The following is a 56,160-nucleotide window of genomic DNA, read 5'->3' on the forward strand; positions in this document are numbered from 1 at the left end:
TGGAATCCGCTTTCACCGGACGCTGAGCACCGGACCGGCTTGCAAGCCGTCTGCGGACGGCTAAAGTCGCGCCTGGATTTTCATGCGAGCCCGGCTGCAAGCGGGCTTCTCATCCTGGAGCGTGTCATGACCAAATCGAAGCTGCTGCTGGCCGCCCTCGCGGCCTGTTTCCTCGCGCCCGTCGCTGCATGGGCGGCCGATGCGCTGCCCGATCTCGGCGGCAAGAAGGTCGTGGTGGTGACGGAAAACGCCTATCCGCCGCTGCAGTTCATCGACGCCAAGACCGGCAAGCAGATCGGCTGGGAGTATGACGCGATGGACGAAATCGCCAAGCGGCTGAACTTCAAGGTGGAGTACCAGAACACCTCCTGGGACGCGATGATCCAGGCGGTTTCCGACAACCAGTACAACATTGGCATGACCGGCATCACCATCAAGGACGACCGAAAGGAGAAGGTCGATTTCTCCGACCCCTATATGCGTTCGGAGCAGTTCATGCTGGTGCGCGCCGATGAAAGCCGCTTCACCGACGCCAAGACCTTCGCCGCCTTCAAGGACGGGTTGATCGGCGCGCAGGCCGGAACGACGCCGTTCTACACCGCCGTCTACAGCGTGCTCGACGGCAATGAGCAGAACCCGCGCATCAAGCAGTTCGAGACCTTCGGCGCTTCGGTGCAGGCACTGAAATCCGGCGACGTCGATGTCGTCCTGACCGACGGCACCGCCGGCAAAGGCTATGTCGATGCCTCCGGCGGCAAGCTCAAGCTGATCGGCGGCCCGCTCGGCACCGAGGATTTTGGCTTCATCTTCCCGAAGGGCTCGGACCTGGTGAAGCCGGTCAACGCGGCGATCGCGGCGCTGAAGGCCGACGGCACGATCGAGGCGCTCAACAAGAAGTGGTTTCTCGACTACAAGATGGGGCAGTGATGTCCGACTCCTTACCCTCCCCCTTGTGGGGAGGGTCGATCCGCGAAGCGGAGCGGGGTGGGGGTGCCAGCGCCGGCGCTTTGTCACCACCCCCACCCCGGCTCACCAGCTTTGCGATGCAAAGCTTGTTCGCCGACCCTCCCCACAAGGGGGAGGGTGAAGCGCCCTGATGGCCACGCCCCACGCCTCAACCCCAAAATCCGATTTCCCCTGGTGGCTTGCCGCCGCGATCGCGCTCGCCGTCGTCGCTGCGCTCTCCATTGCCGCCAGCGATCTCTACGCCCAGGTTTTTGCCACCGTCGCCAAAGGCATCGGCATCACCATTCTTGTCACCGTGGTCGCCTTCGCGCTGGCTTCCGCCGTCGGGCTCGGCATTGCGCTGATGGGGTTGTCGGGGTCGCGTTGGCTCAAGCAGATCGCTCGTTTCTATGTCGAGATCATCCGCGGCGTGCCGATCCTGGTGCTGTTGTTCTGGATCGCCTTCGCCGGCGCGCCGGCCTTCGTGGCTGCGTGGAATGCGCTGACCGCGCCGCTGCAAAACGCCGGCTATCTCGGCGAGCTTTTGGTGCGCGACGTGTCGCTGTTGTGGCGTGCGATCATGGCGCTGACCATCGGTTATTCCGCCTTCATCTCCGAGGTCTTCCGCGCCGGCATCCAGTCGGTCGAGAAAGGCCAGATCGAGGCTGCCAAGGCGCTCGGGCTGACGCGCACGCAGCGCTTCCGGCTGATCGTGTTCCCACAGGCGATCCGCACCATCCTGCCGCCGCTCGGCAATGACTTCGTTGCCATGGTCAAGGATTCCTCGCTGGTCTCGGTGCTCGGCGTCGCCGACATCACGCAGATGGGCAAGATCTACGCCGCCGGCTCGTTCCGCTTCTTCGAGACCTATTCGATCGTCGCCTATATCTATCTCATCCTCACCGTCAGCCTGTCGCTGGCGCTGCGGGGGCTGGAGCAACGACTGCGGCGGGCGCAGCAGGAATAGAAGTGCGACGCGGGCACGGCTACGATCGCGGAGGACAGGATTCCGGAGGATGCAGGCGATGACGATCGACAAGGCCAATGCGGCGCTGGGTACCGTCTATTCGGCCGATACGCCGGAAGGGCTGGCCAAGGCCTATGCAGACTGGGCCGCGACCTATGACGGCGAGACCGCTTCGCTCGGCTATCTGCTGCCGTTCCTGATCACCGCCTGGGTGGCGCGCCATGTGAAGGTGGGTGAAGGCCCGCTGCTCGACGCCGGCTGCGGCACCGGCCTGTCAGGCCCGTCATTGAAGGCGCTGGGTTATCACGACATTGCCGGGCTCGACCTCTCCGACGACATGCTGAAGATCGCCGGCAGCCGCAATGCCTATGGCGATCTGAAGCAGGCCATGCTCGGCGGGCCGCTACCCTGGCCGGACGGGCATTTCCGCGCCTTCTTCTCGACTGGCGTGTTCACCATCGGCCATGCGCCGGCGTCCGGCCTGCACGAGCTTGTCCGCATCACCAGGAAAGGCGGCCACGCCATCTTCACCGTGCGCGACCAGGTTTTCGAAAGCGGCGGCTTCCAGGACGTGTTCGACGGGCTGGAACGGGCCGGGAAATGGCAGCCGGTCGAGCAAAGCCCATGGTTCCGCTGCTATGCGATCGCCGAGCCGGATGCGCTGGTAAAGACTTTTGTGTTCGAGGTGCTTTGAGCGCCGCCCTCTTCGCCTTCTCTCACAAGGGGAGAAGCGAAAACACGCCGCAATTGCCGAAAACCGAAAACATTGGTATGAGCCACGCCATGGAAGAGCTTTTTGGCGATCCGGCCTATAAGGGTTTCGTGCTGCAGGACCGAAAACGCCTGCCGTCGCGTTTCTCTTCGCGCATTTCCGGCGCGCTCACCAGCCGACTTAGCTAAGCCGCTTTCGCCGGGCCGAAGGCTTCGGCGCGTCTGCCCTTCCCCTTTTTGCAAATCGACGGATTTACGCACATGAGCGCACCGCGCACCCTCTACGACAAGATTTTCGACGACCATGTCGTCGATCGCCAGGATGATGGCACCTGTCTGCTCTACATCGACCGCCATCTCGTCCATGAAGTGACCAGCCCGCAGGCCTTCGAAGGTCTGCGCATGACCGGCAGAAAAGTCCGGCATCCGGAAAAGACGCTGGCCGTGGTCGATCACAATGTCTCGACCTCGCCCGAGCGCAAATTCGGCATCAAGAACGAGGAAAGCCGCATCCAGGTCGAGGCCTTGGCCAAGAACGCTAGGGATTTCGGCGTCGAATATTACTCCGAAAACGATATCCGCCAAGGCATCGTCCACATCATCGGGCCGGAGCAGGGCTTCACGCTGCCTGGCATGACGATCGTCTGCGGCGACAGCCACACCTCGACGCATGGCGCCTTCGGCGCACTGGCGCATGGCATCGGCACCTCCGAGGTCGAGCATGTGCTGGCGACGCAGACGCTGATCCAGCGCAAGGCCAAGAACATGCTGGTGCGTGTCGATGGCCAGTTGCCGGAAGGCGTCACCGCCAAGGACATTATCCTCGCCATCATCGGCGAGATCGGCACCGCCGGCGGCACCGGCTATGTCATCGAATATGCCGGTGAGGCGATCCGCGCGCTGTCGATGGAAGGCCGCATGACGATCTGCAACATGTCGATCGAGGGCGGCGCGCGCGCCGGCCTGATCGCGGCCGACGAAACCACCTTCGCCTATGTCAAGGGCAAGCCGCGCGCGCCGAAGGGCGCGTCGTGGGACGCCGCGCTCGAATACTGGAAGACGCTGCAGTCCGACGAGGGCGCGCATTTCGACAAGGTGATCGTGCTCGACGCGGCCAAGCTGCCGCCGATCGTCTCCTGGGGTTCCTCGCCCGAGGACGTCGTTTCGGTGCAGGGCGTCGTTCCCAATCCGGAAGAGATCACGGACGAGAACAAGCGGACGTCAAAGATCCGCGCGCTCGACTATATGGGGCTGACGCCGGGCACGAAGATCACCGACATCACGCTCGACCGCGTCTTCATCGGCTCCTGCACCAATGGCCGCATCGAGGATCTGCGTGCGGTGGCCAAGGTGGTCGAAGGCAAGACGGTGAGTGCGCATGTCGATGCGATGATCGTGCCGGGCTCCGGTCTGGTCAAGGAACAGGCGGAGGCCGAGGGTCTCGACAAGATCTTCATTGCCGCCGGTTTCGACTGGCGCGAGCCGGGCTGCTCGATGTGCCTGGCCATGAACGACGACCGGCTGAAGCCGCATGAGCGCTGCGCCTCGACCTCGAACCGCAATTTCGAGGGCCGGCAAGGCTTCAAGGGCCGCACCCATCTGGTATCGCCGGCAATGGCGGCGGCGGCGGCGATCGCCGGCCATTTCGTCGACATCCGCGACTGGAAATAGCGCAGACTGGTTCAAGCCTGATCTGAGCGTATGCAAAACCCCGAACGGCAAAACCGTTCGGGGTTTTGTTTAAAGCGCGCCGCTCTAAGACCCTTGGGGTATTATGCCCTAGCCGGCACGCCGGATGATTTCATGAAATTCCTCCCGGCTGCCGGGTTCGTCGGTCGCGACCACCAGCGCCAGTTCGCGCTCGTCGAAGATCTTGAACCACTCGTCCCATTCGACCAGCTCGTAGCCGCCTGCGTTGACCGGGCGTTCAGGCTGATCCTGGTCCTGATAGGCGTGCTGGCCGAAGACGAGCCTCAGCAACGGCTGCGTTCCGGTTTCGGGCGATACATCGACGATCGCCGGAAATCCGGCGCGCCCTGCGGCCCATGAGCGAATTGCTTCGTGATCGGTCAGCGTGATCGTGTCGGCCATGAACAACTTCTCCTTGATTGCTGTCAGGAAACGCCGGCCTCAGGTCCCGGTTCCGTGCACCAGCTTCATGAGTGGCGACTTGCATATTCGTCCCGGCTTAACCGCTTGTTGGGGCTTGCGCTCTAAGGTCTTCCCTGACGTCAAGCGGGGAAGTCACCGTCCTTTGGACACCGGCCTGTTCATAGCGCTGCTCAATCCGACGATCGCGCTGGCGCTCGGCGCGGCGTTCCTCGTGCTGTGGTTCTATCAGCGCCACCGGCCCTATCTGGCTGTGCTCGGCACGAGCTATTGCGTGTCCGCGCCCGGCTTCCTGCTGCAGTATTTCACGCTGCCCGGCGGCATGGTGCTGACCAAGCTGGTCTCCAACCTCTGCTTCACGCTCGCCGCCTGCTGCCTCGTCGGTGCGATCATCTCGCGCTACGGCAGGCGCGTGCCCTATATCGCGATCGGCATTCTGGCGGGTGGCGGGATGGTCGCATTCTGCTGGTTCCTGTTCGTCCAGCCGGACTTGACTTGGCGCATCCTGTCGATCAATTTCGGCTTTGGCGGCCTCAGCCTGCTGGTCGCCGCCGAGCTGCGCGCCGTGCGCAAGAACGGCCCGACGGAAAAAATCCTGTTCGTATTGTCGCTGCTGTCCGGGCTGAACTTCATCGGCCGCACGCTGCTCGTCGTCATCTCGCACGGGCCGTTCACCAGCTATGACGGGTTTTATGGCTCGTCCTACTGGACGACGGCGCTTTTGACGCACGCGCTGCTGTCGTTGGTGATCGCGCTCTGCCTGTTCTCGGCAGCTGCGCTCGACGTGATGAAGGCGCTGAAGACCGAGACGCACACCGATCCGCTGTCTGGCCTGCTCAACCGCAGGGGTTTCGAGGAGCGCGCCTTGCTGGTGCTGCAGCATTGCGCTGTTACCAAGGTGCCGGTCGCGCTGGTGCTGGCCGATCTCGATCACTTCAAGGCGCTCAACGACAAATACGGACATGCCGCGGGCGACCAGGTGATCGCCGACTTCGCCGCCAAGCTTCGCGCGGCCGCCGGCACGCGTGCGGTTGCCGGCCGCATCGGCGGCGAGGAGTTCGCTGTGCTTCTGTCGCTGAGCGATCTTGCCACGGCGCGGCTGTTTGCCGAAGCCGTGCGCACGCACTATTCGGCCGGCAGTGTCGACGGGTTGCCGCCGGGCACCAGGGTGACCGCGAGCTTCGGCGTCGCGGCGCGCACCGGCGACGAAGGGCTGGAGCCGCTGATGCGGCGCGCCGACGAAGCGCTCTACAAGGCCAAGAAGAACGGCCGCGACAGTGTGCGATTGTCCTATGAGCGGGCGGAAACGGTGTTCATCCCGGATACAGGCAGCGTCGGTTAGCGTCTCGCTTAAACGGCCTCTCGGCCGTGCCGGATCATCAGCGGCAAGGGCTGAGGTTGGGCATTTCGCCATCGGAGAGGCCGTACATATAGGAGCGGCCCTTCACGAACACCGGCGGCTGGTAGCAGCCACGCCTGGAGATGTGATCCGCCTCGTCTTCATAAAGGACTTCCGGTTCCGCTTCCGGCTGCCCGGCGCTGGTGTAGTCGGACAATTTCTTGGCCAGCCTGCCTTGGCCGACAATGATGCGCTTGTAGCCGGCGGCGCTGTCGATGACGAGATTGCCTAGGGAATCGGCATAGACGCGGTCATGATGGCGCGACCAGGCCATTGCCGGGGCGGCGAAGCCGAGACTGGCTGTCGCCAGCACAAGCGCCGCAAGGCGCGCTCTTCCTGAATTCGAAAGCATGGTGTCCTCTCTGCTGTGGACCCGATCGAATCGGAAATTAACCTTTTCTTAACCTTTGTTAAGAGGGCAGGCGCATCCGGCGGCGATCTCTCGCCAAACATGGTTAATATCCGACGGGATGGAAACCCGGGCGTCATCATTCGGCCATGCTTGCCCGCACCATCGGCCGCGACGCACACAACTACGCTGACGTCGGGTGAGCTTGATCTTGGTGGAACATCGCGGCTAGTTAGCCGCGCAGGAGGACAGCATATGGCGTTACGCCGGACGTTTCGGGTGACGCTGTTGTCGATCCCCTTGCTGACTGCCGCAGCCTGCGTGCCGCAGAACGGCGCGCCGACGGCGGTGAATACCGTACCACCCGCTGTCGCGCCCGCGCCGGCTCAGCAGTCCGCCCCACCTGTGGCGCCCCCGGCTTCCGCAACGGCTCCTGCAGCACCTGCCGCACCGCCAGCCAAGATCGTCACCGACCTTACGGCCCCGCGGTCTGCTGTCGGCACGGCGACTTACAGATGCGGCAATGGCGGTGTGATCACCATCCAGAACCTCGGCACGGCGCTGCGCGTTGTCAGGCCAGACGGCACGACCGAGGAGTTTGCCGCATCACCCGCCAACCAGTCCAGCCGCTACCAGGAAGCGGCGTCGCATGACGCAATCGTGATCGACGCGCGCGAGGCGCTGGTGATGAAGAGGGGCTCGACACCACAGACCTGCAAACGATAGCCTGGCGTCGATTGCAAAGGAAATGCCGCACTGCAGCGAACGGTGCGCCGGCTTTCGACGGTGGCCAAATCGATTGAAGCGAAACAGCAGCCTTTTGTCAGACTAAATGACGTTTTCAAAACGATTTTCCGGCTTTGACGCGGTGCAAAAAGAGCATTAGAAACCGGCTGTCTGAAGTCATATATCGAGGCGGTAAGTGCCGCTTTCCACCGCGGCTCCGGACATCGAACTGGGGCAGCCATGAGCAAATCACCAGCCACCCGAACCGCCAGACGTGAACGGCCGCTCTCGCCGCACCTGACGATTTACCGCCCACCGATCACCATGACGATGTCAATCATTCATCGCATCACTGGCGGGGCGCTGTATTTCGGCACGCTGCTGGTCGCCGCGTGGCTGATGGCGGCGGCGAGTTCGCAAGGCGCTTTCGATTGGATCAACTGGGCCTTCGGCACCTGGCTCGGCCGGCTCATCCTGTTCGGCTACACCTGGGCGCTGATGCACCACATGCTGGGCGGCGTGCGCCATCTCGTCTGGGACACCGGCGCCGGGCTGGAGAAACACACGGCATCGAAGATCGCCTGGGCGACGCTCGCCGGTTCCATCCTGCTCACGCTGCTGATCTGGGTCGCCGGCTACATGGCGCGGGGAACCTTGTGATGAGCGGCACGAACAACAACGATATGCGCACGCCGCTGGCCAAGGTCCGCGGTCTGGGCTCGGCCCGCGAAGGCACCGGGCATTTCTGGCGACAGCGGCTGACGGCCATTGCCAACATCCCGCTGATACTGTTCTTCGTCGGGTTCCTGATCGCGCTCAATGGCGCCGGCTTCGCCGAGGTGCGGGCGGCGCTCGCCAGTCCGTTCGTGGCGCTGGTGTTGGCGCTGGTGCTCGTTTCCGGTCTCACCCATATGCGTGTCGGCATGCAGGTCATTATCGAGGATTACGTGCATGCCGAAGGCATGAAGCTGGCGCTGATCGCACTCAGCACGTTTTTCACCATAGCGGTCGGCGTCGCCTCGATCTTCGCCCTGCTCAAACTGGCATTCGGAGGCTGATTTGGCCAAGGACGCGAAATCGGCCACCGGCTATACCTTTGTCGACCACAAGTTCGACGTGGTGGTCGTCGGCGCCGGCGGCGCCGGCCTGCGCGCCACGCTCGGCATGGCCGAGCAGGGCCTGCGCACGGCCTGCATCACCAAAGTGTTCCCGACCCGCTCGCACACGGTGGCGGCACAAGGCGGCATTGCCGCGTCGCTGTCCAACATGGGTCCGGACTCCTGGCAGTGGCACATGTACGACACCGTCAAGGGTTCGGACTGGCTGGGCGACGTCGACGCCATGGAATATCTGGTGCGCGAGGCACCGGCGGCGGTCTACGAGCTCGAGCATTACGGCGTGCCGTTCTCGCGCACCGAAGAGGGCAAGATCTACCAGCGGCCGTTCGGCGGACACATGATGAATTATGGCGACGGCCCGCCGGTGCAGCGCACCTGTGCTGCCGCCGACCGCACCGGTCACGCCATCCTGCACACGCTCTACGGCCAGTCGCTGAAGAACAATGCACAGTTCTTCATCGAGTATTTTGCGCTCGACCTGATCATGGAACCGGACGGCACCTGCACCGGCGTCGTCGCCTGGAACCTCGACGACGGCACCATCCATCGCTTCTCCGCCAAGATGGTGGTGCTGGCGACCGGCGGATATGGCCGCGCCTATTTCTCGGCGACGTCGGCGCACACCTGTACAGGCGACGGCGGCGGCATGGCGGCACGGGCCGGCTTCCCGTTGCAGGATATGGAGTTCGTGCAGTTTCATCCGACCGGCATCTACGGCGCCGGCTGCCTGATCACCGAAGGCGCGCGCGGCGAGGGCGGCTATCTCGTCAATTCCGAGGGCGAGCGCTTCATGGAGCGCTACGCGCCGTCGGCCAAGGACCTGGCCTCGCGCGACGTCGTCTCGCGTTGCATGACGCTGGAGATCCGCGAAGGCCGCGGGGTCGGCAAGAACAAGGACCATATCTTCCTGCATCTCGACCATCTCGATCCGGCCGTGCTGCATGAGCGGCTGCCGGGCATTTCGGAATCGGCCAGGATTTTCGCCGGCGTCGACCTGACCAAGGAGCCGATCCCCGTGCTGCCGACGGTGCACTACAATATGGGCGGCGTGCCGACCAATTACTGGGGCGAGGTGCTGAACCCGACTGTCGAGAATCCTGACCGGGTGTCACCCGGGCTGATGGCGGTCGGCGAGGCCGGCTGTGCCTCCGTGCACGGCGCCAACCGGCTGGGCTCGAACTCGCTGATCGATCTGGTGGTGTTCGGCCGCGCCGCCGCAATCCGCGCCGGCCAGGTCATCGACCGCAATTCGGCGATCCCTTCGCCCAACGAAGCCTCGGTCGAAAACATCATGGACCGCTTCGACCGGCTGCGCCACGCCAATGGCTCGACGCCAACCGCCGTTCTGCGTGAGAAAATGCAGAAGGCGATGCAGGAAGACGCCGCCGTGTTCCGCACACAGGAGTCGCTCGAAAACGGCTGCAAGCGCATTTCGCAGATATGGACCGAGCTCAAGGACCTGAAAGTCTCCGACCGCTCGACGATCTGGAATTCCGACCTGGTCGAGACGCTGGAGCTGGAAAATCTGATGGCCAACGCCATCACCACGGTCTACGGCGCCGAGGCGCGCAAGGAGAGCCGCGGCGCGCATGCGCGCGAAGATTTTTCGGCCCGAGACGACATTATCTGGCGCAAGCATACGCTGGCCCGGCTAAGCGAGGACGGCCAGGTGAGCCTCAGCTATCGTCCCGTGCACACCGAGCCGCTGGTGGCGGAAAAGGACGGCGGCATCAGTCTTGCCAAGATCGCGCCGAAGGCCAGGGTATACTGACCATGGTGCCGAAGCCCGTCATCCGAAAGGATCTGAGGTAATGGTCGAACTCACGCTTCCCAAGAACTCCAAGGTGCAGCCGGGCAAGACCTGGCCGAAGCCGGAGGGCGCCACCAACCTGCGGGAATACCGCATCTACCGCTGGTCGCCCGACGATGACGAGAACCCGCGCATCGACACCTATTTCGTCGACATGGACGATTGCGGGCCGATGGTGCTCGACGCGCTGCTCTGGATCAAGAACAAGATCGACCCGACGCTGGCGTTGCGCCGCTCCTGCCGCGAAGGCATTTGCGGCTCCTGCGCCATGAACATCGATGGCTCCAACACGCTGGCCTGCACCAAGGGCTGCGACGATATTTCCGGCGCAGTCAAAGTTTACCCGCTGCCGCATATGCAGGTGGTCAAGGACCTGGTGCCCGACCTCACCAATTTCTACGCCCAGCACGCCTCGATCCAGCCCTGGCTGAAGACAGTGTCGCCGGAGCCGGCCAAGGAGTGGCTGCAGAGCCACGAGGACCGCGAGAAGCTCGACGGGCTCTACGAGTGCATCCTATGCGCCTGCTGCTCGACCTCGTGCCCGAGCTATTGGTGGAACGGCGACCGCTATCTCGGCCCGGCGACGCTGCTGCAGGCCTATCGCTGGCTGATCGACAGCCGCGACGAAGCCACGGGCGAACGGCTCGACGATCTCGAAGACCCGTTTCGGCTCTACCGCTGCCACACCATCATGAACTGCGCCCAGACCTGCCCGAAGGGGCTCAACCCGGCCAAGGCGATTGCCGAGATCAAGAAGATGATGGTGGAGCGGCGGGTTTAGTTGAGGCGAGTTCGCTCGCGGCAATCTCGAACGCGGCGATCCTTCGCGCGCCCCTCTGTCCTGCCGGACATCTCCCCCACGGGTGGGGAGATTGGCCGTCATCGCGGCTTTCGCCAATCTCCAAGGTTGAAGGATGGCGCGCTGTCGGCGAAGCTGCCGATCTCCCCCCGCGTGGGGAGATATTCGGTAGACAGAGAGGTGGGCGCTGTCTCGCCGGCGCTAGAAAGGATACTCAACCCAATGAGCGAAGAGCTTCCAATCCTTAATCCGGTCGAAGTCCGTGTGCTCGGCTGCCTGATCGAGAAGAAGGAGCTGACGCCGGATGTCTATCCGCTGACGCTGAATGCAGCACTTGCAGCCGCCAACCAGAAGACGGCGCGCGAGCCTGTGATGGCGCTCGAGCCGACAGAGGTGCATCGGACGCTGAAGCTGCTCGAGCAGAAGGGGCTGGTGCGTCAGATGTTCGGCTCGCGCGTCGAGCGCTATGGGCATCAGATGGCGCAGCGCTTCTCGCTGACGACGCCGCAGACTGCGGTGATCGGCCTGCTTTTGCTGCGCGGGCCGCAGACGGCGCATGAGTTGCTGGCGCGAGCTGAGCGCATGGCGCGGTTCTCGTCGATCGAAGACCTGCGCGCTGAACTCGACATGCTGATCGGCCGCCGACCGCCGCTCGTCCAGGAAATACCGCGCGGGCCGGGGCAGCGCGAGGACCGTTTTGTGCATCTGCTCGCAGGACCGGTGGACGTCGCGGCGTTATCGATGCAGCGGAGTGCGCCGGCCTTGCCTGCTTCCGACCTGGAAGCAAGATTGGAGGCTCTGGAGCAGGAAGTCGCAGCCCTTCGCGCCCGGCTTGATGCGCTGGGCGCCTAATAGTATCCGAGACGTCGGCGGGACAGCACCCCCCTCTGGCCTGCCGGCCATCTCCCCCTCAAGTGGGGAGATCAGATGTCACGCCGGCCTTCGCCAATCACGAACGTCGAAAGAAGAGTGCCAGCTACCGAGCTTCCAATCTCCCCGGGAGATGCCCGGCAGGGCAGAGGGGGGCGCGAAGAATCGCTACCCCGGGCAAAATCGGCGGATCACCCCAGCTTCGCGTCGAGCGACACTGCGATGGCCCCCAGCGCCTTCGAAACCGGGCACTCCGCCTTGGCCTTCTCGGCCAGTTCCTTGAACTTCGCCGCATCAATGCCCGGTACCTTGCCGATCAGGGTGATGGCGCTGCCGGTGATGCCGGTGCCGGGCACCAGCGTCACCACCGTCTTGGCGTCGAGCTCGGTGGCGGGCGTGCCGTTCTCGGCCAGGAAATGCGACAGCTGCATGGCGTAGCAGCCGGCGTGTGCCGCCGCGATCAACTCTTCGGGATTGGTGCCGGATTTGCCGCTCTCGTCCTCGAAGCGAGCCTTGAACGAATAGGGCGTGCCCTTCAAGGTGCCGCTCTGGCTGTCGAGCGTGCCCGTGCCCTCCTTCAGATTGCCTTTCCAGACGGCGTTTGCGGTGCGGTCCATAAGATTCTCCTTGATTACAGCGACAGCGCCGGCCACGCGGCGTTCCCTCCAACTATAGCGCGGCGGCAGGGGAAGACCACCGCGCTGTTTCGGCCGGATGCGACGCCGGCGAGCCCTGCAAATCTTTTCTGAAAAATGTGCGTGCAAAAATGTCGACTTGCATCGGCGCCGGCCGTCCTGCGAGCGTCCACGGATTCTCGTGGCGGATGGAGATCCAAGATGAACAATCTGTTTTCTGCCCATTGGAACGACGCCGACAAAAGCGCGCGTCTACGCGAGATCGAGTGCTCGCGATCTTCCGGCTTCGGCCGGCTGCTTGCTGCGGTCGCCGTGATCGGCATTGCGGTCTGCGTGCTCGACCACGCTGCTGCCGGCAAGGATGCCGCCGGCACCGTGATCGCCTATGGGTCGTCACAGCAAGGGAGCTGGAAATGAAATATGTCTGTCTGGTCTACGGCGAGGAAAAGGACCTCCATGCCATGACGCCGGAGCGTCTGGCCAAGCTCGACGCCGATTCGATGGCCTATGACCGGTCATTGGACCAGCAAGGCAAGCTGATCATCGCGCAGGCGCTGCAATCGGTGAAGACGTCGAAGACGGTGCGGCGGCGCCAAGGCAAGCGGCTGATCACTGACGGTCCGTTTGCCGAAACCAAGGAGCAGTTGCTTGGTTTCGTCATGATCGAAGCCGACACTCTCGAACAGGCGCTCGAGATCGCCGGCAAAATTCCGCTGGCCGAAATCGGCACGATCGAGGTCAGGGCGATCTACGACGTGCCGGGGTCGTAGGCGGCAGCGGCGAGGTCATGCAGGCCGGCGGATCATATCCGCCGCCTTCTCGGCGATCATCACCACTGGCGAGGCGGTGTTGCCGGAGACGATGCGCGGCATGATCGAGGCGTCGATGATCCGCAGCCCCTCGATACCGGTCACGCGCAGGTCCGGGCTGACGACGGCGCGGTCATCGATGCCCATCCTACAGGTGCCGACTGGGTGGAAGATGGTCGTGGCGATCGAGCCGATCTGGTGCAGCAGGTCATCATCGGACTGGTGGGTGGGGCCTGGCAGGATTTCCTCCGGATGGAAGCCGGCAAGCGCCTTGGCGGTCATGATGCTGCGCGCCTGGCGCACCGAGCGCAGCGCGATCTCGCGGTCGCGCACCGTCGAGAGGTAGTTCAGCCGGATCTCGGGCTGCACGGCCAGGTCGCGCGTCGTGGTATGCACGGAGCCGAGGCTGTCGGGGCGCAGATTGCAGACCGACATGGTGATTGCCGGGAACGGGTGCAGCGGGTCGCCCAGCCGGTCGGTAGACAAGGGCTGGACGTGGTACTCCAGGTCCGGCGTCGCCATCGACGGATCGGATTTCGAGAACATGCCGAACTGGCTCGGCGCCATCGACATCGGTCCCGAGCGGCCAAAGGCATATTGCAGCGCGATCTTCGCCTTGCCGCTCAGGCTGTTGGCAAGCGTGTTGAGTGTCAGCGCCGCCGACACTTTATAGACGGTACGGATCTGCAGATGGTCCTGAAGGTTCTCGCCGACATTGGGGCTGGCGTGAACCACATCGATGCCGAGCGCGGCGAGGCGATCCGGCTCGCCGACCCCGGAAAGCTCCAGCAGTTTCGGCGTGTTGATCGAGCCGGCGGTCAGCAGCACCTCGCTCCTGGCCTTTGCCTCGATGGTTTGGCCGCCGACGCGATAACAAACGCCGATAGCACGCTTGCCCTCGAACAACACCGTCTCGACATGCGCGTTGACGACCAGCCTGAGGTTCGGCCGTCGCAGCGCCGGGCGCAAGAATGCCTTGGCTGTGTTCCAGCGCACGCCCTTGCTCTGGTTGACTTCGAAGAAGCCGGACCCCTCATTGTCGCCGTCGTTAAAATCCTCGCGCGGCATGATGCCGAATTCCTTGGCCGCCTCCTGCACGGTGTTCAGGATCGGCCACGACAGGCGTTGCCGCGCCACTTTCCATTCGCCGCGGGAGCCATGCAGCTCGGTCTTGCCGCCATGATGGTCCTCGGATTTGAGGAAGTAGGGCAGCACATCGTCCCAGCCCCAGCCGACATTGCCCATCTGCCGCCAGCCATCGTAGTCCGCCGCCTGGCCGCGCATGTAGATCATGCCGTTGACCGAGGTGCAGCCGCCCAGCACCTTGCCGCGGGGATAGACCAGCGAGCGGCCGTTCAGGCCGGCTTCGGGGGCAGTCTTCATCATCCAGTCGGTGCGCGGATTGCCGATGCAATAGAGATAGCCGACCGGGATATGCACCCAGTGATAATTGTCGCTGCCGCCGGCCTCGAGCAGCAGCACGCGCGTCGCCGGGTTTTCGCTCAGGCGATTGGCCAGCACGCAGCCGGCGGTGCCTGCGCCGACAATGATGTAGTCGTAGTCGCCATCGAGCCGTTGGGTCATTGCGGTGGTTTACTCGGCGGTGTTCTACTCGGTTCTGCGGCGTGTTCGGCCCAGAACGATCGCAGCGTATCGGCAAGGCCGCAATAGGCGCGATAACGCCTGTTGTAATGGTCCTGCATGGCCGGGTTCGGACGGTAGGCGGCGCTTGACCGGGTCATGGCGTCGACGCCGGCCTCATAGTCGGCGAACAGGCCGGCCGCGACCCCGGCGCCGATCGCCGCACCAAGTGCGCCGGTCTCGCGTGCTTCAGGGACGGTGATCGGCACGCCAAGCCCGTCGGCGAAGATCTGCGGCCAGTGCTCGCTGCGCGAACCGCCGCCGGACAGGACCGCTTTGTCGAAGCTGACACCGGCGTCCTTCAGAACATCGATGTGGCGCCGGTGCTCGAACATCACGCCCTCGAACAATGCGCGCAACAAATGGCCTTCCCCGTGCCAGCCGGCGAGGCCGTAGAAGCCGGCGCGGAACTCCGCCCCTTGTCCCGACCCGTAGAGAAACGGGTGGAACATCGGATCGTCCCAGGTTGGCGTCACCGCGCCGACAGCCGCGTTGCAGTGGCCGAACGGATCGTCATAATGGGCACCGCGCTCGATGCGAAGTCAGCGTTATCGCTAAGCGGTTGCATCATTAGTGCCCGTGACGAGCGACCTGAACCCAGGACGCCCGATCTCGGCGTCTGGATGATTAGGGGGCCAGCTCTGTTTTCTCATCAGATACAATTCTTGCGTGTTGAAGCAACGCCGGAGTTCTCCTATCGTCGCCGCAATTTTCGGGGGAATTCGACATGCCTTTCCTGATTGCTATTCTCGGCGTGCTGGGAGCCGGGGCGTTCTGGTGGTATCGCATGAAGGCTATGAACGAAGCCGCGCGCGAGGTCGCCGACGTCGTCGGCCGCGTCCAGGGCAACATAAGGCGCAAGAAGCTGCGCAAGCAGGCGGCGCTGTCGCCGCTGACGGCGATCGACGATCCGGTGGTGGCGGCAGCAACGCTGATCATGGCAATCGCGGCGGAGCATGGTCCCATCCTGCCGAAGCGCGAAACGGTTATCCGCGAGGTGATCTCGCAGATTGCGGACAACCAGAAGAAGACCGATGAAGCCGTCGTCTACGCCAAATGGGCCGCGGCGCAGATCGACGACACGACGATCGTCATCGACAAGCTGGCGCCCTTCCTGCGCGAGCGCCTCGATCCGCATGAGCGCGAAGACCTGCTGCAGATGCTGGATCGTGTTGCCAAGAGCGGCGAGCAGAGTTTCAAGGTCGCCGACCAACGCATGCTGCGACTGCGGCAGAAGCTGGGGTTTGAGGTCAACTGAGAAACAGCCCGGGCGCATGTCATTCTGGATAGCGAGCGTGGTAGGATCGGCTGCCGCTTACCTTATCGGCTCTACGCCTGCCGGCTATCTGGCGGGGAAACTGCTTAAGGGCATCGATATCCGGGAGCACGGCTCCAAGTCCACCGGTGCGACAAATGTATTGCGCACACTCGGGAAATGGCCAGCATTGGTGGTGCTTCTGGTGGACGTGCTGAAAGGGGCGGCAGCGGTCATCTTTGCCCGTTGGTTTTGTTTCTGGTCTTCCGCAACGCCGCCGTCGGCAATATCTGATATGCCCGTTTGGGCTCCTTGGGTTGTATGCTTGGCCGGACTCGCTGTTTTGCTTGGGCATAGCCGTTCGATCTGGCTGAATTTCACCGGCGGCAAATCGGCTGCGACGGGGTTGGGTGTTTTGTTGGCGATGTCCTGGCCTGTGGGTCTAGGCGCGGCGACGGCATTTGCCGTGGTGTTGGCAGTTTCCCGAATTGTGTCCCTGAGTTCGATGCTGGCGGCGCTCACCGCGATCGCCCTCGTCGGCGGCATGGAACAACCATTGCCCTACCGGTTGCTGGTCATCGCCGGCGGCATCTACGTGATCGTGCGCCACCGCGCCAACATTGCGCGGCTGATGTCAGGAGCCGAGCCGCGTCTATGACAAAGCGGCACTCATTCCCGGCCTAAATCGCCTCACCCTTGAGCAGCCGTGGTGTGCCGTTGGACAACCCCGACGCCTGGCGGATGAAGAACTCCTTCAGCCTGGGCATCCGTTCGACAAGGCCGAGGCCTATGTCGCGGAGCTGGCGCAGCGGGCCGATGTCGTTGGAAAACAGCCGGTTCAGCACATCTGTGGTGACGCCCATCTGCACCGTGTCGAAGCGGCGCCATTGCTGGTAGCGCTCGAGCACGTCGAGCGCGCCGATATCCTGTCCCAAGCGATCGGCCTCGACCACCACTTCAGCAAGGGCCGCCACATCCTTGAAGCCGAGATTGAGGCCCTGGCCGGCGATCGGGTGGATGCCGTGCGCGGCGTCGCCGGCAAGTGCTACGCGCGGGGCGACAAAGGCGCGCGCGATGGTCAGGCCGAGCGGCCAGGCGCGCGGCTTGTCGGTGAGGCGGATTTCGCCGAGCTTCAGGCCGAAGCGCAATTCAAGCTCCTGCTCGAAGACGAGGTCGTCGCCCGAGACCAGCTTTTCGGCATCCTCGGAACGTTCGACCCAGACCAGCGACGAACGGTTGGTGCCGTCCTCGGTGGGCTTGAGCGGCAGCGTTGCAAACGGGCCGGCCGGCAGAAAATGCTCTTCGGCGCGGCCATTGTGCGGGCGCTCATGCGCCACCGTGCAGACGATGCCGGACTGGCCATATTCCCATTTCACCGTCTTGATGCCGGCCATGTCGCGCAATTTGGAATTGACGCCGTCGGCGGCGACCAGCAGCCGCGCCTCAATCGCCGCGCCGTCGGCCAGATGCACGGTGATGCCGGCGCCATTGCCGTCGAACGATGCGACCGCGACACCTTCGATGATGTCGATGCCGAGCTTTTGCGCGCGGCGGCGCAAGGCGCCGTTCAGGTCCTTGTTGGCGACCATGTGGGCGAACGGTTCGCCCGGCGCGACCTCGCCATCGAAGGTGAGAAACACCGGACGCACCGGATCGGCGGTGCGCGAATCGGTGACGATCATCTCGGTGATCGCCTGCGATTGCCCGACGATTTCCTGCCAGACGCCGAGCTGGTCGAGCATGCGGCAGGCGGCGGCGGCGATCGCCGAGGCGCGGCGGTCCTTCTGCCAGACGCCGGCGGGGGCAGCATCAACGACCGCCACGGCGAGGCCCGGCCGCGCCTGTTTCAGCGACACGGCGGCGGCGAGGCCGACATAGCCGGCGCCAGCGACCAGCACGTCGAGCGGGTTTTTTGCGTCCGTGTTGCGGTTCGCCATGTCAATTCCTTTCGAAGTCTCGACCATCCCCGCCCACTGGGGCATTCCGGCCTTGACTGCCCGCCATTCCTGTCGGAAACCGCCATAGCATCTTACGGCGAGGTCACGAAGCATGACGGCGGCCATGGACGAGCTTCTCAGCATTCTCGACCTCGAGCAGCTGGAACACAATCTGTACCGTGGTCGCAGCCCCAAGCTCGACTGGCAGCGCGTTTTCGGCGGCCAGACCATTGCCCAGGCGCTGGTCGCCGCGCAGCGCACCGTCGAGCCCGAGCGCCACGTGCATTCGCTGCACGGCTATTTCATGCGGCCCGGCGACACCAAGGTGCCGATCGTCTACGAGGTCGACCGCATCCGCGATGGCGGCTCCTTCACCACGCGGCGCGTGGTGGCGATCCAGCACGGCCAGGCGATCTTTTCGCTGGAAGCCTCGTTCCAGCAGGATGAGGTTGGCCTTGAGCATCAGCTGCCGATGCCGCGCGACGTGCCGCCGCCCGACAGCCTGTTGTCGCAGCGCGAATTGCTGGGCAAGTTCGGCGAGGCGGTGCCGGACGGCATCAAGCGCTATTGGGAGCGTGACCGGCCGATCGAGATGAAGCCGGTGATGCTGAAGCATTACACCAGCCGCGAAAAGCTGGAGCCGCAGCAGAACATCTGGATCCGCACCACCGGCCCGGTGCCGGCCGACCGCGGCATCCAGGCGGCGGTGCTTGCCTACCTCTCCGACATGACGCTGCTCGACACCTCGACCTTTGCGCACGGCCGCGCCATTTTCGACCGCGACATCCAGGCGGCGAGCCTCGACCATGCGATGTGGTTCCATCGCAGCCATCCGCTCGATGACTGGATCCTGTACACGCAGGACAGCCCCTCGACGCAGGGGTCGCGCGGCTTCACCCGCGGCTCGCTGTTTGCCCGCGACGGCACGCTGATCGCCTCGGTTGCCCAAGAAGGCCTGATCCGGCTGAAGCGGCCGCCTGCGGGATAGGCATTTTCGAAAAATTGCCTACTTTTTAATCAGTGACTGTCCGTTGACAGTGCGCACCGTGGCGCCGGGACTCGAGCGATCCGTTTGTTTACAATGAGTTAACACCCTGCTTCGGCAACTGGCACGGAGCTTGAATCCTGTTGGGCACTCTCCGGGCTTTTTGGGATCGGTGAAGGTGTGCAAACGCGGGGGACCGCAACAGCAAAGGGTGAAACCTTATGAAAATCGTGATGGCAATCATCAAGCCGTTCAAGCTCGACGAGGTGCGCGAAGCGCTCACCGCCGTCGGCATCCAGGGCCTGACCGTCACCGAAGTCAAAGGCTACGGGCGTCAGAAGGGACACACGGAAATCTATCGCGGGGCGGAATACGCGGTCAGTTTCCTGCCGAAAATCAAGATCGAAGTCGCGGTTAGCACAGACCTGGTCGACAAGGCCGTCGAAGCCATCACGGCGGCGGCCAAGACCGGCCAGATCGGCGACGGCAAGATCTTCGTCTTCGGCATCGATCAGGCGGTGCGCATCCGTACCGGCGAAACAGACACCGACGCACTTTGAGCGGCGAACACGTATTCCAATGGAGAGTTCAATGAATATACCTTCCACCTTGAAGTCAGTGGCGCGCTCCGCGCTGCTGGGCTCCTTAGCGCTCGGAGCATTGGGCACGGTTGCTGCCTTCGCGCAGGAGGCGGCTCCCGCCGTCGCGGCGGCAGCGCCAGCAGCGCCGGCTTTTACCGTCGACAAGGGCGACACCACGTGGATGATGATTTCCACCGTGCTGGTGCTGTTGATGACCATTCCCGGCCTTGCGCTTTTCTACGGCGGCCTGGTTCGTACCAAGAACATGCTGTCGGTGCTGATGCAGGTCTTCACCATCACCAGCGTGGTCATGATCATCTGGGTCTTCTACGGCTACAGCCTCGCCTTCACCCCGGGCAACGCCTTCGTCGGCGGCCTTTCGAAGATGTTTCTCTCCGGCGTCAACGTATCGACGCTTTCGGAAACCTTCAGCAAGGGCGTCGCCATTCCTGAACTGGTGTTCGTCGTCTTCCAGATGACCTTCGCCTGCATCACGCCCGCCCTGATCGTCGGCGCATTCGCCGAACGCGTCAAATTCTCCGCCTTGATCCTTTTCGTTATCCTATGGGTGACGTTAATCTACTTCCCGATCGCGCACATGGTCTGGTTCTGGGGCGGCCCGAGCGCCTATGCCGACCCGTCCGGCCTGATCTTCAGCTTCGGCGCCATCGACTTCGCCGGCGGCACGGTCGTTCACATCAATGCGGGCATTGCCGGTCTCGTCGGCGCGCTGATGATCGGCAAGCGCATCGGCTACAAGAAGGACATCATGGCGCCGCACTCGATGACGCTGACCATGGTCGGCGCTTCATTGCTGTGGGTCGGCTGGTTCGGCTTCAACGCCGGTTCGAACCTCGAAGCAAACGCCTATGCGGTGCTGGCGATGATCAACACCTTCGTCGCCACGGCGGCGGCGGCAGTGGCCTGGATCGTGCTTGAATCGCTGCTGCGCGGCAAAGCCTCCATGCTCGGCGCTGTTTCGGGCGCGGTCACCGGCCTCGTCGCGATTACGCCGGCTGCAGGTTTTGCCGGCCCGATGGGCGCTATCGTGCTTGGCATCGTCGCCACCTTCGTCTGCTACTTCTTCGTCTCGGTGGTGAAGAACACGTTCGACTATGATGACAGCCTCGATGTCTTCGGCGTCCACTGCGTCGGTGGCATCATCGGTGCGCTCGGCACTGGCATTCTGGTCAATCCCGCCCTCGGCGGCGCCGGCATCGTCGACTATTCGACGGCCGACTTCGCCGCCGGCTATGCCGGCACGGCCACGCAGCTCCTGGCACAGGGCAAAGGCGTCCTGGTAACCCTGCTGTGGTCGGGCATCGGCAGCGCAATCCTCTACAAGGTCGTCGACTTGATCATCGGTCTGCGTCCGACAGCCGACGCCGAGCGCGAAGGCCTCGACCTGACTTCGCATGGCGAAGCGGCCTACCACTCGTAAGCACCGCGGGGCGGCTTCGGCCGCCCCGCATTCTCCCATCCCGTCGTGACGCTCCCGAAAGGAGTTCACGCTTTGAGGCCCGGGTTATTCCGGGCCTCTCTTTTTTGGCAACCGTGCTGGCAGGCCTCGGTCCCCGCGCAATCACGTTCTATGATGGCCGCCGGCGGGGAGACGTCGACCGGATTGGTTCCGAACTGTTGAGACTGCCTACAGTGGAGTGAGCAAGATCGTGGCACCGGCTGCCGTATAGTTAATGCGGCCTTAACCTTCCCCCCGATAGTCTGACATCCGAATCTGCCGGAGTGCGTCATGCGCCCGGCCAGTCCATGACAGACGGGGAACGAAGCATGCGTTCAGGGGCTTCAGCACCGCTCGCGCTGACCGATACGGGGCACGGCATCCAGGCATTCGCGCGGCGCCAGGTCGGGCGGCTGGTCGGCGCCGGCCTGTTTGCGCTGGTCGCCTTTGGCGTCGCGGCGCTGGCGACCTGGAACGTCGCCGATCCCAGCTTCTCGCACGCCACCGACAACATCGTCACCAACGCCATGGGCTATGCGGGCGCGGTATTCTCCGACCTCGCCATGCAGTTCTTCGGCCTTGCCGCGGTCGCCGCCCTGGTGCCGGCGGTGATCTGGGGCTTTCTCCTGTTTTCGGCGCGCGGCGTCGACAGGCTGCCGAAGCGCGGCCTTGCCTGGTTCGGCTTCGCGCTGCTCGCGGCGGCGATGGCCGGCTGCGTGGTGCCGCCCAAGACGTGGCCGTTGCCGACCGGCCTCGGCGGCGTGTTCGGCGACATGGTGCTCAATATTCCGGGCCTGGTCATTGGCGGCTACCCGACCGGCATCGTTGCCAGCGTCATTGCCATGGTGCTCATTGCGCCGGCGCTGTGGCTGTTTGCCTATGGCTCGGCGCTGATTGCGCGCAAGAACGGCTTTGCCGTCATGGAGCGCACCGCGGAGCCCGATCCCCGAGAGGACGACCTGCTCTTCGACGAAGACGAGGACGAGGGCGACGAGGGGATACTGGCGCTCGGCGCCGTTACCCACTGGTGGCTGTCTTTCCGCGCCTGGATGCATCGCCGGGCTGTGCGCCGCCAGCAGGAGCGCGACGAGTTCAAGCCGGAGATGGAGCAGCGCTCCACCGCATGGCGCCGCGCCGCCGAACGGGTCGAATCGGCGGAATTCGCCGAAGCGCGGATGAGCCCGGATGGCCGCGCCCGCGTCGAGCCGGAATTCTTCGCCGCCATGGTCAATGACCGCAGCGTTTCCGTCGATCCGGACGATGACGACGTCCTCGATGCCGGTTTCGACAATGGCGACGAGGAGGTCGAACTCGACGACGAGCCGGTCCCGCGCCGTGCCGCGCCGAACGCCAAGGTGCAAAACTTCCGGTCAGATGCGGCGACCCGCGTCGCCGCACCTGCGCCGCGTCCCGCTCCCGGCGCGCGCGTCCAGCGCGAGGCGCAGACCTCGCTGATCGGCTCGGAAACATTCGAAATGCCGTCGCTGCATTTCCTGTCGGAGCCGAAGAACGTGGTGCGCGACGCCAGCCTGTCCAAGGACGCGCTGGAGCAGAATGCGCGCCTGCTCGAAGGCGTTCTGGAGGATTTCGGCGTCAAGGGCGAGATTATCGCGGTACGGCCCGGCCCGGTGGTCACGCTCTATGAGTTGGAGCCGGCGCCCGGCATCAAATCGTCGCGCGTCATCGGCCTGTCCGACGACATCGCCCGCTCGATGAGCGCCATTGCCTGCCGCGTCGCCGTGGTGCCCGGCCGCAACGCCATCGGCATCGAATTGCCGAATGCCAAGCGCGAGACCGTCTATCTCCGGGAGATCCTGGCCAGCCGCGATTTCGAGACGACCAAGTCCAAGCTGGCGCTGGCGCTGGGCAAGACCATCAATGGCGAGGCGGTGATCGTCGACATCGCCAAGATGCCGCATGTGCTGGTCGCCGGCACCACCGGCTCCGGCAAGTCCGTCGCCATCAACACCATGATCCTGTCGCTGCTCTACAAGCTGACGCCGCAGGACTGCCGGCTGATCATGATCGACCCGAAGATGCTGGAACTTTCGGTCTATGACGGCATCCCGCACCTTCTGACGCCGGTGGTCACCGACCCGAAGAAGGCGGTGGTGGCGTTGAAATGGACCGTGCGCGAGATGGAGGACCGCTACCGCAAGATGTCCAAGGTCGGCGTGCGCAACATCGACGGCTTCAACGCGCGCGTGCAGTTGGCTGAAAAGAAGGGCGAAAAAATCTCGCGCACCGTGCAGACCGGCTTCGACCGCCAGACCGGCGAGGCGATCTACGAGACCGAGAACCTCGATCTCGAGCCAATGCCCTACATAGTGGTCATCATCGACGAGATGGCCGATTTGATGATGGTCGCCGGCAAGGACATCGAAGGCGCGGTGCAGCGCCTGGCACAAATGGCGCGCGCGGCCGGCATCCATGTCATCATGGCGACGCAGCGTCCGTCGGTCGACGTCATCACCGGCACCATCAAGGCCAATTTCCCGACCCGTATCTCCTTCCAGGTGACGTCGAAGATCGACAGCCGCACCATTCTGGGCGAGCAGGGCGCCGAGCAGCTGCTCGGCATGGGCGACATGCTGTACATGGCCGGCGGCGGCCGCATCCAGCGCGTGCACGGCCCGTTCGTCGCCGACGACGAGGTCGAGAAGATCGTCGCCCATCTGAAGCTGCAGGGCGTGCCCGAATATCTCGACGCCATCACCGAGGATGACGGCGAGGACGATGACGAGCCGTCGGGCAAGGGCGGCGCTGGCGGTGGCGGCAACAGCAATTTCGAGGATTCCGACGATCCCTACGACCAGGCGGTCTCGGTCGTGCTGCGCGACGGCAAGGCGTCGACCAGCTATATCCAGCGCCGGCTCGGCATCGGCTACAACCGCGCCGCCTCGATCATCGAGAAGATGGAGAAGGAAGGCATTGTCGGCCCGGCCAACCATGCCGGCAAACGCGAAATCCTGGTGCCGACCGAGGACGACAAGTTCTGATCAGCCGATACGGCCCGGCGGCAACCTTGAACCTTTTGGCGCGTTACAGCGACTGAGCGCTGTCCGGTCCGCCAAACTTAAGTCTAACTGGGGGTCCACGGACTGCAACGAGACACACACCACACGAGAGTGACCGGCATGAAAAACGATCTTTCCGCGATCAGCGATTTCGCTCCAAACCGTCGCCAGTTGCTCGGCCTTGGCCTGATGCTTGCCGGCGCCGCGGCCATCAACGTCGTGCCGGGGTTCCAGCTCTTGGCCTCGGCGCAGGCGGCAGTGCCGCCGACGGCGCAAAAGATCGCCGACCATTTCTCCTCGGTCAAATCGATGAGCGGCGAGTTCGTCCAGTTCGGCCCCAACAACCAGCAGACCGGCGGCAAGTTCTTCCTTGAGCGGCCAGGCAAGATTCGCTTCAACTATGACGGCAAGTCGAATTTCCGGGTGATTTCCGACGGCAAGTCGGTGGTCATCCTCAACAAGCGGCTGAAAACGTCCGATCTCTATCCGTTGTCGAAGACGCCGCTGAAGCTGTTGCTCGACACCAAGATCGACCTCTCGGGCGGCCGCGTCAAATCGATCAAGGAAGAGAGCGACCTCACCACCATCCAGCTTGCCGACAAGTCGGTGTTCGGGAATTCGAAGATCACCATGATGTTCGATCCGAAATCCTATGATCTGCGCCAGTGGACCATCACCGACGCGCAGGGCAAGGACACCACGGTGATGATCTACAACACCAAGGAAGGCGTCAGCTTCCCTGCGGATACGTTCGCCATCGACTATACGGCGAACCGCGAGCTGAACACCAACCACCGCTAGATCCGGTCAGGCCGGCCTGCAAATGGCGATCTCCTGCGCTTCCGGCGCTCACGTGGTTTAAGTACGCTCCGCTCCGGTTCTCTGAGACCACCATTTTCGACTCGGCCTGACCTGAATCAGGGCCGCCGCCCGCAAAGGCTGGCTTGTGTTTGTAGCGCTCGGCTGGCAGTAGATCGGCGACCTTGTTCGGATCGCCGCATGCCCTTCTCCATCGCCACCTGGAACATCAATTCCGTGCGCCTGCGCATGCCGATCGTCGAGCGGCTGCTGACGGAGCAGGCGCCCGATGTGCTTTGCCTGCAGGAGACGAAGGTTCCCGACGAGCTGTTTCCGGAAAAGGCGTTCCGCAAGGCCGGCTACGAGCACATCGCATTCCATGGCCAGAAGGGCTATCACGGCGTTGCGACGGTGGCGCGGCGGCCGATCGAGATTGTCGAGAAACGGCGCTTCTGCGAGATCGATGACAGCCGGCATCTGTCGGTCAAGGTGCAGGCCGGCGGCAAGGCAATCCTGGTCCACAATTTCTACGTGCCGGCCGGCGGCGACGAGCCCGATCCGGAGATCAACCGCAAGTTCCGCCACAAGCTCGATTTCGTTGCCGAGATGAACGCCATCCACGCCGCGCATGACGAGGTGTCGGCTTCGATCCTGGTCGGCGACCTCAACATCGCGCCGCAGGAGCACGATGTCTGGTCGCACAAGCAATTGCTCAACGTCGTCAGCCACACGCCGGTCGAGACGCAAAATTTCGACGCGATGCGGATCGCCGGCGACTGGGTCGACCTGATGCGGCTCGACGTGCCGCCAGAGCAGAAGCTCTACACCTGGTGGAGCTATCGCGCGCGGGACTGGGAAGCCTCGAACCGCGGCCGCCGGCTCGACCATGTCTGGTCGTCACCGAACCTGGTGCCGAGCTTTGCCGGCTATGAGATCCTGCGAGAGGCGCGTGGCTGGGAGCGGCCCTCGGACCATGTGCCGGTGATTGCCCGGTTCGACCTGGATTAGGCGTGCCGATATTCAGGTGAGGCCGGCCTGCAATGGCCGATACCTGCGCTTCCGGTGCGTACTTTGAGTACGCTCCGCTCCGGTTCTGGGTATCAGCCATTTTCGACTCGGCCTGACCTGAATCTCGACACACCCAAGCGTGAGCGCGGTCGCGGGGACCTACCCGCCAAACCTTGGGGCCAACTTCTCGATGCGGGCGATCATGGCCTGAAAATCATCAAGGATTCGCTGGTGCAGTTTCACCGCCACTTCGGGATATTCCTCCAGGATGCGGCGAAACATCTTGCGGCTCAACCTTATCACTTCCGAATCGGTCTCGGCTGAGGCGCTGGTCAGCCGTCTTGAGTCGGCGATCAGCGCCAGTTCGCTGAGGATCGTGCCGGGGCCGGCGGTGCCGATCGGGATGCGGTCGCCGTCATGCTCGCGGTAGAGCACGATGCGGCCACTGACCACGATATAGGCTGAGTCGGCTTCGTCATCCTCGCGGTACAGCTTGCGGTCGGCCTGCAGATGGGTGGCTTCGGCGCCGAAGGCGAGCAGGCGCAGCTGTTCCTGCGTGAAACCCTCAAAGAGCTTCACGGCGGACAGGATGCGGATGTCGTCATCCAGCGCCATCTCTAGCTGCGTCCCCGAACGGTCAGTCCAATCCCTCCCTTAGAGCGCCGCGTGTCCAATTGGACGCGCAAAGGACGCTCTAACACTTCAATCTGCGCAGCGGGCCGATCCAGGCTCCCCCAGCCGGATCCTCCCCGAAACAGTCCCGCCCCGACCGCTTATTGAACAATGAAAAGTTTAAGGAACCAGCTTGTAGCCGCCGCTTTCTGTCACAAGAATTTCAGCATTGGAAGGATCGCGCTCGATCTTCTGGCGCAGCCGGTAGACGTGAGTTTCCAGCGTGTGCGTGGTGACGCCGGAATTGTAGCCCCACACTTCCTCGAGCAGGACGTCGCGCGTCACCACCTTCTGGTCGGCTCGATAGAGATATTTGATGATCGAGGCTTCCTTCTCGGTCAGCCGCACCTTGCCGCCGCGCTGGTCGATCAGAAGCTTCTGGCTGGGCTTGAACGTGTAGGGCCCGACCGAAAAGGTGGCGTCCTCGCTCTGCTCGTGCTGGCGCAGTTGTGCGCGTATGCGGGCGAGCAGCACGGCGAAGCGGAACGGCTTTGTGACATAGTCGTTGGCGCCGGCCTCGAGGCCCAGAATTGTGTCGGAATCGGTATCGTGGCCGGTCAGCATGATGATCGGCGCCTTGTAGCCGCCCTTGCGCAGGATCTTCACCGCCTCGCGGCCATCCATGTCCGGCAGCCCGACATCCATGATGAGCAGGTCGATGAGCCCGCCGCGCGCCGCGGCGACGCCTTTGGCGGCGGTCGCTTCCTGCAAGACGTCGAATTCTTCGTAAAGGGCCAGTTGCTCGACGAGGGTTCCGCGCAGGTCGTCATCGTCGTCAACGATCAGAATGGTACGTGATGTCATGGATCAATCCATTGTTTTGAAAAGAATTTTCAGTTGACCGCCCCCCATTTATGCGGAAGCTGACCGGCGCAACAGTCCGATCACAGTGATTTGTTCCGTGACACGATCATACAAGAAAAAACGCGATCGCAATGCAGCCGGCGCAATTTTGCCGAAAGGGCTGCGTGTGCTGGTGGTTCGGGCGAGGCCGGGCAACCCCAGCCAGGGGATATTGCAGGCCGGCAGCAAGGTGTTTGCCTGTGCGCTCGGACGCGGCGGCATCTCGGCCAACAAGCGCGAAGGCGACGGTGCGACGCCGCTTGGCGAGATGCGGATTTTGTCAGGATATTTTCGGGGCGATCATTTCGCGGCCGGCCGCAAAACCCGGCTGGCGATGGCGCCGATCGGCGCCGATCTCGGCTGGTGCGAGGTGCCGGACGACCGCAACTACAACCGGCCGGTGAAAATCCCCTATGGCGCCAGCCATGAGCGAATGCGGCGCGACGACCGCCTCTATGACGCCTGCCTGGTGCTCGACTGGAACATGGCGCCGCGCCGGCGCGGCCGCGGCAGCGCCATCTTCTTCCATCTGGCGCGCCCAGGCTTCACGCCGACGCAAGGCTGCGTGGCGGTGACAGCGCGGACAATGGCGCGGCTGTTGCCGCTGGTGTCGGACCGGACGGTGGTGAGGGTGGTGAGGTAGGGAGTAGGGAGTAGGGAGTAGGGAGTAGGGAGTAGGGAGTAGGGAGTAGGGAGTAGGGAGTAGGGAGTAGGGAGTAGGGAGTAGGGAGTAGGGAGTAGGGAGTAGGATGGTCTCGGCGTCGTTTCAATCCTTCACTACTCACTACTCACTACTCCCTACTCACCATTGCCTAACGCCTTCTCGGCTTCTGCCACCCAGTGTCCAGCAATCCAAGCCGGCCGAGTTCCCGGTCCACGGCCCGCGTCACGTCCTTGCGCTGCGCGCCGACGTCGCGCAACTGGCGATCCGACAGATCCTCCACGTCCTGGCGCGGCAGGTTGATGGCGACTTTCGCCTGGCGAAGCCAGTCCGTTACGGCATGCAACCAGTTCGAGCGAGCTGCTGGCGAGTTCAAAACGAAGATGGACATGATGCGCTCCCGTGTTCCGCCGGATATCAAATCCGGCTTGATGGTGTTTCGATGGATGCATCATGCCGCATTGAAATCCATGAGAGAAACGAGTAGTTCTTTTCGGATCGTCAAGTTTTATTTGAGGATAAGTTGATGTCCCGTCTGTTGCCCGGAACGCGCGCGCTGAGGACTCTGGAAGCCGCCGCCCGCCACCTCAATTTCACCCGCGCTGCCGACGAGCTCGGGCTGACGCCGGCGGCGGTCAGCCACCAGATCAAGGAAATCGAGGATCAGCTCGGGCTGGTGCTGTTCACGCGAACCAGTCGTACCATCCGGTTGACCGAGGCAGGTACGGTGCTGTTCGAGGCCTCGATCGATGCGCTCGACCTGCTCAACCGGGCGGTGTCGCGGGCGCGCAAGCTGACGCGCGGCACGGCATTGCTGAAGGTAACGCTCGACGCGCAGTTCGCGTCAAAATGGCTGATGCGGCGCGTCGACGATTTTCGCAAACTTCAGCCCAGTATCGAGCTGAGATTCGACATCGGCTACGAAGTGCGCGATTTCGAACTCGACGACGTCGATGTCGGCATCCGGTTCGGGGTCGGCAAGTATCCGGGGCTTCGCGCCCATCGCCTGTTCGACAACATCCTCATTCCGGTGTGCAGCCCGAGCCTGCTGACCTCCGGCCCGCCGCTGCGCGAACCGCGCGACCTCTTCAACCACACGCTTGCCCATATCGAATGGTCGCGCCAAGGCGTGACATGGCCGAACTGGCGCATGTGGATGGCGGCGGCCGGCATCAACGATTTCGACGACAGCCGGACTATCGTGTTTGGAACCTCTACCGATGCCGTGCAGGCGGCGCTCGACGGCAATGCCGTGGCGCTCGCCGAGTTCGCCATGGTGGCAAACGACCTTTCCCAGGGAAGGCTGGTGCAGCCCTTTGAACTCGGTCTGCGCGTGGGGCCGGAGTTCGGCTACTTCCTGGTCTATCCCGAGAGCACTGCCAACGATCCGCGCATCATCGCTTTCCGCGAATGGATCCTCGACGAAGTCGCCAGGACGCAGACCTGACGACTTCTGCAGGCCTCAGCCGGCGACCGGCGTCCCGAACCAGCCGATCACCGCGCCGATGATCAACAGCACGCCGAGCCAGTGGCCGCCGTCGATCAGGGTCAGGTCCCAGCCGAAATTCTCATAGCGATGGTTGGCCGTCAGCGTCGTGGCGACGAAACCCAGCCAGAGGACGAAGCCGAAGACCAGCCCTGCGACAAGGACCGGCTCGCCGCCCGTCATCGCGCCGACGACCAAGGCCAAGACCAGCGCCATGATCAGCTCGGCGATGAAGGAGATGATGAAGGGCAATATTGATTTCTTTGACGTTGACGGATCGATCCTGGCCGCCCTCATCCAAGGCTTGCTGAGGACCGTGTACCAGACCGCGCCAAACAGCCACGCCGCGACGGCCGCGACAACCACCGCCAGCCAGTTCACCACTGAAAAATCCATAAAGCCCTCCCCTCAAGCATGCCGCCCAAAGCCTGACGGTTCTGGGATAACGACATGCGTATTCTTCAAATCAATGCGCGATGGAACGCCTGTTCGGCAATGCCGTCAAGCGAAGCGCCACACCGTGGTGCGCTTGACCAGGGCGTCCTCCAGCGCCCGCGTCACCGCCACTTCGTAGACGGCGAGCGGCTCCAGTCCCGCCTTCGGCATGTAGGAGCGGCCCGGATCGCCGACGAGGATGTCAGCGCCGCGCGCCTTCAGTGTCGAAAACCACGGCATCAGCGTGTCGGCGAAGGATTTGTCGTAGAAGACGTCGCCGGCCAGCACCACGTCCCAGCCGGCGTCGGTGCCGATGCAGTCCGTGCCGCAAAAGTCGATGGCAACGCCATTGGCCTCTGCGTTGAGGCGGATCGCCGTTTCGCAGAACGGGTCGATGTCGGCGGCGATCACGTGCGCCGCACCCGCCTTGGCGGCGGCGATGGCGACAAGGCCGGAGCCGGAGGCGAAGTCGAGCACGCGTTTGCCCCGCACATCCGACGGATTGTCCAGCACGTAACGGGCAAGGCCCTGACCGCCGGCCCAGGCAAAGGCCCAGAACGGCGGCGGCAGGCCGATTTCAATCAGCTCGTTCTCCGTGCGCTGCCAGAGGTCATGCGCTTCGTCGGCAAGATTGAGGACAATCTCCGGCACATGCGGCGGCGACATAAGCGCCGTGTTGTCGAGAATGAACTTTTTCGCGCTGTTCGGCGTGAGGACCGTCACGGAGCCGGCGTCAGGCCGCCCATGCGGCAGACTTCCTTCCATTCGGCCGGCGTCACCGGCTGTACGGAAAGCCGTCCAAGCCGCACCAGCGCCATCTCGGCAAGCTTCGGATTTGCCTTGACCTGCTCCAGCGTCGGCGGGTTCGGAACGTCCTTGAAGGCGCGGATGTCGACGCATTCCCAGCGCGGATCGTCGGTGGTGCTGTCGGGATGGGCAAGCCCGCAGACTTCGGCAATGCCGACGACGTTCAGCCCTTCATTGGAGTGATAGAAGAAGCCGAGATCGCCGATCTGCATCGCCTTCATGTTGTTGCGCGCTGCATAGTTGCGCACGCCGTCCCACTGCGTGCCGGCCTTGCCCTTGGCCTTCAGCGCCTCGAAGGAGAAGACCGAAGGTTCGGATTTGAACAGCCAGTAGTTCATGTCTTTGCTCCAACTACTATTTTTTGCGCAATTCCGGACGGAAAACCGTTACACACTTTTCCTGGGATCGCTCTAGGCGCCGCCGGAACTAACTAGCCGCCGGCTTGTTGAAGGTCCAGTTCCACTGGCGGATTTCGACACTTTCGAACAGCCCGGCCTTGGCATAGGGGTCGGCAGCCGACAGCGCCTGCGCACCGGCGAGATCGGGCGCTTCGACGACGACGAGGCTGCCGTTGGGCTTGCCTTCGGCGTCGAGGAACGGGCCGGCAAAGGCCAGTTTGTTGTCGGCGTTCAGGCCTTCGAGAAAGGCGACGTGCACCGGCCGCGTATCGACCCGCACCTGCAGGCTGCCCGGCTTGTCCTTGCAAATCAACGCAAACAGCATGTTAAACTCCGGTTTGTAGGGGATCAGAGGTCGGTTTCGGTTTTCAGGGGTCGCGTCATCAGCGCGGACACAGCCTGCCGAATGGTGATCGTGCCGTCCAGTATCGCCGACACCGCTGCGATGATCGGCGCGTCGATGTCGCGCTCGGTGGCGATGCGAGCGGCGATCGCCGCCGTCGGCACGCCTTCGGCGAGCGGCAGTCCGGACAAGGGCTTACCTTGCCCCACCGCCAGCCCATAGGCGAAATTGCGCGACTGGGCGGAAGAGCAGGTCAGCAAAAGGTCGCCGAGGCCGGAAAGCCCCATCAGCGTCTCCGGCTTGGCGCCGAAGGATGCGCCGATGCGGCGCAGTTCGACGAAGCCGCGCGTCACCATGGCGGCATGCGCGCTGGCGCCGAGCCCAGCGCCGGTGACGGCGCCAGCGGCAATGGCGAACACATTCTTCAAAGCACCGCCGATCTCGACGCCGATCAAATCGTCGCTGGAATAGCAGCGCAGATTCTGCGCCGAAAAGCGCGCGGCAAGCTCGGCCGCCAAGGCGTCGTCGCGTGCAGCAACCACGACAGCGGTCGGCAGACCCCTGGCGACGTCGGCGGCAAAGCTGGGACCGGACAGGGCCGAAACCGGAGTTTCGGGCAGAATCTCATCAACGATCGCCGACAGCAGCGCGCCGGTGTCGCGCTCAATGCCTTTGGCGCAGAGAACCAGCGGGATGCCTTTCGGCATATGGGGCTTTGCCGTCGTCAGCATGGCGCGCAGCGCCTGCGCCGGCGCCACGGCCAGCGCGCAATCGGCATCGGTCAGGGCCGTGCCGATATCGCTCGTCGCCGCAATGCCTGTTTCAATGGCGATGCCGGGGAGATAACGCGGGTTCTCGCCGCGGCGGATCGCGGAAACAGTCTCTTCGTCGCGGGCGTAGAGCCGGACATCGTGACCGGCGCGCAGCATCGCCAGCGCTAGCGCCGTGCCCCAGGCGCCGCCGCCGAGCACGGCGACGCGCCAGCCGGTTCTGTCCCTGCCGCTTGTGTTGCCGGCGCTCATGCTTTTGCTCCGCGCCGGCCGGAGCCGACCATCGGGGCCGAAATGCTGTCCAGCGGCCAGCGCGAACGCGGCACGAAATCGAAGCCGTTCTCTTGAGACAGGCCTGCCCGCAACCGCTCGATGCCGGCCCAGGCGATCATCGCCGCGTTGTCGGTGCACAGTTTGAGCGGCGGCGCGACAAAGGCGAAGCCGGCCTCGGCGCACTGCTTCTGCAGCGTCGCCTTGATCGCTCTGTTGGCGGCGACGCCACCGGCAACGACCAGCGCCGGCTCGGCCTTGTCCGGAAATTCGTCGCGGAAGCGGGCCAGCGCGCGGGCCACGCGGTCGCCAAGTGCGTCGGCTACCGCCGCCTGGAACGAGGCGCAGATGTCGGCGACATCCTGCTCGCTTAGCGGCTGGATGGCGGTCGCCGCCTGGCGCACGGCGGTCTTGAGGCCGGAGAAGGAGAAATCGGGCTGCGCCGAGCCCCTCATCGGCCGCGGAAAGGCAAAGCGCGTCGCATCGCCCGACATTGCCGCCTTTTCGACGTTCGGGCCGCCGGGATAGGGCAGGCCGAGCATTTTGGCCGTCTTGTCGAAAGCTTCGCCGAGCGCGTCGTCGATGGTCGTCGCCCAGCGCTGGTAGTCGCCGACGCCGCGCACGGCGACGATCTGGGTGTGGCCGCCGGAAACCAGCAGCAGCAAATAGGGAAAGTCGAGCCCGTCGGTCAGCCTTGCGGTCAGTGCGTGGCCTTCGAGATGGTTGATGGCGATCAGCGGCTTGCCGGCGGCCGCTGCAATCGCCTTGGCCGTCATCAGGCCGACGATCAGCCCGCCGACCAGGCCGGGGCCCGCAGTGGCGGCAATGGCGTCGATGTCGGCCAGGGCTACGCCCGAATCCGCAAGAGCGGCCTCGACAATGCCGTCCAGCGCCTCGACATGGGCGCGCGCGGCGATCTCCGGCACGACGCCGCCGAAGGCGGCGTGCTCCTCGATCTGGCTGAGCACGATGTTGGACGCAATCACCGGCACGGAATCGCCGTCCAGCGTCACCACGCTGGCGGCGGTCTCGTCGCAACTCGTCTCAATGCCCAGAACGCGGATCAATTCGTCGCTGTCTCCAGAGATTGTGTCGCCGGACTTTCCTAGTTAGTAGAGGCGGGCCTCGCTAGGGAGAGCGCCGGCAACGCAAAGCCAGCCGGGGGTTATCACGGACCGCGCGCCATGCAAACTTTGAAAATCGGAACACGCGGCAGCCCGCTGGCGCTCGCCCAGGCGCATGAAACGCAGGCGCGGCTGATGGAAGCGCACGGCATGCCGGCGGAAGCCTTCGAGGTCGTCGTCATTTCGACCAGCGGCGACCGCATCCAGGACCGGCCGCTGTCGGAAGCCGGCGGCAAGGGCCTGTTCACCAAGGAAATCGAAGAGGCGCTGCTGGCCGGCACGATCGATATCGCCGTGCATTCCTCCAAGGATATGCCGACAGTGCTGCCGGACGGGCTGGAGCTGTCCGCCTTCCTGCCGCGCGAGGATGCGCGGGACGCCTTCATCGGCAAGGCGGTGGAGCGCATTGTTGATTTGCCGCAAGGCGCCAAGGTCGGGTCGTCTTCGCTCAGGCGCCAGGCGCTGATCCGGCGCATGCGGCCGGACCTAGACGTGGTCATGTTCCGCGGCAATGTGCAGACCAGGCTGCGCAAGCTGGAGGAAGGCGTCGCCGAAGGCACGATCCTCGCTTATGCCGGGCTGAAGCGGCTCGGGCTCGGCCATGTCGTCACCGATCTGATGCCGCTCGATGCTTTTCCGCCGGCGCCGGGACAAGGCGCAATCGGCATCGAAACCCGCATCGGCGACAGCGAGGTCGAAAAGATGCTGGTGGCCATCCATGATGTGCCGACAGGCCAGGCGCTGGCCTGTGAGCGCGCCTTCTTGGCGGCGCTCGATGGCTCCTGCCGCACGCCGATCGCCGGCTATGCGACGATATCGGGCGGCAGGCTGGTTTTCGCCGGGCTGATCATTTCGCCCGATGGCACGCAATCGCATGAGGTCAAGGCCGAAGGCTTGGCGCTGGATGCCGCTGACATCGGCACGGACGCGGCCAGGATGGTGCGGGTCAAAGCGGGCGAAACCTTCTTCGACGGCTGGGTCTGATATGCGTGTCCTGGTGACGCGGCCGCAACCCGGGGCGTCGCGAACCATGCGGCGGCTGCAGGAATTGGGATTTGAGCCGCTCCTTCTGCCGCTGACCGAAACGGTGACACTGCCGGTTGGCGCCGATGCTGCGAGCGACGATGCCGTGGCCGTCGCTGTGACTAGCGCCAATGCCGTGCGGCATGCGCCGAAAGAACTCATTCGTGCGCTCGCCGCCTTGCCTTGCCATGCCGTCGGACGCAGGACGGCTGAAGCGGCACGTTCGGCAGGGTTCTTGTCGGTCAGCGAAGGGGCGGGCGACGCCGAGCGGCTGGCCGAGGCGATTGCTGCCGGCCTTTCCGGCAAGGCGGTCGTCTATCTCACAGGGCGCGTGCGGTTTCCGGCATTCGAGGCGCGGCTGCGAAAGGCCGGCGTCGAGGTCCGCACCGTCGAAACCTACGACACGATTTCGCTCGATTATTCCGATGCTGAAATCCGTACACGCCTGTCCGATCAGGCGGTCGACGCGGTGCTGCTCTATTCAGCCAAGGCGGCGGCAGCGTTGCAGGCCTTGGCCAGCCGGGCGGAACTGCGCGATCTCTTTGAAAACATGCAGGCTTTTGCGCTCTCCGAGCGCGTGGCAGCGGCGTTTGACAATGCCGCCGGCAAAAAAATACGCATGGCGCGGGAACCGCAGGAGGAGGCGCTGCTTGAGCTGTTGCACCGCGGCGACTGAGCCCGTGTCATCACGCCGCCCCTTTTCACCTGATGATGATGTGCTAGACCATTTTTCAAACCATCACGCGCCGTCGGGCGCCCAGACGAAGCAGGATTGCGGAGCCCAGGCATGGTCAAGACGCCGAAGATGCGACATTCGAAAAGCCGCCACGAGCCGGTGACCATCGAACTCGAACCCGGCGCTGTCTCGCGCATTGCCGATGCGGATGCCGCCAAGACGGATGTCGCCAACTCGGACGACGTCGAGGCCCCGGCAGGGTCGGTTGCGGCTGAGGATGCCGCTGCCATGGCCAATGCGCAGCCGGAGACGCCTGACGAGCCCGTTCATGCCGATCAGGCCGATCTCGAGCCGTGGGAGCACTCCGATGCCGCGGCGCAGGCCGCTCCCGAAAGCGCCGATGCGAAGGCGTCCACCCAGGCGGAGCAGCCTTACCCCACCGCTTCGGATGCGCCACCGCGCGCCAGAACCTCCGACTACAGTTTCGAGGATGCCTCGCCCAAGACGGGTGCACCCAAGGAAACCCCAAGGACAGCCGGGAACCAGCCCATGGCCGCGCAACCGAAGCGCACGAACGGCATTGCCGCCGGCATCATCGGCGGTGTCATCGCGCTGGCTGCCGCCGGGGGGCTGCAGTTTGCCGGCGTGCTTGGCGCTCCGGGCTCAGGGGCGGGCACGGTCTCGCTCGACGGCGTCAATGGCGAGATCGCTTCGCTGAAGCGCGAAATCGCCGACCTCAGGGAAGCCAGCGGCAATGGCGCCGCAACGGCCAAGGTCGACGGGCTGTCTTCGGCGCTGGATCAGGTCAAGGCCGATGTCGCATCGCTGAAATCGGCGGTCGAAAGGGGCGGCGCCGGCGACAATGCCGGGCTTGCCTCGCTTGGCGACAAGGTCAAGCAGATCGAGACCGCGGTCGCCGCCCTTGGCCAGGCCGGTGGTGCAGCGCCCGTCGATCTCGCGCCGCTCAATGAAAGACTGGCGGGCCTCGACGCACTGGTGAAATCGGCCGGTGAGGCAGCCAAGACGCAGGAAGGCAAGATCGCCGCGCTGGAGCAGTCGGTGACGCAGCTCGCCGGCAAGGTCGATGCGCAGGCCTCGCAGCCAAAGATCGCGATGGCCATCGCCGCTTCGGCCTTGAAGGCGGCGCTTGACCGCGGCGCGCCGTTCGCCGCCGAGTTGGAGACCTTCGCGGCGATCTCGCCCGATGCACCGCAGATTGCAGCGCTGCGCCCCTACGCTGAAAAGGGCGTCCCGACCCGCACCGAGATCGCCGGCGAGGCCGACGCCGCGGCCAATGCGATGGTCGCGGCGGCGACGCCGGTCGATGAAAATGCCGGCTTCTTCCAGAACCTTTTGTCGAGCGCCGAATCGCTGGTCAAGGTCCGGCCGATCGGCGGCGTCGAAGGCGCCGGCGCGCCGGAAACCGTGGCGCGCATCGAAGTGGCGGTCAATCAGGGCGACTACGCCAAGGCGCTCAGCGAATACGCGACGCTGCCGGATGCGGTCAAGGCTGCTGGCGCCGACTTTGCCGGCAAACTGAAGGCGCGCATCGACGTCGAGACGCAGGTCGACGCGCTGATTGCAGGTGCGATGAAGGCATGAGGACGACACGATGATCCGCATTCTCATCTTTCTCGCCGCCGTCTTCGCGCTCGGCCTCGGCTTTGCCTGGCTGGCCGATCGTCCCGGCGAGATGGTCGTCACCTTCAACGGTTACCAATACCAGGTCAGCCTGATGGTGGCGGCGGTGGCGATCGTTGCCGTCGTCGCAGCGGTGATGATCGTCTGGTGGCTGATCAAGTCGCTGTGGAACAGCCCGTACACGATCTCGCGCTATTTCCGCGTGCGCCGCCGCGACCGTGGCTATCAGGCGCTGTCGACCGGCATGATCGCAGCCGGCGCCGGCGACGGCGCGCTGGCCCGCAAGAAGTCCAAGGAAGCCGCCAAACTGATCCGCTCCGACCAGGAGCCGCTGATCCAGCTGCTCGAAGCGCAAGCCTCGCTGCTCGAAGGCGACCATGAGGGCGCGCGCGAAAAATTCGAGGCCATGCTCGACGACCCCGAAATGCGGCTGCTTGGCCTGCGCGGGCTCTATCTCGAAGCCGAACGGCTCGGCGACCGCAACGCGGCGCGTCACTATGCCGGCCGCGCCGCTTCCGTCGCACCGCAACTGGCTTGGGCCGCCGAATCGACGCTGGAAGATCTGACCGGGCGCGGCGACTGGGACGGCGCGCTGAAGCTGGTGGAGGCGCAGAAGTCGACCAGGCAGATCGAACGCGACGCCGCCAATCGCCGCCGCGCTGTGCTGTTGACCGCCAAGGCGCAGGCGCTGACCGACAGCGACCCCAATGCAGCCAAGGCAGCGGCACTCGAGGCAAACAAGCTCGCGCCCGATTTCGCGCCGGCCGCGGTTGCAGCCGCCAATCTTCTGTTCAAACAGAACGATGTGCGCAAAGGCTCGAAGATCCTTGAGGCAGCCTGGAAGGCGGAGCCGCATCCCGAGATCGCCGAGCTCTACACCCATGCAAGGCCGGGAGATGCCGTGGTCGATCGTCTCAACCGGGCGAAGAAGCTGCAGGAGCTGAAGCGCAACAATGCCGAATCGTCGATGACGGTGGCGCGCGCCGCGCTCGATGCGCAGGATTTTTCCACCGCCCGCCGCGAGGCGGAAGCCGCGATCCGCATGGATCGCCGGGAAGGCGCTTACCTGCTGCTGGCCGATATCGAGGAGGCAGAGACCGGCGACCAGGGCAAGATCAGGCAATTGCTGTCCAAGGCGGTCAGGGCGCCGCGCGATCCGGCCTGGGTCGCCGACGGCGTCGTCTCCGAACGCTGGGCGCCGGTATCGCCGGTCAGCGGCAAGCTCGATGCTTTCGCCTGGCGCGCGCCGATGGAGCGGCTGGGCCAGCTCATCGACAGCCATGAAGACGAAGCCGATGTGCCGGTGCTTGCGGCACCTGCCAAACCGGCAAAGGAAGCCGAAGTGATCGATCATCCGGCCATCGCCAGGACGAGCAGCGAGGCGCCGATCGAGCCGAAGCCCGCTGTGGGCGATGACCAGGTCACGCCGGTCACCGCCGCCGCTTTCGCCGCAATACCAAACGACGCCGAACCCGTCGAACCTGCCGAGGAACTGGCGCGGCTGCCCGACGACCCCGGCGTCGACCCCGATGACGAAGCGGAGAAGTCACCGCGCCGCTTCCGCCTGTTTTGATCCCTGAAGCATGATCCCAAAAAGTGGATACCGGTTTTTGGAAAAGATCATGCTCCAATAATGTGAAGTGAGCACCATGTTCGAACGCGTCCTGGCCTTTCTGAAAGACCTGCCCTCCGGGGCTGGGGCTCGCGCCAATGCGGACGATCCGCGCGTTGCGGCGTCGGCTTTGCTCTATCATGTGATGAATGCCGACGGCGTGCGCCAGGATGTCGAGTGGGAGCGGTTCAAGCAGGTGCTGGCGCAGAGCTATTCGATCAGCGGCGACGAGCTCGATGCACTGGCTGCCGCCGGCGAGCGCGCCGACAATGAGGCGATCGACCTCTATGCCTTCACCAGCGTCTTGAAGCGCCATCTCGACGCCGAGGCGCGCAAGGCTTTCATCGGCCTGATGTGGGAAATCGTCTATGCCGACGGCGAACTGCATGAACTGGAGGACAACACCGTCTGGCGCGTTGCCGAACTGATCGGCGTCGAGCGCCAGGATCGCGTCGAGGCGCGCCGCAAGGCGGCGGCCGCCGCGCCCGACGCCAGCGGAACGTCGAGCGACGAATAGGATTCCGCCTTTCCATGCCGCCCAGACCGAGCTCGAAACCAAAAGTCCTGATCGTGCTGCATCAGGAGACTTCGAGCCCCGGCCGGGTTGGCCACATGCTGCTCGAGGAAGGTTTCGACCTCGACATCCGCCGGCCGCCTCTCGGCGACAGCCTGCCGGAGACGCTGGAGGGACACGCCGGCGCCGTGGTGTTCGGCGGGCCGATGAGCGCCAATGACGAAGATGAGTTCGTCCGCCGCGAGACCAACTGGCTCAATGTTCCGCTAAAGGAGAACCGGCCCTTCCTCGGCATCTGCCTTGGCGCGCAGATGCTGGCCAATCATCTCGGCGGCAAGGTCGAGGGGCATGGCGAGGGGCTGGTCGAGATCGGCTGGTATCCGCTGAAGCCGACCGAAGCCGGCAAGAAGCTGCTGCCTTGGCCCGACATGGTCTACCAGTTTCACCGCGAAGGCTTTTCGCTGCCCAGGGATGCGACGCTGCTGGCGACGGCGGAAACCTACCCCAACCAGGCTTTTCGCTATGGCGACAATGCCTGGGGCATCCAGTTCCATGGCGAACTGACCCGGTTGATGATGCAGCGCTGGGTGGTGCGCGGCGCGCACCGTTTCGAATTGCCCGGCGCGCAGCCCGGCCGCGACCATCTCGGCGGCCGGCTGATCTGGGATATGCACCTCAAGCGCTGGCTGAGCGAATTTTTGAGCCTGATCTTCGGCAAGCCTACTGAGGGATAGAGCAAAATCCAACTACTCTGAACGGCCGAGCTTGCCCAAAGACGACTTACCTCTGGGAGGCGTGTACCATGGATCCGGGACCTTAGCCCGTTCCCGCAGATTTGGATTGCGCCCCAAACACTCCGATGGATCGAAAAACTCCGTGGCGCATTTAAGCTTCGGCTAATAACGGCCCCAGGAGAGAACCAATGAAGAAGACGCTGCTCATTTTGAGCCTACTCATTCCGCTCGCGGCATGCTCCCGCACCGAACAAGGCGCTGCCGTCGGTGGTTTGGGTGGCGCAGCTGTAGGCGCAGCAGTGGCCGGCGACCCGGTAAAAGGGGCGGTTGTTGGCGGGGCGGTCGGAGCGCTGGCCGGGGCGGTCATCGGGCACGCCAGCGAAGCCGGCCAGTGCAGATATCGCGGTCGGAACGGTCGAGTTTACGTTGCTCAGTGCCCGGACGGCTACTGATCTCAAAGACGCGTGATCTCTTTCGATCACGCGTCTTTTCGGGGTAGGATAACTGAATGGCATATAACAGCAAAAGACTGCGGGCTTTCTGGTTCGCCGTTGTCAGCGCTGTCGCGATAAACGCCGAACTTTCGACCGCGGCCTTGGCCGCACCTGTAGAAGCGAAGACGATTGCCGATCACTTCTCATCGGTAAAGTCCATGTCCGGGGACTTTGTCCAGTCGGGCCCAAGAGCGGAAAGGACCAAAGGGAAATTTTTCCTCCAGCGGCCGGGCAAGATCCGGTTCAACTATGCAGGCCAATCAGGGGTCAGCGTAATTGCAGATGGAAAATCCTTGGTGGTCTATAACAAGAAGCTCAAGACATCGCGGCTTTATGCTCTCTCGAAGACGCCGCTCAAGCTGCTCCTCGACAATCAGGTCAACTTTTCCGGCAATCGCCTCAAAAGTATCAAGGACGATGGCGCCCAGGTGATCATCAGGCTGGCCGACAAGTCGGCCTTCGGCAATTCGAATATCACTATGGTGTTTGACAGGGAATCGCTCGATCTAACAGATGGACCCTGACTGACGAGAGGGGCCTTACCTCGACAGTCACCATATCCAACGTGAAGCAGGGCGTTCGCGCTCCTGCGGGCACCTTCACTATCGACTATGCCGCAAACCGTGAATTCAACACCAAAACGAAATAGTCGGCAGCGCCACGAACTGCCCGTGTAACACTACTCGGCGGCCGTCTCCGACGGCACCTCTGCCGGTGCCGAAGGCTCGGCCTCGGCATGCGGCTTGCGCCGTGAAAACAGCGACCTTAGCGTGACGTAGAACACCGGCGTCAGGAACAGGCCGACGAAGGTGACGCCGAGCATGCCGGAGAACACCGCGGTGCCGAGCGACTGGCGCATTTCCGCGCCCGGGCCTGTCGCGATCATCAGCGGCACGACGCCGAGGATGAACGAGAAGGCGGTCATCAGGATCGGCCGCAGCCTGAGCCGGCAGGCTTCGACGGCAGCCTCGGCGGCCGACAGGCCGCGTTCCTGCGCCTGCCGCGCGAATTCGACGATGAGGATCGCGTTCTTGGCGGCAAGTCCGATCAGCACGATGAGGCCGATTTGCACGAGGATGTTGTTGTCCAGCCCTCGGAACGACACGCCGAGCAACGCCGCGAGCACGCCGAGCGGCACCACCAGCACGATGGCGAACGGCAGCACCCAGCTTTCATATTGCGCCGCCAGCGCCAGGAACACGAACAGCACCGACAGTCCGAAGATATAGACAGCGGCATTGCCGGTGTTGCGCTCCTGATAGGCGAGTTCGGTCCATTCGTAGGAGGTACCGGCCGGCAACGTCTGTGCCGTGATCGCTTCCATCTTGGCAAGCGCATCGCCGGTGGAAACACCGGGCGCGGCGTTGCCCTGCAGCGGCACGGAGACGTACATGTTGTAGCGCTGGACCAGCGCCGGGCCGGTGACGTCGCGGATCTCGATCAACGTGCCCAGCGGAACCAGCGCGCCGGTCGCCGAGCGCACCTTCAGTTTCAAGATGTCGGCGCGATCGAGGCGGAACGCCTGGTCGGCCTGCGCGCGCACCTGGTAGACGCGCCCGAAAGCGTTGAAGTCGTTGACGTAGGCGGTGCCCAGATTGATCGACAGCGTCTCGAAGATGTTGGGGATCGGCACGTTCAGGATGCGCGCCTTGTCGCGATCGATCGCCAGGAAGAATTGCGGGCTGGACGCGGAGAAGGTGGTGAACACGCCGGTCAGCCCCGCCGTCTTGTTGGCCTTGCCGGCAATTTCATAGGCAAGCGCCAGGATCTGCCGCATGTCGGCGCTGTTGCGCTCCTGGATCTGCAGCTTGAAGCCGCCGGCATTGCCGACGCCGCGGATCGGCGGCGGCGGCAGTGCGATAATGAAGGCTTCCTTGATGCTTTGCAGGCTGCCGAACAAATTGCCGATGACCTGGGTCGCGGACTGGCCGGCTTCCAGTCGCTCGTCAAACGGCTTGAACCTGGCGAAGATCACGCCCGCGTTGCTGGCATTGGTAAAGGTGGCACCGGAGAAGCCGGCGAAGGCGACCGCGTAGTCGACGCCCGGCGTTTTCTGGATGATCTGCGACGCCTGCTGGATGACGGCATCGGTCCGCGATAGCGAGGCGCCGTCCGGCAACTGGACGACGACGATCGCATACCCCTGGTCGAGCGACGGAATGAAACCGCGCGGCACCGTCTGAACCATATAGACCGTGGCGTAGATGAGGGCCGCGAAAACGGCCAGCGTGGCGGCCATCGCTATCCGCGAGCCGACCAGCACGCGCACGATGCTCGAATACCAATGGGCGACCTTGTCGAAGCCGCCATTGAAGCCGTCGGCGAGCGCCCGTCCGAACCGCGCCAGGAAAAAGCGCGGCGGCGCCGCAGCAGTGTGGTGCGGCTTGAACAGCAGCGCGGCCAAGGCCGGCGAGAGCGTCAGCGAATTGAATGCCGAGATCGCCGTCGACACCGCGATGGTGATCGCAAACTGCAGGTAGAACTGCCCGGAAATGCCGGGAATGAAGGCTGTCGGCACGAACACCGCTATCAGCACCAGCGAGATCGCGATGACCGCCGTTCCGACTTCGTCCATGGTCAGATGCGACGCCGGATTGGGCGCCAACCCCCTGGCGATATTTCGCTCGACGTTCTCGACCACGACGATCGCATCGTCGACGACGATGCCGATGGCCAGAACGAGGCCGAACAGCGTCAGCATGTTGAGGGAGAAGCCGGCGGCGTAAAGCACCGCCAGCGTGCCGATCAGCGACACCGGGATGGCCACGATCGGCACGATCGCCATGCGCCACGATTGCAGGAAGACGATGATGACGATGATGACCAGCACCATCGCCTCGAGGATCGTCTTGTAGACCTCCTGGATCGACTCGGCGACGAACTCGGTCGGATTGTAGACGATGTCGTAGCTCAATCCCTTCGGGAAGTCCTGGGAAAGCTCCTTCATCTTGTCCTGGATCTCCGCGGCTGCGGCGAGCGCATTGGTGCCTGGCCGCTGGAAGATGGCGAGCGCCACCGCCGGTTTGCCGTTGAGATAGGAGTTGGTGACGTAATCCTTGGCGCCGAGCTCGATGCGCGCCACGTCCTGCAGCTGGATCAGGCGGCCGTCTTCGGCCGATTTGACGATCACGTATCGGAAGTCCCGTGCGTCGTTGAAGCGGCCTTGCGTGGTGACCGTGTACTGGAACGCCGTGCCGGTATTGGTCGGCGGCGCGCCGATGGAGCCGCCCGACACCTGGACGTTCTGGTCGCGCAGCGCCTGCACCACATCGCCCGAGGTCATCCCCAGGGCGGACAGTTTTTCCGGATCGAGCCAGATGCGCAGCGAATATTCGCGTTCGCCGAAGATGATGAGGTCGCCGACGCCGTCCAACCTGAGCAGTATGTCGCGCACCCGCGAGCGGGCGTAGTTCGAGACGTAGAGCTGGTCGTAGGTATTGTCGGGCGACAGCATGTGCACGACCATCATCAGGTCGGGCGAGCTCTTGATGGTGGTGATGCCGAGGCGGCGGACTTCTTCGGGCAGGCGCGGCTCGGCGACCGACACGCGGTTCTGTACCAGCACCTGCGCCTGGTCGAGATCGGTGCCTAGCTTGAAGGTGATGGTCAGCGCCATCGCCCCGTCGCCGGACGAATAGGACGACATGTAAAGCATGCCCTCGACGCCGTTGATCTCCTGCTCGATCGGCGTTGCCACCGTCGCTGCGACCGTCTCGGCGTCGGCGCCCGGGTACTGGGCGCGAACGACGATGGTCGGCGGCGCGATCTCGGGATATTGCGCGATCGGCAGCTGGGTATAAGCAATCCCGCCGAGGATCAGGAGGACGATCGAAACGACCGATGCGAAGATCGGACGGTCGACGAAGAAATGGGCGAACCTCATTGCTGCAACCCGGCGGTCTCGACCTTGGGCGGCAACGTCACCATCTCGACTTTCACCTTGGTGCCGGGCCTGGCGTGCATCAGCCCGTTGACGATGATCGTCTCGTCGCCGGTCAGGCCCGCGCGGATCACCCGGTAGCCGTCGAGAAGCGGGCCGGTGCGCACGGGCTTCGCCGACACCATCCCGGCCTCATCCACCAGGTACACGATGCGGCGATCCTGATCGGCGCCGACCGCCTCGTCGGGCACCAGGACGCCGCTATGCGGCAGCGACCCCGGCACGTTGATGCGCCCGAACATGCCTGGCTGGAGAACGCCGTCGGCGTTGGCAAACCTTGCACGCACCCGCATGGTGCCGGTCGCGTTGTCGATCCGGTTCTCGGCAAAATCGAGCTTGCCCTTGAATACCGCCTCCGCGCGGTCGGCGACGCGAACCACCACCTCGAGCCCGCCGGCGCCTTCCTGCATGCTGCCGCCGCGCTCCTTCGCGTCGCGGGCGTAGCTGAAATACAGGCGCTCATCGACGTCGAAATAGAAGTCGATCGGATCGCGCGTGACGATAGTCGTCAGCAAGGTGGAATCCGGCTGCACGAGGTTGCCGACCGACACCAGCCGGCGGTCGATGCGGCCGGACAAGGGCGCCTTGATCTCGGTGAACTCCAGGTTCAGGTTGGCCGTCGTCAGCGCAGCCGTCGCGCCTTGCATCTGCGCCTGCGCCGAAAGGTATTCCCGCCGGCGGTCGTCGACCGTCGCGGCCGAGATATTGCCGGTCTTGGCGAGCTCATCGGCGCGATCCAGCTGCATCTTGGAGAATTCGAGCAGGGACTTGGCGACGTCCACTTGCGACTTGGCGGCATCGTAGGCCGCCTGGTACGGACGCTGGTCGATGGTGAAGAGCAGGTCGCCCTTGTTGACCAGTGCGCCGTCCTGGAAGCTGATCTTGTCCAGATAGCCGCTGACGCGCGAACGGATGGCGACCTCGTCGACGGCTTCGAAGCGCCCGACGAACTCGTCGTCTTCGACGATTTCACGTACCACCGGCTTGGCCGCCGTCACCACCGGCAGTTGCTGGTCCTGCGCAAACGCATTGCTGCTGAAAGCCATGCCGAGCAGGAATGCCACTGGGACGGCTGCGCGGGCCAGCCAGCCGGCCGATCGGCTGGGTCGCCCGCTTGCGTCGCGATGCGATTGCCGATTCCCTGAAGTGTCCATTTGCGTCCCCGCTCGCTGGACCCGGAGGTCGGGTGGTTCTCTTCTATATTTAAGGTTTCTCGTCGAGACCAGAGCACTGCAGTATTGTGCATGGCAACATGATCATTTTCCATATGGGTTGAAATGTCCACCCTGTGGCTGCCCCGCCATCTGGCTAGTTCGCCCAGAACCGGCCCGTCCGCTTCCGGCCCATCTCAGCCGTCATCGGCGCACGCTGATTTGGACCGGATCCAGCGGCTTACTCGATCAGTTGCGGCTGTTGAGATGCCGCACCCTTCGCAGTTGCGGAAACAGCACCGCCCACAGTCCGGCGACGGCAATCGCACCGACGCCGCCGATCACCACCGCCGGCACGGTGCCGATCAGCGCCGCCATGGTGCCGGCGCGGAACTCGCCGACTTCGTTGGAGGCGCCGACGAAGACCTGGTTGACGGCGTTGACGCGGCCGCGCACCTCGTCGGGTGTCCACAGCTGGATCAGCGTCTCCCTGATATAGACGCTGAACATGTCGGTTGCGCCGAGGCCGGCAAGGGCCAGGATCGACAGCCAGGTGATGGTCGAGACGCCGAACAGCACGGTGAAGGCGCCGAACCCAGCGACGAAGCCGAGCATGATCTTGCCGGCATTGTCGCGCAGCGGATGCCCGGCAAGCCAGACCGCGACACAGATGGCGCCGATGCCGGGCGCCGAGCGCAGCAGGCCGAGTCCCCACGGGCCGAGTTCCAGAATATCGCGGGCATAGACCGGCAGCAGCGCCGAGGCACCGGACAGAAGCACGGCGAAGAGGTCGAGCGAGATGGCGCCCAGGACGATCTTCTCGCTCCAGATGTATCGGAAGCCGGCAAACAGCGTCTCCATCGTCGGCTTGTCGGTGGCGCTCTGCTGGGCCGGTTTCGGAATGGTGAAGATCAGCAGACCGGCCACCAGCATCAGCACGGAGGCAACGGCGTAAGCGGCTTCGGCCGAGACGCCATAGAGCAGGCCGCCGGCGACCGGGCCGACAATGGTCGCCGTTTGCCAGGCGGACGAGTTCCAGGCGATCGCATTGCCGAAATCTTCCGGCGGAACAAGGTTGGCGAACAGCGACGACGAGGCCGGCCCATAAAAAGCGCGCGCCAGGCCGAACATAGCCAGCACGATGAAGATCGGCAGCGGGCTGACGAGACCGCGCAGCGTGAAGTACAACAGGACAAGCGCACAACCTGCCTCGACTACCGTCGCCAGCGCCATGATCAGGCGGCGGCCGAAACGGTCGGCGACAACGCCGGTGACCAGCACCAGCAGCAGCGACGGCAGGAACTGGACGATGCCGACAATGCCGAGATCGAAGGGATCGCGCGTCAGATCATAGATCTGCCAGCCGACGGCGACGGACACGATCATGGTGGCGAAGGTGGTCAGGAAACGCGCCGCCCAATAGCTCAGGAAGGAGCGATGGCGGAAGGCGGCGTAACGCCGGTCAGGCGGTGTATGGGAATGGGACGTCATGGATACAGGCCCCGTTGCTTGCATTGGCCGGCGGGGCACTTCCCGGAAATGGGCGCTGTTCCGGCCAATGAAACTTATCAAAGTTCGGGGCGCGTATGCGTGAAAATCGGGCCTGGATCAAGCGGTTTTCCAGCCGCTCGCCCGATTGCACGCGGACGTTACTGCCTCAGCGCGGCGGTGATGGCGTCGAGGCCGCCCTGTAATTCCGCCTCTTTCGGCCAGCCGAAACCGACGCGGAAGAAGCGCTTGGGCATATCGAACCAGTGGCCGGGACCGACATAGGCGCCGTGGTTTTCCAAGAGATTGACGTAGAAACGGTCGAGGTCGAAGTCTGGACTGACATTGAGCCTTGGAAATCCGACGACGCCGCCTTGTGGCCGCACCCAGTCGACCAGCGGCTCGCGGTCGATCCAGGCTTGCACGATGTCGCGGCGTTTCGCCATCTCGGGCAGCAGCGCGGCCAAGAAAGCGTCGCGGCGCTCCAGCATGCCGCGCGCAATTCCTTCGTCGATCACGCTGCCGCAAATGCCGATCTGCTCCTTGGCGGCGAGGAAGCGCTCCTGCAGTTCAGCATCGCTGGTGATCAGCCAGCCAATGCGGATGCCGGGAATGCCGAAGGCTTTCGACAGCGACGAGACACTGATCGCCTTGGGGCTGAGAGAAGCCGCCGCCGGCAGGCGCTGTCCATAGGAGAGGTCGCGATAGGTCTCGTCGACCAGCAGATGGCAGCCGCTCGCTTCGGCCAGCGCAATCAGCGCGTCGAGATCGGCCCGGCCCATCATCGTGCCGGTCGGGTTGTGCGGGCAGGTGACGCTGATCAGCTTGGTGTTCGGTTGCATGCTGGCGGCGACGCGGCCGAAATCGATGGCAAAGCCTGCGTCGAAATCGAGATCGACATAGGAGATGGCGCAGCCGATCGCCTTGGGGGTCTCGATGTTGGTGGCGTAGTTCGGCCGGACGACGACAAGATGGTCGCGCTCCGACAGAAGCGAGGTCGAAATGATGAAGAGCGCGCCCGCCGCACCGGCGGTCACCAGAACATCGTCAAGCGAAATGCCTTTGTCCTGCGCCGCGATCAGCGCCCGCAACTCCTTGTCGCCGCGATGCTCGCCGTAGAACAGCGTGAGATCCGGCAGCGACAGGCCAATGTCGGAGAGTTTCTGATCGGCGATCGAGCTTTCGGAGAGATTGAACCGAATGCGATCGTAGCCGTATTCCTCCGGCGCCTCTTTCTCGATCACCATTCTGGCGTAGTTCATGGCTGCTCCCCCAAAGCAATCTCTGCGGTGTATCCAAGCCACAAAAGCACGAAGCCTGCCAAGGCTCATTCGCCGGCAGGCTTCTGTTCCAGTCGTCCAAACGATTGGCTCAGCGCCGAGGCGCTGATCCGACTCAGGCCGGAACTTTGGCCTTCCGACCCTTGGCTTTCGCCGGCGCGGCCACTGCAGCCTTGCGGCCGAGGCCGATCGACTTGGCCAGCTCGGAGCGCGACGCCGCGTAGTTGGGGGCGACCATCGGATAGTCGGCCGGCAGGCCCCATTTGGTACGATAGGCTTCCGGCGTCAGGTTGAAATGGACGCCGAGATGGCGCTTCAGCGATTTGAATTTTTTGCCGTCCTCGAGGCAGATGATGTAGTCCGGCGTCACCGACCGCTTGGGATTGACGGCCGGGATCTGCGGCGCCGCCACTGGGGCCGGCGGCTGGCTGAGCCCGCCGATCGACGCCGCAACGCTGGCGATGAGATCGCTCAGGCCGGCAACGGGCAAGCGGTTCTTCTCGACGTAAGCGGACACGATATGGGCGGTAAGCTCGAGCAGGTCGATGTCCTTGTCAGAGTCGTTGCTGTCGTCGGCCAATTTATCTCTCCGTCGCTAGGGGGGTGGCGGAAACTCCCAGAGTGGTCCCAGCGGAGCCGGAAATCCGCTCTAGTCATTTGTCTTGCCGCATATGTGCGGTTGCGCCAGATGATTCCATCCGGCGCCACCGATCTAATCGCCAAATCTGCGTAACGCAATGACTTCGTATCGCGCCACACGTCATTTTGAACAACTATACTGAATTTTAATACTATCAGACGATGAGCGCCTTGTCGCGCCATAGTCGAAAACCGCCCTCGAAAGCGCGCGTATTGTCGCCGCGCCTGGATGTGGCGGGCAATTCATCCAGTCTGTCGACATTGCCGCCGCCGATCACGACATAATCCGGCTGCAGCGCCGCACGCAGCCGCCCGACGACGTCGAAAACGTATTTGCGCCATTTCTTCTTGCCGTATTTCTCCAGGCCGCGCTCGCCGACATAATCTTCGAAACTGCCGCCCTTGCGGTACGGCAGATGCGCCAGTTCCATCGGCTGGCCGACATTGTTGAGGATCATCGCCGCGCCCAGGCCGGTGCCGAGGCCGAGGAACAGCATGCGCCCGCCATCGTAGCTGCCGATCGCCTGCAGCAGCGCGTCGTTGACGACCTTGACCGGCTTGCCGAAGGCGGCGGCAAAATCGTAGCCGTCCCAGCCCTTGCCGAGATTGGCGGGATCGAGCGAAGGCCTGTTGTGCCTGACCGGGCCGGGATAGCCCATCGAGATCACGTCATAGGGCAGCCCTTCGGCCAGCGTCTTCACCGTGGCGACCATCTGCTGCGGCGTCAGATCCGGTCCGGAATCGGCCCGGCGCATCTCGCCGCCTGCGCTGGTGAGGATTTTTACGTGCGAGCCGCCGACATCGATCGTCAGCACGATCGGTTCCGCCTTGGCCTTCGCGGGCCTGGCTGCCTTGGCCATGTCGTTTCCTCCGCTCACTTGGCGCGTTCCCCGTTTCAGGGAAACGGGGGAATGCTCCAACTCTTTGTTTTTACGCAATTCCGGACGGAAAAACCGCTCGCACTTTCCTGGAATTGCTCAAGTCGGATTGATCCAGCCGTTGGGCGGCCCGAAGCTGGCCATGGCGTCGGCAGGCCCCCAGGTCTTCGGCTCATACATATGCGGCGGCGTGGTGTCGCCCAGCACCGGGCCGACAATGCGCCAGGCAAGCTCGCTGGCATCCTGGCGGGTGAACAATTGGCCATTGCCGTTCATGGCATCGCCGATCAGCCGCTCATAGGGCGGCATGTCGCCCTTCGAATCGTCGAGCGCGGTGAGCTCGACCTGCTCGCCGACCATATCGTCGCCGGGCGCCTTGCGTTGCGCGCCGATCGAGATCGCCACCTGCGGGTCGATGCGGAAGCGCACGTAATTTGCGTCGCTGGGCTTGATCGGATCGAAGACGTCGAGCGGCGGCCGCTTCAGCCGCACGATCACTTCGGTCACATGCACCGGCATGTTCTTGCCGGTGCGGATGAAGAACGGCACGTCCTGCCAGCGCCAGGTGTCGACCATGAAGCGCACGGCAGCAAAGGTTTCGACCGGCGAGTTCGGCTTCACGCCGGGTTCAGCGAGGTAGCCGGTGAACTGGCCGCGCACGACGTCGTCCTTGGTCAGCGTGCGGATGGCGCGCAGCACCTGCACCTTCTCGTCGATCAGATCGTCGGCCGAGCGGCCGACCGGCGGTTCCATGGCGAGCAGCAAAAGGATGTTGAGCAGATGGTTCTCGATCACATCGCGGATAGCGCCGACATCGTCATAGAATTTGCCACGGCCTTCGACGCCGAAGTCCTCGGCCATGGTGATCTGTACGCTTTCGACGAAGTTGCGGTTCCAGATCGGCTCGAGAAAGGAATTGGCAAAGCGGAAATAGAGCAGGTTCTGGATCGCCTCCTTGCCGAGATAGTGGTCGATGCGGAAGATCGACTGCTCTTCGAACACCAGATGCAGCACGCGGTTCAGCCAGCGCGCCGATTGGAGATCGTGGCCGAACGGCTTTTCCACCATCAGCCGCGCGCCATGCGCGGTACCGGATTGCTCCAGCCCCTGGACAACGGTCTCGAACATGGTCGGCGGCACCGCCATATAGTGCAGCGGCCGCTGCGCCGAGCCGAGCGCCGTCTTCAGCTTCTCGAAGGTCGCGCCGTCGCGGTAGTCGCCGCTGACATAGCGCAGCAGACTGGCGAATTTGGCGAAGATCTTTTCGTCGATCTTGCCGACAGCGTTGACGATGCCGTCGCGGGCCCGCGCCTGCAATTGGTTGATGTCCCATGCATCGAAGGCGACGCCGATCACCGGCTCGGTCAGCGTCCCCTTGGCTACCATCTGGTAGAGGGCCGGAAATATCTTCTTGTGGGCAAGGTCGCCGGTTGCTCCGAAGAGCACCAGCGTGTCGGACCGTTCCGGGCTCATCTTGCGCGTCTCCCCTGCGGCCTTCACTTGCCGGCCTTCGGCTTTTCGACATGGCCGCCAAAGGCATAGCGCATGGCCGACAGCAGCTTGTCGGCGAATTCGGATTCGCCCTGCGAGGAGAAGCGGTCGAACAAAGCCGAGGACAGAACCGGCGCCGGCACGCCGGTGTCGATCGCCGCCTTCAGCGTCCAGCGGCCTTCACCGGAATCGGAGACGCGGCCGCCGAACTGGGCCAATGCCGGGTCGCTCTTCAGAGCGCCGGCGGTGAGGTCGAGCAGCCAGGAGCCGATCACACTGCCATGGCGCCAGACCTCGGCCACCTGCGGCAGGTCGATGTCGAACTGATAGTATTGCGGGTTTTCCAAAGGGCTGGTCTCGGCGTCGGCAGTGCGCTGTCTTTTGCCGGCATTGGCCGATTTCAGGATGTTCATGCCTTCGGCGTAGGCGGCCATGACGCCATATTCGATGCCGTTGTGGATCATCTTGACGAAATGGCCGGCGCCGCTCGGTCCGCAATGCAGGTAGCCAAAGGGTGCGGTCCCGCCCGCCTTGTCGGGCGTGGCGCCGGCATCGGCGCCGGGCGCCAGCGTGGCGAAGATCGGATCGAGGTGTTTGACCGCCGTATCGGGGCCGCCGATCATCAGGCAGTAGCCGCGCTCGAAGCCCCAAACGCCGCCGCTGGTGCCGACATCGACATAGTGCAGGCCCTTGGCCGCAAGCTCGGCCGCCTGGTCGACAGCGTCGTGATAATAGGAATTGCCGCCGTCGATAATGATGTCGCCGGGCTCCATCAATGCTGCCACCTGGTCGGCGATCTTGCCGGTGATCGCCGCCGGCAGCATCAGCCAGGCGCTGCGCGGCTTGGAAAGCTTGCCGACGAACTCCTCCATCGATGCGGCGCCGATGGCGCCATCGGCAACCAGGGCGGCAACGCTTGCCGGGTTGATGTCGTAGACGACGCATTGATGGCCGTCGCGCATCAGGCGGCGCACCATGTTGGCGCCCATCCTGCCCAGTCCCATCATTCCGATCTGCATGGTGTTGTCCTAGTCGCTTGAGGAAAGAAATTGCTGGCGAGTTAGTTCTCAATGCCGACGGTGAAGTCGACATTCTCCCAACGGTCGCCGTCGGGCCAGAAAAAAGTGAAGACGATCGTATTACCTCGCGGAATATCGGTCACCGGCAGATCCGCCATATGGACGCCAAAGACATTCACGGACGTGTTGATTTCATGGCTGGTCTGCCACTGGTCGCCGCTCCAGCGGATCAGTGCCGGCTGCAGCAGTTCAACCCGCAGCGTCTTGCCGGCTTCCATGGTGCGCAGCCTGTTGTTGAAGCGCCATATCCTCAGCGGCGAGCCGGTCTTGTCCCTGACATAGCGCTTGACGCCTTGCGGCGGCATGTCGAAGATGGCGCCGTCGCGGAGCGAGCGCAACAGCTTGATGTGTTCCGAATGCGCCCAGACCAGCGGCATGGCGCTGCCCGACGGCTTGCCCAGCCACAATTCGCGCTCCGGTATGTCGGCGCCGTCCCAGACCTGTTCCGGCAGCAGACCGCCCACACCAGCCGAAGCCTCGAATGTCCTGAGCAGGCTTGCCGCCCTGTCCTTGTTACCGGCGGCCAGCTCGTAGTGGGCGCGTTCGCCGGCCAGCAACGGCCAGGGTCGGCCCTGGCCGTTGCCGTCGAAGGGGGCGCCGTCGGCGTGTTCGCCATACCCGTCGCTGGTGTAGCGGTACCATAGAGGCCCTTGCGGCAGGTCGCAGCGCAGTTGCGCGTCGATGATCTTGACCGTGCCGACGATGCGCGGATCGTCCGCGGCCCTGAGGCCGAAGCGGACCAGCGCCAGCGCGTCCGGGCTGACAATCGCTTCGGCCGGCTTGTCGGTATCGCCCGGCGGACGGTTCTTGATCGGTACGAAGCCGTCCTTCGGCGATGCGGCGCCTGAAGCGTCGGCCGGTGCGATGCGGATGTAGTACCCGTCGACGCCAGCCTCGTGGCACTCCGGTGTGCCGCTGACATAGGTCCAGCGCTCGATCTGGTCGTTCCAGCAATCTGCGACCTCGCGCAAATAGTTAGCCGGCTCCGGTTTTCCGTCAACGTCGAACAGATCGGCGGCGCCAAGCAGTGCCGATATTTCGACGGCGAGCGTGAATGGGCTGTAGCCGGCATCCTCTTCCCAGCGGTCCTGCCCGGTGACGGGACCATTGCGCACGACATAGGACGCTGCTTTCTCGACCATCGGCATGAAGGCGGCGAGCTTTGCGCGCGGCAGGTGGCCGGCGCGGTGCAGCGCATCGGCAAGCAGCAGCGGGAAGGCGCATTCGTCCATCTGGATGCCCGGCCAATAGAGCGAGCCGTCGAGCCACACATTTTGTGGCCAGTGGCCGTCCGGCTGCTGGATGGAACGGAGATAGGCGAGGATCTCAAGCGCCTGCGCCGGATCGCCGGCGGCGAGGAAGCCGCCCGCAGTTTCTACGAGGTCGCGCGGCCAGACCAGATGATATCCGCCAAGGTCGTCGTCGCCCTTGCTGAACCCCCAGGGGATCGACAGGCTGGCGACGGCCGCACCGGGCCTCGCCAGCGACAGGTGCGTCGCCAGCACCGCTGTGCTGACGCGGTAGGTGTTGAGGCCGGATGCATCATGGTGGTCGAGCGGCGTCAGGCCTGCCTGCCATTTCCGCCATTTCGCGACATAGGCCTTTGCCGCCGGCTCAAAACCGCGTTTCAGGCTGGCGGCGGCGTTTTCGGCCGCTTCATCCGGCGTCGCCCCAAACCCAAGCGCAAGCAAGGCTTCGCTGTTGGCTAAAGAAAAGCCGATCTCGCCGGTCAGCGCGACATTGCCGTCCTCCGCGCTTCGGCAGGTCGGATCGAGCCGGCCGGCGCGGCTGAGTTGCTGCCAGCCGTCGGAAAAGCCTGCATAGCCGGCCGAGCAGTCGCCCCAGGGCAGCGAGGAGGCAAGCGCCAAGCAGGCGCCGTGCCCGGACGCAAACAGCATCGGCTTGCCCTTGTGCTCGCCGATCCAGGCGGTGTTGCCCATGCCGGCATTGACCAGATGCGGCGCCAGCAGGGCGTAGACGCGGTAGTCCGTGGCCACGCCCTCGAGTGCCGTGAAGCTGATTTCCTGCAGCAGGGCCGGGCGCGCCGGATCCGCCAGGATGCGCTTTTCGATCCGGTAACGCGCCGTCGCGTTGACCAGCCGGTAGGCGGGCACGCCTTCCTCGAACGGCTCGATGGCATGCGTGGCGTCGCGCTTCTCCTCGGAAAACCAGCCGCCGGGACCGGTGACCAGCAGTCCCATGTCGCGCGTGCAGGCGCTGTCGAGACCAGGATAGTAGACTTCATTGACGATGCCATGGCTGAGCGTGAACCAGACGCGGCTCGCCGGCGAAAGCGCGGCACCTACGCCGCTCTTGGCGCTTGACGTCCAGCGCGCCGGAATTCCGGGCGGGCCCATTCTTTTGGGTGCACTGGGGGAAGGGTCGGCGGCGTCGCTGCCATGCATGGTCTCCTGGCCCTTCCCTAGACCAGCAGGCGAAGGCTTTTCAACCGCCGCACCTGAAGTTGATCGCCAAGGTGTAACCGATCGCAGTTGACAAGCGAGCTCATCTGCATTTGTCTGACAATAGATAAAAAACAGGCAGCCAACGCCAAAACCATCAGCAACAGTCGGCGGGGCCGACAATCCATGGGAGGATTATGACATGAAGAAACTGCTCGTCCTGAGCGCTCTGGCGGCGATGCTCGCCTCGGGCACGGCGCTTGCCGACACCAGCGGCAAGAAGATCGCCTTCTCCAACAATTACGCCGGCAATTCGTGGCGTCAGGCGATGCTCGACAGCTACGGCATCGTCACCAAGAAGGCGGTTGAGGATAAGATCGTCGGCGCCGCCGACATCTTCACCACCGCCGACAAGGAAGTGCCGACCCAGGCTGCCCAGGTGCAGAACCTGATCCTGCAGGGTTATGACGCCATCGTCATCAATGCCGCATCGCCGGATGCGCTGAACGGCGCCATCAAGCAGGCCTGCGATGCCGGCATCGTCGTCGTCTCCTTCGACGGGACCGTCACCGAACCTTGCGCCTACCGCGTCGTCGTCGACTTCAAGGACATGGGCAAGCAGGAAGTCGAGCAGATGGCCAAATTCCAGCCCAAGGGCGGCAATCTCCTGGAAATCCGCGGCCTTGCCGGCACCTCGATCGACGATGCCATCCATGCCGGCATCCTCGAAGGCGTCGCCGCCCATCCCGAGTTCAAGATCGTCGGTTCGGTGACCGGCGACTGGGACCAGACGACGGCGCAGAAGGCGGTCGCGACGATCCTGCCGTCGTTGCCCGACATCGTCGGCATCGTCGACCAGGGCGGTGACGGTTATGGCGCGGCACAAGCCTTTGCCGCCGCAGGCAAGCCGCGTCCGACCATCATCATGGGCAACCGCCAGGACGAGCTGAAATGGTGGAAGGAGCAGAAGGACAAGGACGGCTACCAGACCTGGTCGGCCTCGATCGCGCCCGGCGTGTCGTCGCTGGCCTTCTGGGTGGCGCAGCAGGTGCTCGACGGCCGCACGGACATTCCGCATGACCTTTTGGTGCCGTATCTCGCCTTTACCCAGGACAATTTCGAGACCGAGCTGCCGAAAATCAAGGAGGGCGGCGTCGCCACCCACGAATACAGCCAGGAAGACGCAATCGCGGCGATCAAAGCCAATATCAAGTGATGCATTGCATTCATTGCCAGCGGCATGACCGACCGGATATCGTTGAGCATGCCTGAGGCCAATACGGACATCATCAGACTGGGCGGCGCCGAAAAACAAATCGGCGCCGCCCATTTGGACATCATCAGGCTGAACGGCGCCGAAAAACATTTCGGCGCCGTTCGG

The 56,160-nt window shown here is 63.9% G+C and carries 55 protein-coding genes and 2 pseudogenes (1 of these 57 only partly in view); 33 read left to right on the top strand and 24 right to left on the bottom strand.

Translation table 11 applies throughout. The features are described from left to right. Positions 1-126: 126 nt before the first annotated feature. The 4 genes from NLY42_RS08555 (at position 127) to leuC (ending at position 4,294) form a co-directional block, all read left to right on the top strand. Positions 127-927, top strand: coding sequence for a transporter substrate-binding domain-containing protein (locus NLY42_RS08555; RefSeq protein WP_023687705.1), 801 nt, complete (start codon positions 127-129; stop codon positions 925-927). 169 nt (positions 928-1,096) lie between these two features. Further along, positions 1,097-1,912 (top strand): amino acid ABC transporter permease, encoded by an 816-nt coding sequence (locus NLY42_RS08560; protein WP_023710216.1) that lies wholly within the window; start codon positions 1,097-1,099, stop codon positions 1,910-1,912. Positions 1,913-1,970: 58 nt separating this feature from the next. Continuing rightward, entirely contained in the window at positions 1,971-2,606 is a 636-nt protein-coding gene (locus NLY42_RS08565) for a class I SAM-dependent DNA methyltransferase (protein WP_023710215.1), read from the top strand. A 278-nt stretch (positions 2,607-2,884) separates the two neighbouring features. Further along, positions 2,885-4,294 carry a 3-isopropylmalate dehydratase large subunit gene (leuC, locus tag NLY42_RS08570; RefSeq protein ID WP_023670518.1) on the top strand — a complete coding sequence of 470 codons (1,410 nt, stop codon included), beginning with the start codon at positions 2,885-2,887 and terminating at the stop codon, positions 4,292-4,294. Between the two features lie 108 nt (positions 4,295-4,402). Here the strand turns inward: leuC and NLY42_RS08575 are convergent, their stop codons facing one another. Then, positions 4,403-4,714 (bottom strand): hypothetical protein, encoded by a 312-nt coding sequence (locus NLY42_RS08575; protein WP_023706723.1) that lies wholly within the window; start codon positions 4,712-4,714, stop codon positions 4,403-4,405. A gap of 163 nt (positions 4,715-4,877) precedes the next feature. Between NLY42_RS08575 and NLY42_RS08580 the strand changes: the two genes are divergently transcribed. Continuing rightward, complete coding sequence (locus NLY42_RS08580) at positions 4,878-6,074, top strand: GGDEF domain-containing protein (protein WP_023755633.1); 1,197 nt, start codon at positions 4,878-4,880, stop codon at positions 6,072-6,074. A 37-nt stretch (positions 6,075-6,111) separates the two neighbouring features. Here the strand turns inward: NLY42_RS08580 and NLY42_RS08585 are convergent, their stop codons facing one another. Then, positions 6,112-6,483: a hypothetical protein gene (locus NLY42_RS08585; RefSeq protein WP_023687709.1), complete on the bottom strand. Its 372-nt coding sequence runs from the start codon at positions 6,481-6,483 to the stop codon at positions 6,112-6,114. 252 nt (positions 6,484-6,735) lie between these two features. On the opposite strand from NLY42_RS08585, the gene NLY42_RS08590 reads away from it, so the two are divergent. The 6 genes from NLY42_RS08590 to NLY42_RS08615 all read left to right on the top strand — a co-directional run bounded on the left by NLY42_RS08590 (position 6,736) and on the right by NLY42_RS08615 (position 11,785). Next, a complete protein-coding gene (locus NLY42_RS08590) occupies positions 6,736-7,206 on the top strand; it encodes a hypothetical protein (protein WP_023756504.1) in 471 nt (156 codons plus the stop codon). A 240-nt stretch (positions 7,207-7,446) separates the two neighbouring features. Continuing rightward, positions 7,447-7,866, top strand: coding sequence for a succinate dehydrogenase, cytochrome b556 subunit (sdhC, locus tag NLY42_RS08595; RefSeq protein ID WP_023683884.1), 420 nt, complete (start codon positions 7,447-7,449; stop codon positions 7,864-7,866). Then, positions 7,866-8,264, top strand: coding sequence for a succinate dehydrogenase, hydrophobic membrane anchor protein (sdhD, locus tag NLY42_RS08600; RefSeq protein ID WP_023683885.1), 399 nt, complete (start codon positions 7,866-7,868; stop codon positions 8,262-8,264). The genes sdhC and sdhD overlap by 1 nt, the downstream gene beginning before the upstream one ends. A gap of 1 nt (position 8,265) precedes the next feature. After that, the gene (gene sdhA / locus NLY42_RS08605; RefSeq protein WP_023694495.1) at positions 8,266-10,095 is read left to right on the top strand and encodes a succinate dehydrogenase flavoprotein subunit; all 1,830 of its coding nucleotides are present in this window, start codon (positions 8,266-8,268) and stop codon (positions 10,093-10,095) included. Positions 10,096-10,135: 40 nt separating this feature from the next. Next, positions 10,136-10,915: a succinate dehydrogenase iron-sulfur subunit gene (locus tag NLY42_RS08610; RefSeq protein ID WP_023670510.1), complete on the top strand. Its 780-nt coding sequence runs from the start codon at positions 10,136-10,138 to the stop codon at positions 10,913-10,915. A gap of 240 nt (positions 10,916-11,155) precedes the next feature. Next, complete coding sequence (locus NLY42_RS08615) at positions 11,156-11,785, top strand: YceH family protein (RefSeq protein WP_023755632.1); 630 nt, start codon at positions 11,156-11,158, stop codon at positions 11,783-11,785. Between the two features lie 209 nt (positions 11,786-11,994). Here the strand turns inward: NLY42_RS08615 and NLY42_RS08620 are convergent, their stop codons facing one another. Continuing rightward, on the bottom strand, positions 11,995-12,420 hold the full coding sequence (locus tag NLY42_RS08620; protein ID WP_023745404.1) for an OsmC family protein: 426 nt from the start codon (positions 12,418-12,420) through the stop codon (positions 11,995-11,997). 219 nt (positions 12,421-12,639) lie between these two features. Here NLY42_RS08620 and NLY42_RS08625 point away from each other — a divergent pair, with 219 nt between their 5' ends. Together NLY42_RS08625 and NLY42_RS08630 are read left to right on the top strand one after the other, a co-directional pair. Next, on the top strand, positions 12,640-12,855 hold the full coding sequence (locus NLY42_RS08625) for a hypothetical protein (RefSeq protein ID WP_023726056.1): 216 nt from the start codon (positions 12,640-12,642) through the stop codon (positions 12,853-12,855). After that, on the top strand, positions 12,852-13,208 hold the full coding sequence (locus NLY42_RS08630) for a YciI family protein (RefSeq protein ID WP_023755630.1): 357 nt from the start codon (positions 12,852-12,854) through the stop codon (positions 13,206-13,208). Before NLY42_RS08625 ends, NLY42_RS08630 begins: the two co-directional genes overlap by 4 nt. A gap of 15 nt (positions 13,209-13,223) precedes the next feature. Here NLY42_RS08630 and NLY42_RS08635 read toward each other — a convergent pair whose 3' ends face one another. After that, on the bottom strand, positions 13,224-14,831 hold the full coding sequence (locus tag NLY42_RS08635; protein ID WP_023755629.1) for a GMC family oxidoreductase: 1,608 nt from the start codon (positions 14,829-14,831) through the stop codon (positions 13,224-13,226). After that, positions 14,828-15,418, bottom strand: a pseudogene (locus NLY42_RS08640) (FGGY-family carbohydrate kinase); the annotation flags it as partial. The pseudogene NLY42_RS08640 and the gene NLY42_RS08635, both read right to left, overlap by 4 nt. Before the next feature lie 197 nt (positions 15,419-15,615). Here NLY42_RS08640 and NLY42_RS08645 point away from each other — a divergent pair. Continuing rightward, positions 15,616-16,146: a hypothetical protein gene (locus NLY42_RS08645; protein WP_023698376.1), complete on the top strand. Its 531-nt coding sequence runs from the start codon at positions 15,616-15,618 to the stop codon at positions 16,144-16,146. A gap of 16 nt (positions 16,147-16,162) precedes the next feature. After that, on the top strand, positions 16,163-16,801 hold the full coding sequence (plsY, locus tag NLY42_RS08650; protein WP_023670502.1) for a glycerol-3-phosphate 1-O-acyltransferase PlsY: 639 nt from the start codon (positions 16,163-16,165) through the stop codon (positions 16,799-16,801). 22 nt (positions 16,802-16,823) lie between these two features. Here plsY and NLY42_RS08655 read toward each other — a convergent pair whose 3' ends face one another. Further along, on the bottom strand, positions 16,824-18,080 hold the full coding sequence (locus tag NLY42_RS08655; RefSeq protein WP_023756505.1) for a ubiquinone biosynthesis hydroxylase: 1,257 nt from the start codon (positions 18,078-18,080) through the stop codon (positions 16,824-16,826). A gap of 112 nt (positions 18,081-18,192) precedes the next feature. Between NLY42_RS08655 and tesB the strand changes: the two genes are divergently transcribed. From tesB to xth, 6 genes are all read left to right on the top strand, one after another. Further along, the gene (gene tesB, locus NLY42_RS08660; protein ID WP_023755626.1) at positions 18,193-19,068 is read left to right on the top strand and encodes an acyl-CoA thioesterase II; all 876 of its coding nucleotides are present in this window, start codon (positions 18,193-18,195) and stop codon (positions 19,066-19,068) included. A gap of 218 nt (positions 19,069-19,286) precedes the next feature. Next, positions 19,287-19,625: a P-II family nitrogen regulator gene (locus NLY42_RS08665; RefSeq protein ID WP_023670499.1), complete on the top strand. Its 339-nt coding sequence runs from the start codon at positions 19,287-19,289 to the stop codon at positions 19,623-19,625. A 13-nt stretch (positions 19,626-19,638) separates the two neighbouring features. Next, on the top strand, positions 19,639-21,087 hold the full coding sequence (locus NLY42_RS08670; protein ID WP_373420142.1) for an ammonium transporter: 1,449 nt from the start codon (positions 19,639-19,641) through the stop codon (positions 21,085-21,087). 347 nt (positions 21,088-21,434) lie between these two features. After that, complete coding sequence (locus NLY42_RS08675) at positions 21,435-24,104, top strand: DNA translocase FtsK (RefSeq protein ID WP_023755625.1); 2,670 nt, start codon at positions 21,435-21,437, stop codon at positions 24,102-24,104. 138 nt (positions 24,105-24,242) lie between these two features. Continuing rightward, positions 24,243-24,923, top strand: coding sequence for an outer-membrane lipoprotein carrier protein LolA (locus NLY42_RS08680; RefSeq protein WP_023683897.1), 681 nt, complete (start codon positions 24,243-24,245; stop codon positions 24,921-24,923). A 198-nt stretch (positions 24,924-25,121) separates the two neighbouring features. Continuing rightward, positions 25,122-25,928, top strand: coding sequence for an exodeoxyribonuclease III (gene xth, locus NLY42_RS08685; RefSeq protein WP_023698380.1), 807 nt, complete (start codon positions 25,122-25,124; stop codon positions 25,926-25,928). Positions 25,929-26,087: 159 nt separating this feature from the next. Here xth and NLY42_RS08690 read toward each other — a convergent pair whose 3' ends face one another. Together NLY42_RS08690 and NLY42_RS08695 are read right to left on the bottom strand one after the other, a co-directional pair. Next, on the bottom strand, positions 26,088-26,543 hold the full coding sequence (locus NLY42_RS08690; protein ID WP_023670494.1) for a cyclic nucleotide-binding domain-containing protein: 456 nt from the start codon (positions 26,541-26,543) through the stop codon (positions 26,088-26,090). A 177-nt stretch (positions 26,544-26,720) separates the two neighbouring features. Next, positions 26,721-27,404, bottom strand: a complete 684-nt coding sequence (locus NLY42_RS08695; RefSeq protein ID WP_023670493.1) for a response regulator transcription factor — start codon at positions 27,402-27,404, stop codon at positions 26,721-26,723. Positions 27,405-27,549: 145 nt separating this feature from the next. Between NLY42_RS08695 and NLY42_RS08700 the strand changes: the two genes are divergently transcribed. Then, the gene (locus tag NLY42_RS08700; protein WP_196813612.1) at positions 27,550-28,086 is read left to right on the top strand and encodes a L,D-transpeptidase family protein; all 537 of its coding nucleotides are present in this window, start codon (positions 27,550-27,552) and stop codon (positions 28,084-28,086) included. Positions 28,087-28,255: 169 nt separating this feature from the next. Here the strand turns inward: NLY42_RS08700 and NLY42_RS08705 are convergent, their stop codons facing one another. After that, positions 28,256-28,495: a hypothetical protein gene (locus NLY42_RS08705; protein WP_023670491.1), complete on the bottom strand. Its 240-nt coding sequence runs from the start codon at positions 28,493-28,495 to the stop codon at positions 28,256-28,258. A gap of 135 nt (positions 28,496-28,630) precedes the next feature. On the opposite strand from NLY42_RS08705, the gene gcvA reads away from it, so the two are divergent. Then, positions 28,631-29,551 carry a transcriptional regulator GcvA gene (gcvA, locus tag NLY42_RS08710; RefSeq protein ID WP_023683901.1) on the top strand — a complete coding sequence of 307 codons (921 nt, stop codon included), beginning with the start codon at positions 28,631-28,633 and terminating at the stop codon, positions 29,549-29,551. 15 nt (positions 29,552-29,566) lie between these two features. Here gcvA and NLY42_RS08715 read toward each other — a convergent pair whose 3' ends face one another. The 6 genes from NLY42_RS08715 to tsaD all read right to left on the bottom strand — a co-directional run bounded on the left by NLY42_RS08715 (position 29,567) and on the right by tsaD (position 33,677). Next, positions 29,567-29,986: a DUF1761 domain-containing protein gene (locus NLY42_RS08715; RefSeq protein ID WP_023694478.1), complete on the bottom strand. Its 420-nt coding sequence runs from the start codon at positions 29,984-29,986 to the stop codon at positions 29,567-29,569. A 105-nt stretch (positions 29,987-30,091) separates the two neighbouring features. Then, the gene (locus tag NLY42_RS08720) at positions 30,092-30,790 is read right to left on the bottom strand and encodes a class I SAM-dependent methyltransferase (RefSeq protein WP_023702382.1); all 699 of its coding nucleotides are present in this window, start codon (positions 30,788-30,790) and stop codon (positions 30,092-30,094) included. Beyond that, on the bottom strand, positions 30,745-31,170 hold the full coding sequence (locus NLY42_RS08725) for an EVE domain-containing protein (protein ID WP_023683904.1): 426 nt from the start codon (positions 31,168-31,170) through the stop codon (positions 30,745-30,747). The genes NLY42_RS08720 and NLY42_RS08725 overlap by 46 nt, the downstream gene beginning before the upstream one ends. An 88-nt stretch (positions 31,171-31,258) precedes the next feature. After that, complete coding sequence (locus NLY42_RS08730) at positions 31,259-31,555, bottom strand: YciI-like protein (protein WP_023670486.1); 297 nt, start codon at positions 31,553-31,555, stop codon at positions 31,259-31,261. 23 nt (positions 31,556-31,578) lie between these two features. After that, complete coding sequence (locus NLY42_RS08735) at positions 31,579-32,595, bottom strand: NAD(P)H-dependent glycerol-3-phosphate dehydrogenase (RefSeq protein ID WP_023755624.1); 1,017 nt, start codon at positions 32,593-32,595, stop codon at positions 31,579-31,581. Next, entirely contained in the window at positions 32,592-33,677 is a 1,086-nt protein-coding gene (gene tsaD / locus NLY42_RS08740; protein ID WP_196813717.1) for a tRNA (adenosine(37)-N6)-threonylcarbamoyltransferase complex transferase subunit TsaD, read from the bottom strand. Before tsaD ends, NLY42_RS08735 begins: the two co-directional genes overlap by 4 nt. A gap of 120 nt (positions 33,678-33,797) precedes the next feature. Here tsaD and hemC point away from each other — a divergent pair, with 120 nt between their 5' ends. The 8 genes and pseudogenes from hemC (at position 33,798) to NLY42_RS08780 (ending at position 41,080) form a co-directional block, all read left to right on the top strand. Further along, positions 33,798-34,721: a hydroxymethylbilane synthase gene (gene hemC / locus NLY42_RS08745; protein WP_023756506.1), complete on the top strand. Its 924-nt coding sequence runs from the start codon at positions 33,798-33,800 to the stop codon at positions 34,719-34,721. A gap of 46 nt (positions 34,722-34,767) precedes the next feature. Further along, complete coding sequence (locus NLY42_RS08750) at positions 34,768-35,436, top strand: uroporphyrinogen-III synthase (protein WP_245263588.1); 669 nt, start codon at positions 34,768-34,770, stop codon at positions 35,434-35,436. Positions 35,437-35,547: 111 nt separating this feature from the next. Continuing rightward, positions 35,548-37,038, top strand: a complete 1,491-nt coding sequence (locus NLY42_RS08755) for a COG4223 family protein (protein ID WP_023755621.1) — start codon at positions 35,548-35,550, stop codon at positions 37,036-37,038. A gap of 10 nt (positions 37,039-37,048) precedes the next feature. Then, complete coding sequence (locus tag NLY42_RS08760) at positions 37,049-38,650, top strand: heme biosynthesis protein HemY (RefSeq protein ID WP_023726070.1); 1,602 nt, start codon at positions 37,049-37,051, stop codon at positions 38,648-38,650. A 76-nt stretch (positions 38,651-38,726) separates the two neighbouring features. Then, positions 38,727-39,206 carry a tellurite resistance TerB family protein gene (locus NLY42_RS08765; protein WP_023687738.1) on the top strand — a complete coding sequence of 160 codons (480 nt, stop codon included), beginning with the start codon at positions 38,727-38,729 and terminating at the stop codon, positions 39,204-39,206. A 14-nt stretch (positions 39,207-39,220) separates the two neighbouring features. After that, positions 39,221-39,937 carry a glutamine amidotransferase gene (locus NLY42_RS08770; protein WP_023752685.1) on the top strand — a complete coding sequence of 239 codons (717 nt, stop codon included), beginning with the start codon at positions 39,221-39,223 and terminating at the stop codon, positions 39,935-39,937. 188 nt (positions 39,938-40,125) lie between these two features. After that, positions 40,126-40,389, top strand: a complete 264-nt coding sequence (locus tag NLY42_RS08775; protein WP_023670477.1) for a YMGG-like glycine zipper-containing protein — start codon at positions 40,126-40,128, stop codon at positions 40,387-40,389. Between the two features lie 56 nt (positions 40,390-40,445). Beyond that, positions 40,446-41,080 (top strand): annotated as a pseudogene (locus NLY42_RS08780) (LolA family protein). Between the two features lie 30 nt (positions 41,081-41,110). Here NLY42_RS08780 and NLY42_RS08785 read toward each other — a convergent pair. From NLY42_RS08785 to NLY42_RS08825, 9 genes are all read right to left on the bottom strand, one after another. Continuing rightward, positions 41,111-44,314: an efflux RND transporter permease subunit gene (locus NLY42_RS08785; protein WP_023752682.1), complete on the bottom strand. Its 3,204-nt coding sequence runs from the start codon at positions 44,312-44,314 to the stop codon at positions 41,111-41,113. Then, a complete protein-coding gene (locus NLY42_RS08790) occupies positions 44,311-45,417 on the bottom strand; it encodes an efflux RND transporter periplasmic adaptor subunit (RefSeq protein WP_023687741.1) in 1,107 nt (368 codons plus the stop codon). The genes NLY42_RS08785 and NLY42_RS08790 overlap by 4 nt, the downstream gene beginning before the upstream one ends. 354 nt (positions 45,418-45,771) lie before the next feature. Then, positions 45,772-47,013, bottom strand: coding sequence for an MFS transporter (locus NLY42_RS08795; RefSeq protein ID WP_023730214.1), 1,242 nt, complete (start codon positions 47,011-47,013; stop codon positions 45,772-45,774). Between the two features lie 158 nt (positions 47,014-47,171). Then, positions 47,172-48,272, bottom strand: a complete 1,101-nt coding sequence (locus tag NLY42_RS08800; protein WP_023755618.1) for an aminotransferase class I/II-fold pyridoxal phosphate-dependent enzyme — start codon at positions 48,270-48,272, stop codon at positions 47,172-47,174. A gap of 133 nt (positions 48,273-48,405) precedes the next feature. Then, on the bottom strand, positions 48,406-48,870 hold the full coding sequence (locus NLY42_RS08805; protein ID WP_023687743.1) for a Ros/MucR family transcriptional regulator: 465 nt from the start codon (positions 48,868-48,870) through the stop codon (positions 48,406-48,408). A 214-nt stretch (positions 48,871-49,084) separates the two neighbouring features. Further along, a complete protein-coding gene (locus NLY42_RS08810; RefSeq protein WP_023715876.1) occupies positions 49,085-49,789 on the bottom strand; it encodes an ROK family protein in 705 nt (234 codons plus the stop codon). A 117-nt stretch (positions 49,790-49,906) separates the two neighbouring features. Beyond that, positions 49,907-51,280 carry a glucose-6-phosphate dehydrogenase gene (gene zwf / locus NLY42_RS08815; protein WP_023737960.1) on the bottom strand — a complete coding sequence of 458 codons (1,374 nt, stop codon included), beginning with the start codon at positions 51,278-51,280 and terminating at the stop codon, positions 49,907-49,909. Between the two features lie 23 nt (positions 51,281-51,303). Further along, positions 51,304-52,317, bottom strand: a complete 1,014-nt coding sequence (gnd, locus tag NLY42_RS08820) for a phosphogluconate dehydrogenase (NAD(+)-dependent, decarboxylating) (protein ID WP_023737959.1) — start codon at positions 52,315-52,317, stop codon at positions 51,304-51,306. Between the two features lie 41 nt (positions 52,318-52,358). Continuing rightward, the gene (locus NLY42_RS08825; RefSeq protein WP_023755616.1) at positions 52,359-54,734 is read right to left on the bottom strand and encodes a glucan 1,4-alpha-glucosidase; all 2,376 of its coding nucleotides are present in this window, start codon (positions 54,732-54,734) and stop codon (positions 52,359-52,361) included. A 247-nt stretch (positions 54,735-54,981) separates the two neighbouring features. On the opposite strand from NLY42_RS08825, the gene NLY42_RS08830 reads away from it, so the two are divergent. Continuing rightward, positions 54,982-55,995: an ABC transporter substrate-binding protein gene (locus NLY42_RS08830; protein ID WP_023683930.1), complete on the top strand. Its 1,014-nt coding sequence runs from the start codon at positions 54,982-54,984 to the stop codon at positions 55,993-55,995. A 48-nt stretch (positions 55,996-56,043) separates the two neighbouring features. Then, positions 56,044-56,160, top strand: partial view of a sugar ABC transporter ATP-binding protein gene (locus NLY42_RS08835; protein WP_023756508.1) — the beginning only. It continues 1,401 nt past the right edge of the window; 117 of the gene's 1,518 nt are visible here — the first part of the coding sequence; the start codon lies at positions 56,044-56,046; its stop codon lies beyond the right edge, outside the window.

This window comes from Mesorhizobium sp. C372A (genome assembly GCF_030323245.1).
In the GTDB taxonomy this organism is placed as follows: Bacteria; Pseudomonadota; Alphaproteobacteria; order Rhizobiales; family Rhizobiaceae; genus Mesorhizobium.

Coding starts and splice junctions, on each gene's coding strand:
- NLY42_RS08555 (WP_023687705.1), top strand. CDS start 127: ATGACCAAATCGAAGCTGCTGCTGGCCGCCCTCGCGGCCTGTTTCCTC.
- NLY42_RS08560 (WP_023710216.1), top strand. CDS start 1,097: ATGGCCACGCCCCACGCCTCAACCCCAAAATCCGATTTCCCCTGGTGG.
- NLY42_RS08565 (WP_023710215.1), top strand. CDS start 1,971: ATGACGATCGACAAGGCCAATGCGGCGCTGGGTACCGTCTATTCGGCC.
- leuC (WP_023670518.1), top strand. CDS start 2,885: ATGAGCGCACCGCGCACCCTCTACGACAAGATTTTCGACGACCATGTC.
- NLY42_RS08575 (WP_023706723.1), bottom strand. CDS start 4,714: ATGGCCGACACGATCACGCTGACCGATCACGAAGCAATTCGCTCATGG.
- NLY42_RS08585 (WP_023687709.1), bottom strand. CDS start 6,483: ATGCTTTCGAATTCAGGAAGAGCGCGCCTTGCGGCGCTTGTGCTGGCG.
- NLY42_RS08590 (WP_023756504.1), top strand. CDS start 6,736: ATGGCGTTACGCCGGACGTTTCGGGTGACGCTGTTGTCGATCCCCTTG.
- sdhC (WP_023683884.1), top strand. CDS start 7,447: ATGAGCAAATCACCAGCCACCCGAACCGCCAGACGTGAACGGCCGCTC.
- sdhD (WP_023683885.1), top strand. CDS start 7,866: ATGAGCGGCACGAACAACAACGATATGCGCACGCCGCTGGCCAAGGTC.
- NLY42_RS08610 (WP_023670510.1), top strand. CDS start 10,136: ATGGTCGAACTCACGCTTCCCAAGAACTCCAAGGTGCAGCCGGGCAAG.
- NLY42_RS08615 (WP_023755632.1), top strand. CDS start 11,156: ATGAGCGAAGAGCTTCCAATCCTTAATCCGGTCGAAGTCCGTGTGCTC.
- NLY42_RS08620 (WP_023745404.1), bottom strand. CDS start 12,420: ATGGACCGCACCGCAAACGCCGTCTGGAAAGGCAATCTGAAGGAGGGC.
- NLY42_RS08625 (WP_023726056.1), top strand. CDS start 12,640: ATGAACAATCTGTTTTCTGCCCATTGGAACGACGCCGACAAAAGCGCG.
- NLY42_RS08630 (WP_023755630.1), top strand. CDS start 12,852: ATGAAATATGTCTGTCTGGTCTACGGCGAGGAAAAGGACCTCCATGCC.
- NLY42_RS08635 (WP_023755629.1), bottom strand. CDS start 14,831: ATGACCCAACGGCTCGATGGCGACTACGACTACATCATTGTCGGCGCA.
- NLY42_RS08645 (WP_023698376.1), top strand. CDS start 15,616: ATGCCTTTCCTGATTGCTATTCTCGGCGTGCTGGGAGCCGGGGCGTTC.
- plsY (WP_023670502.1), top strand. CDS start 16,163: ATGTCATTCTGGATAGCGAGCGTGGTAGGATCGGCTGCCGCTTACCTT.
- NLY42_RS08655 (WP_023756505.1), bottom strand. CDS start 18,080: ATGGCGAACCGCAACACGGACGCAAAAAACCCGCTCGACGTGCTGGTC.
- tesB (WP_023755626.1), top strand. CDS start 18,193: ATGACGGCGGCCATGGACGAGCTTCTCAGCATTCTCGACCTCGAGCAG.
- NLY42_RS08665 (WP_023670499.1), top strand. CDS start 19,287: ATGAAAATCGTGATGGCAATCATCAAGCCGTTCAAGCTCGACGAGGTG.
- NLY42_RS08675 (WP_023755625.1), top strand. CDS start 21,435: ATGCGTTCAGGGGCTTCAGCACCGCTCGCGCTGACCGATACGGGGCAC.
- NLY42_RS08680 (WP_023683897.1), top strand. CDS start 24,243: ATGAAAAACGATCTTTCCGCGATCAGCGATTTCGCTCCAAACCGTCGC.
- xth (WP_023698380.1), top strand. CDS start 25,122: ATGCCCTTCTCCATCGCCACCTGGAACATCAATTCCGTGCGCCTGCGC.
- NLY42_RS08690 (WP_023670494.1), bottom strand. CDS start 26,543: ATGGCGCTGGATGACGACATCCGCATCCTGTCCGCCGTGAAGCTCTTT.
- NLY42_RS08695 (WP_023670493.1), bottom strand. CDS start 27,404: ATGACATCACGTACCATTCTGATCGTTGACGACGATGACGACCTGCGC.
- NLY42_RS08705 (WP_023670491.1), bottom strand. CDS start 28,495: ATGTCCATCTTCGTTTTGAACTCGCCAGCAGCTCGCTCGAACTGGTTG.
- gcvA (WP_023683901.1), top strand. CDS start 28,631: ATGTCCCGTCTGTTGCCCGGAACGCGCGCGCTGAGGACTCTGGAAGCC.
- NLY42_RS08715 (WP_023694478.1), bottom strand. CDS start 29,986: ATGGATTTTTCAGTGGTGAACTGGCTGGCGGTGGTTGTCGCGGCCGTC.
- NLY42_RS08720 (WP_023702382.1), bottom strand. CDS start 30,790: ATGGAAGGAAGTCTGCCGCATGGGCGGCCTGACGCCGGCTCCGTGACG.
- NLY42_RS08725 (WP_023683904.1), bottom strand. CDS start 31,170: ATGAACTACTGGCTGTTCAAATCCGAACCTTCGGTCTTCTCCTTCGAG.
- NLY42_RS08730 (WP_023670486.1), bottom strand. CDS start 31,555: ATGCTGTTTGCGTTGATTTGCAAGGACAAGCCGGGCAGCCTGCAGGTG.
- NLY42_RS08735 (WP_023755624.1), bottom strand. CDS start 32,595: ATGAGCGCCGGCAACACAAGCGGCAGGGACAGAACCGGCTGGCGCGTC.
- hemC (WP_023756506.1), top strand. CDS start 33,798: ATGCAAACTTTGAAAATCGGAACACGCGGCAGCCCGCTGGCGCTCGCC.
- NLY42_RS08750 (WP_245263588.1), top strand. CDS start 34,768: ATGCGGCGGCTGCAGGAATTGGGATTTGAGCCGCTCCTTCTGCCGCTG.
- NLY42_RS08755 (WP_023755621.1), top strand. CDS start 35,548: ATGGTCAAGACGCCGAAGATGCGACATTCGAAAAGCCGCCACGAGCCG.
- NLY42_RS08760 (WP_023726070.1), top strand. CDS start 37,049: ATGATCCGCATTCTCATCTTTCTCGCCGCCGTCTTCGCGCTCGGCCTC.
- NLY42_RS08765 (WP_023687738.1), top strand. CDS start 38,727: ATGTTCGAACGCGTCCTGGCCTTTCTGAAAGACCTGCCCTCCGGGGCT.
- NLY42_RS08770 (WP_023752685.1), top strand. CDS start 39,221: ATGCCGCCCAGACCGAGCTCGAAACCAAAAGTCCTGATCGTGCTGCAT.
- NLY42_RS08775 (WP_023670477.1), top strand. CDS start 40,126: ATGAAGAAGACGCTGCTCATTTTGAGCCTACTCATTCCGCTCGCGGCA.
- NLY42_RS08785 (WP_023752682.1), bottom strand. CDS start 44,314: ATGAGGTTCGCCCATTTCTTCGTCGACCGTCCGATCTTCGCATCGGTC.
- NLY42_RS08790 (WP_023687741.1), bottom strand. CDS start 45,417: ATGGCTTTCAGCAGCAATGCGTTTGCGCAGGACCAGCAACTGCCGGTG.
- NLY42_RS08795 (WP_023730214.1), bottom strand. CDS start 47,013: ATGACGTCCCATTCCCATACACCGCCTGACCGGCGTTACGCCGCCTTC.
- NLY42_RS08800 (WP_023755618.1), bottom strand. CDS start 48,272: ATGAACTACGCCAGAATGGTGATCGAGAAAGAGGCGCCGGAGGAATAC.
- NLY42_RS08810 (WP_023715876.1), bottom strand. CDS start 49,789: ATGGCCAAGGCAGCCAGGCCCGCGAAGGCCAAGGCGGAACCGATCGTG.
- zwf (WP_023737960.1), bottom strand. CDS start 51,280: ATGAGCCCGGAACGGTCCGACACGCTGGTGCTCTTCGGAGCAACCGGC.
- gnd (WP_023737959.1), bottom strand. CDS start 52,317: ATGCAGATCGGAATGATGGGACTGGGCAGGATGGGCGCCAACATGGTG.
- NLY42_RS08825 (WP_023755616.1), bottom strand. CDS start 54,734: ATGGGCCCGCCCGGAATTCCGGCGCGCTGGACGTCAAGCGCCAAGAGC.
- NLY42_RS08830 (WP_023683930.1), top strand. CDS start 54,982: ATGAAGAAACTGCTCGTCCTGAGCGCTCTGGCGGCGATGCTCGCCTCG.